At 66.1% G+C, this 57,671-nt stretch carries 54 protein-coding genes, 1 tRNA gene, 1 other RNA gene and 2 pseudogenes (1 of these 58 only partly in view); 32 read left to right on the top strand and 26 right to left on the bottom strand.

Features of this window, described 5'->3' with window-relative positions; genetic code table 11:
* A protein-coding gene (locus ACPXB3_RS04170) for a Fic family protein (protein ID WP_425726592.1) crosses the window boundary here: on the bottom strand, positions 1-120 show its 5' end (the start). It extends 981 nt beyond the left edge of the window; only the first 120 of its 1,101 coding nucleotides appear in the window; the start codon lies at positions 118-120; its stop codon lies off the left edge, out of view.
* Positions 121-389: 269 nt separating this feature from the next.
* On the opposite strand from ACPXB3_RS04170, the gene ACPXB3_RS04165 reads away from it, so the two are divergent.
* The gene (locus tag ACPXB3_RS04165; protein ID WP_425726590.1) at positions 390-1,217 is read left to right on the top strand and encodes a DUF4234 domain-containing protein; all 828 of its coding nucleotides are present in this window, start codon (positions 390-392) and stop codon (positions 1,215-1,217) included.
* A gap of 1 nt (position 1,218) precedes the next feature.
* Here the strand turns inward: ACPXB3_RS04165 and nuoN are convergent, their stop codons facing one another.
* The 15 genes from nuoN to ACPXB3_RS04090 form a co-directional block, all read right to left on the bottom strand.
* Entirely contained in the window at positions 1,219-2,943 is a 1,725-nt protein-coding gene (gene nuoN, locus ACPXB3_RS04160) for an NADH-quinone oxidoreductase subunit NuoN (protein WP_425726588.1), read from the bottom strand.
* An 11-nt stretch (positions 2,944-2,954) separates the two neighbouring features.
* Positions 2,955-4,565 (bottom strand): NADH-quinone oxidoreductase subunit M, encoded by a 1,611-nt coding sequence (locus tag ACPXB3_RS04155; protein ID WP_425726587.1) that lies wholly within the window; start codon positions 4,563-4,565, stop codon positions 2,955-2,957.
* Positions 4,566-4,570: 5 nt separating this feature from the next.
* On the bottom strand, positions 4,571-6,493 hold the full coding sequence (gene nuoL / locus ACPXB3_RS04150) for an NADH-quinone oxidoreductase subunit L (RefSeq protein ID WP_425726585.1): 1,923 nt from the start codon (positions 6,491-6,493) through the stop codon (positions 4,571-4,573).
* A gap of 10 nt (positions 6,494-6,503) precedes the next feature.
* A complete protein-coding gene (nuoK, locus tag ACPXB3_RS04145) occupies positions 6,504-6,803 on the bottom strand; it encodes an NADH-quinone oxidoreductase subunit NuoK (RefSeq protein ID WP_425706101.1) in 300 nt (99 codons plus the stop codon).
* Entirely contained in the window at positions 6,800-7,579 is a 780-nt protein-coding gene (locus ACPXB3_RS04140; RefSeq protein WP_425726902.1) for an NADH-quinone oxidoreductase subunit J, read from the bottom strand. Before ACPXB3_RS04140 ends, nuoK begins: the two co-directional genes overlap by 4 nt.
* A 44-nt stretch (positions 7,580-7,623) precedes the next feature.
* Positions 7,624-8,217, bottom strand: a complete 594-nt coding sequence (gene nuoI, locus ACPXB3_RS04135; protein WP_425706100.1) for an NADH-quinone oxidoreductase subunit NuoI — start codon at positions 8,215-8,217, stop codon at positions 7,624-7,626.
* Positions 8,210-9,505, bottom strand: coding sequence for an NADH-quinone oxidoreductase subunit NuoH (gene nuoH / locus ACPXB3_RS04130; protein ID WP_425726583.1), 1,296 nt, complete (start codon positions 9,503-9,505; stop codon positions 8,210-8,212). The genes nuoI and nuoH overlap by 8 nt, the downstream gene beginning before the upstream one ends.
* Positions 9,502-11,904, bottom strand: a complete 2,403-nt coding sequence (locus ACPXB3_RS04125; RefSeq protein ID WP_425726581.1) for an NADH-quinone oxidoreductase subunit G — start codon at positions 11,902-11,904, stop codon at positions 9,502-9,504. The genes nuoH and ACPXB3_RS04125 overlap by 4 nt, the downstream gene beginning before the upstream one ends.
* Positions 11,901-14,021: an NADH-quinone oxidoreductase subunit NuoF gene (nuoF, locus tag ACPXB3_RS04120; RefSeq protein WP_425726579.1), complete on the bottom strand. Its 2,121-nt coding sequence runs from the start codon at positions 14,019-14,021 to the stop codon at positions 11,901-11,903. Before nuoF ends, ACPXB3_RS04125 begins: the two co-directional genes overlap by 4 nt.
* Positions 14,018-15,340, bottom strand: coding sequence for an NADH dehydrogenase (quinone) subunit D (gene nuoD / locus ACPXB3_RS04115; protein WP_425726577.1), 1,323 nt, complete (start codon positions 15,338-15,340; stop codon positions 14,018-14,020). Before nuoD ends, nuoF begins: the two co-directional genes overlap by 4 nt.
* Positions 15,337-16,068, bottom strand: coding sequence for an NADH-quinone oxidoreductase subunit C (locus ACPXB3_RS04110; protein WP_425706095.1), 732 nt, complete (start codon positions 16,066-16,068; stop codon positions 15,337-15,339). The genes nuoD and ACPXB3_RS04110 overlap by 4 nt, the downstream gene beginning before the upstream one ends.
* The gene (locus tag ACPXB3_RS04105; protein ID WP_425706094.1) at positions 16,065-16,619 is read right to left on the bottom strand and encodes a NuoB/complex I 20 kDa subunit family protein; all 555 of its coding nucleotides are present in this window, start codon (positions 16,617-16,619) and stop codon (positions 16,065-16,067) included. Before ACPXB3_RS04105 ends, ACPXB3_RS04110 begins: the two co-directional genes overlap by 4 nt.
* 135 nt (positions 16,620-16,754) lie before the next feature.
* Positions 16,755-17,138, bottom strand: coding sequence for an NADH-quinone oxidoreductase subunit A (locus ACPXB3_RS04100; protein WP_425706093.1), 384 nt, complete (start codon positions 17,136-17,138; stop codon positions 16,755-16,757).
* A 188-nt stretch (positions 17,139-17,326) separates the two neighbouring features.
* Complete coding sequence (locus tag ACPXB3_RS04095; RefSeq protein WP_425726575.1) at positions 17,327-17,761, bottom strand: hypothetical protein; 435 nt, start codon at positions 17,759-17,761, stop codon at positions 17,327-17,329.
* Between the two features lie 51 nt (positions 17,762-17,812).
* On the bottom strand, positions 17,813-18,889 hold the full coding sequence (locus ACPXB3_RS04090) for a D-alanine--D-alanine ligase family protein (protein ID WP_425706091.1): 1,077 nt from the start codon (positions 18,887-18,889) through the stop codon (positions 17,813-17,815).
* Positions 18,890-18,981: 92 nt separating this feature from the next.
* On the opposite strand from ACPXB3_RS04090, the gene ACPXB3_RS04085 reads away from it, so the two are divergent.
* On the top strand, positions 18,982-20,298 hold the full coding sequence (locus ACPXB3_RS04085) for a UDP-N-acetylmuramoyl-tripeptide--D-alanyl-D-alanine ligase (protein ID WP_425726573.1): 1,317 nt from the start codon (positions 18,982-18,984) through the stop codon (positions 20,296-20,298).
* Positions 20,299-20,332: 34 nt separating this feature from the next.
* On the opposite strand, the pseudogene ACPXB3_RS04080 reads toward ACPXB3_RS04085, so the two are convergent.
* Both ACPXB3_RS04080 and ACPXB3_RS04075 read right to left on the bottom strand, forming a co-directional pair.
* A pseudogene (locus tag ACPXB3_RS04080) lies at positions 20,333-20,943 on the bottom strand (MerR family transcriptional regulator).
* 136 nt (positions 20,944-21,079) lie between these two features.
* Complete coding sequence (locus ACPXB3_RS04075) at positions 21,080-21,559, bottom strand: hypothetical protein (RefSeq protein WP_425706089.1); 480 nt, start codon at positions 21,557-21,559, stop codon at positions 21,080-21,082.
* 90 nt (positions 21,560-21,649) lie between these two features.
* Between ACPXB3_RS04075 and tgt the strand changes: the two genes are divergently transcribed.
* Positions 21,650-22,942, top strand: a complete 1,293-nt coding sequence (gene tgt / locus ACPXB3_RS04070) for a tRNA guanosine(34) transglycosylase Tgt (protein WP_425726571.1) — start codon at positions 21,650-21,652, stop codon at positions 22,940-22,942.
* Between the two features lie 30 nt (positions 22,943-22,972).
* Here tgt and gluQRS read toward each other — a convergent pair whose 3' ends face one another.
* On the bottom strand, positions 22,973-23,905 hold the full coding sequence (gene gluQRS, locus ACPXB3_RS04065) for a tRNA glutamyl-Q(34) synthetase GluQRS (RefSeq protein ID WP_425726569.1): 933 nt from the start codon (positions 23,903-23,905) through the stop codon (positions 22,973-22,975).
* A gap of 35 nt (positions 23,906-23,940) precedes the next feature.
* On the opposite strand from gluQRS, the gene ACPXB3_RS04060 reads away from it, so the two are divergent.
* Positions 23,941-24,996 (top strand): ATP-dependent DNA ligase, encoded by a 1,056-nt coding sequence (locus ACPXB3_RS04060; RefSeq protein ID WP_425726567.1) that lies wholly within the window; start codon positions 23,941-23,943, stop codon positions 24,994-24,996.
* A 1-nt stretch (position 24,997) separates the two neighbouring features.
* Positions 24,998-26,075 (top strand): annotated as a pseudogene (locus ACPXB3_RS04055) (DNA polymerase domain-containing protein).
* 4 nt (positions 26,076-26,079) lie between these two features.
* Here ACPXB3_RS04055 and ACPXB3_RS04050 read toward each other — a convergent pair.
* Positions 26,080-26,934: an NmrA/HSCARG family protein gene (locus ACPXB3_RS04050; protein WP_425726565.1), complete on the bottom strand. Its 855-nt coding sequence runs from the start codon at positions 26,932-26,934 to the stop codon at positions 26,080-26,082.
* Positions 26,935-27,095: 161 nt separating this feature from the next.
* Between ACPXB3_RS04050 and ACPXB3_RS04045 the strand changes: the two genes are divergently transcribed.
* The 6 genes from ACPXB3_RS04045 (at position 27,096) to ACPXB3_RS04020 (ending at position 31,344) form a co-directional block, all read left to right on the top strand.
* Positions 27,096-27,737, top strand: coding sequence for a trypsin-like serine protease (locus ACPXB3_RS04045; protein ID WP_425726563.1), 642 nt, complete (start codon positions 27,096-27,098; stop codon positions 27,735-27,737).
* Positions 27,738-27,841: 104 nt separating this feature from the next.
* Positions 27,842-27,929, top strand: a tRNA-Ser gene (locus tag ACPXB3_RS04040).
* A 248-nt stretch (positions 27,930-28,177) separates the two neighbouring features.
* Positions 28,178-28,852, top strand: coding sequence for an MspA family porin (locus ACPXB3_RS04035; RefSeq protein WP_425726561.1), 675 nt, complete (start codon positions 28,178-28,180; stop codon positions 28,850-28,852).
* Positions 28,853-28,940: 88 nt separating this feature from the next.
* On the top strand, positions 28,941-29,339 hold the full coding sequence (locus ACPXB3_RS04030) for a hypothetical protein (RefSeq protein WP_425726559.1): 399 nt from the start codon (positions 28,941-28,943) through the stop codon (positions 29,337-29,339).
* Between the two features lie 515 nt (positions 29,340-29,854).
* Positions 29,855-30,973 (top strand): hypothetical protein, encoded by a 1,119-nt coding sequence (locus tag ACPXB3_RS04025; RefSeq protein ID WP_425726557.1) that lies wholly within the window; start codon positions 29,855-29,857, stop codon positions 30,971-30,973.
* Positions 30,970-31,344 (top strand): DUF6188 family protein, encoded by a 375-nt coding sequence (locus ACPXB3_RS04020; RefSeq protein WP_425707095.1) that lies wholly within the window; start codon positions 30,970-30,972, stop codon positions 31,342-31,344. The genes ACPXB3_RS04025 and ACPXB3_RS04020 overlap by 4 nt, the downstream gene beginning before the upstream one ends.
* A gap of 10 nt (positions 31,345-31,354) precedes the next feature.
* Here ACPXB3_RS04020 and ACPXB3_RS04015 read toward each other — a convergent pair whose 3' ends face one another.
* Positions 31,355-31,813 (bottom strand): hypothetical protein, encoded by a 459-nt coding sequence (locus tag ACPXB3_RS04015; RefSeq protein ID WP_425726555.1) that lies wholly within the window; start codon positions 31,811-31,813, stop codon positions 31,355-31,357.
* A gap of 925 nt (positions 31,814-32,738) precedes the next feature.
* Here ACPXB3_RS04015 and ACPXB3_RS04010 point away from each other — a divergent pair.
* Positions 32,739-33,461, top strand: a complete 723-nt coding sequence (locus ACPXB3_RS04010) for a hypothetical protein (protein ID WP_425707097.1) — start codon at positions 32,739-32,741, stop codon at positions 33,459-33,461.
* A 520-nt stretch (positions 33,462-33,981) separates the two neighbouring features.
* On the opposite strand, the gene ACPXB3_RS04005 is transcribed toward ACPXB3_RS04010, so the two are convergent.
* Positions 33,982-34,392: a hypothetical protein gene (locus ACPXB3_RS04005; RefSeq protein ID WP_425726553.1), complete on the bottom strand. Its 411-nt coding sequence runs from the start codon at positions 34,390-34,392 to the stop codon at positions 33,982-33,984.
* Between the two features lie 260 nt (positions 34,393-34,652).
* Between ACPXB3_RS04005 and ACPXB3_RS04000 the strand changes: the two genes are divergently transcribed.
* The 5 genes from ACPXB3_RS04000 to ACPXB3_RS03980 all read left to right on the top strand — a co-directional run bounded on the left by ACPXB3_RS04000 (position 34,653) and on the right by ACPXB3_RS03980 (position 40,367).
* Positions 34,653-36,035: an 8-oxoguanine deaminase gene (locus tag ACPXB3_RS04000; protein WP_425706993.1), complete on the top strand. Its 1,383-nt coding sequence runs from the start codon at positions 34,653-34,655 to the stop codon at positions 36,033-36,035.
* A 2-nt stretch (positions 36,036-36,037) separates the two neighbouring features.
* On the top strand, positions 36,038-37,468 hold the full coding sequence (locus ACPXB3_RS03995; protein ID WP_425706992.1) for a solute carrier family 23 protein: 1,431 nt from the start codon (positions 36,038-36,040) through the stop codon (positions 37,466-37,468).
* A gap of 100 nt (positions 37,469-37,568) precedes the next feature.
* Positions 37,569-37,663: signal recognition particle sRNA small type (gene ffs, locus ACPXB3_RS03990), an RNA gene on the top strand.
* Positions 37,664-37,730: 67 nt separating this feature from the next.
* The gene (locus ACPXB3_RS03985; RefSeq protein ID WP_425726551.1) at positions 37,731-39,008 is read left to right on the top strand and encodes an aminotransferase class I/II-fold pyridoxal phosphate-dependent enzyme; all 1,278 of its coding nucleotides are present in this window, start codon (positions 37,731-37,733) and stop codon (positions 39,006-39,008) included.
* A 123-nt stretch (positions 39,009-39,131) separates the two neighbouring features.
* Positions 39,132-40,367, top strand: coding sequence for a glycosyltransferase 87 family protein (locus ACPXB3_RS03980; protein ID WP_425726900.1), 1,236 nt, complete (start codon positions 39,132-39,134; stop codon positions 40,365-40,367).
* 28 nt (positions 40,368-40,395) lie between these two features.
* On the opposite strand, the gene ACPXB3_RS03975 is transcribed toward ACPXB3_RS03980, so the two are convergent.
* Together ACPXB3_RS03975 and ACPXB3_RS03970 are read right to left on the bottom strand one after the other, a co-directional pair.
* Positions 40,396-40,662: a type II toxin-antitoxin system RelE family toxin gene (locus tag ACPXB3_RS03975; protein ID WP_425726549.1), complete on the bottom strand. Its 267-nt coding sequence runs from the start codon at positions 40,660-40,662 to the stop codon at positions 40,396-40,398.
* Entirely contained in the window at positions 40,659-40,928 is a 270-nt protein-coding gene (locus ACPXB3_RS03970) for a type II toxin-antitoxin system Phd/YefM family antitoxin (protein WP_425706989.1), read from the bottom strand. Before ACPXB3_RS03970 ends, ACPXB3_RS03975 begins: the two co-directional genes overlap by 4 nt.
* 111 nt (positions 40,929-41,039) lie before the next feature.
* Between ACPXB3_RS03970 and ACPXB3_RS03965 the strand changes: the two genes are divergently transcribed.
* Complete coding sequence (locus tag ACPXB3_RS03965; RefSeq protein WP_425726547.1) at positions 41,040-43,310, top strand: DNA polymerase III subunit gamma and tau; 2,271 nt, start codon at positions 41,040-41,042, stop codon at positions 43,308-43,310.
* A 29-nt stretch (positions 43,311-43,339) separates the two neighbouring features.
* Here ACPXB3_RS03965 and ACPXB3_RS03960 read toward each other — a convergent pair whose 3' ends face one another.
* A complete protein-coding gene (locus tag ACPXB3_RS03960) occupies positions 43,340-44,662 on the bottom strand; it encodes a class I SAM-dependent methyltransferase (protein ID WP_425726545.1) in 1,323 nt (440 codons plus the stop codon).
* On the bottom strand, positions 44,659-46,065 hold the full coding sequence (locus ACPXB3_RS03955) for an FAD-binding protein (RefSeq protein WP_425726898.1): 1,407 nt from the start codon (positions 46,063-46,065) through the stop codon (positions 44,659-44,661). Before ACPXB3_RS03955 ends, ACPXB3_RS03960 begins: the two co-directional genes overlap by 4 nt.
* 85 nt (positions 46,066-46,150) lie before the next feature.
* On the opposite strand from ACPXB3_RS03955, the gene ACPXB3_RS03950 reads away from it, so the two are divergent.
* From ACPXB3_RS03950 to ACPXB3_RS03885, 14 genes are all read left to right on the top strand, one after another.
* Positions 46,151-46,591, top strand: coding sequence for an SRPBCC family protein (locus tag ACPXB3_RS03950; protein ID WP_425706986.1), 441 nt, complete (start codon positions 46,151-46,153; stop codon positions 46,589-46,591).
* Between the two features lie 23 nt (positions 46,592-46,614).
* Positions 46,615-47,571, top strand: coding sequence for a pseudouridine synthase (locus ACPXB3_RS03945; protein ID WP_425726543.1), 957 nt, complete (start codon positions 46,615-46,617; stop codon positions 47,569-47,571).
* A gap of 4 nt (positions 47,572-47,575) precedes the next feature.
* Complete coding sequence (locus ACPXB3_RS03940) at positions 47,576-47,911, top strand: hypothetical protein (protein WP_425726541.1); 336 nt, start codon at positions 47,576-47,578, stop codon at positions 47,909-47,911.
* Positions 47,912-47,965: 54 nt separating this feature from the next.
* Positions 47,966-48,334 (top strand): YbaB/EbfC family nucleoid-associated protein, encoded by a 369-nt coding sequence (locus ACPXB3_RS03935; RefSeq protein WP_425706984.1) that lies wholly within the window; start codon positions 47,966-47,968, stop codon positions 48,332-48,334.
* Positions 48,335-48,348: 14 nt separating this feature from the next.
* A complete protein-coding gene (recR, locus tag ACPXB3_RS03930) occupies positions 48,349-48,960 on the top strand; it encodes a recombination mediator RecR (RefSeq protein WP_425706983.1) in 612 nt (203 codons plus the stop codon).
* Positions 48,961-48,965: 5 nt separating this feature from the next.
* The gene (locus ACPXB3_RS03925; RefSeq protein WP_425726539.1) at positions 48,966-49,559 is read left to right on the top strand and encodes a hypothetical protein; all 594 of its coding nucleotides are present in this window, start codon (positions 48,966-48,968) and stop codon (positions 49,557-49,559) included.
* Positions 49,556-50,335, top strand: coding sequence for a uracil-DNA glycosylase (locus ACPXB3_RS03920; RefSeq protein ID WP_425706982.1), 780 nt, complete (start codon positions 49,556-49,558; stop codon positions 50,333-50,335). The genes ACPXB3_RS03925 and ACPXB3_RS03920 overlap by 4 nt, the downstream gene beginning before the upstream one ends.
* A gap of 941 nt (positions 50,336-51,276) precedes the next feature.
* On the top strand, positions 51,277-51,840 hold the full coding sequence (locus ACPXB3_RS03915) for an MspA family porin (protein ID WP_425726537.1): 564 nt from the start codon (positions 51,277-51,279) through the stop codon (positions 51,838-51,840).
* Positions 51,841-51,944: 104 nt separating this feature from the next.
* Positions 51,945-52,307 carry a hypothetical protein gene (locus tag ACPXB3_RS03910; RefSeq protein ID WP_425706981.1) on the top strand — a complete coding sequence of 121 codons (363 nt, stop codon included), beginning with the start codon at positions 51,945-51,947 and terminating at the stop codon, positions 52,305-52,307.
* Positions 52,308-52,855: 548 nt separating this feature from the next.
* Positions 52,856-54,640: a hypothetical protein gene (locus tag ACPXB3_RS03905; RefSeq protein WP_425726535.1), complete on the top strand. Its 1,785-nt coding sequence runs from the start codon at positions 52,856-52,858 to the stop codon at positions 54,638-54,640.
* Positions 54,641-54,646: 6 nt separating this feature from the next.
* Complete coding sequence (locus ACPXB3_RS03900; protein ID WP_425706979.1) at positions 54,647-55,135, top strand: hypothetical protein; 489 nt, start codon at positions 54,647-54,649, stop codon at positions 55,133-55,135.
* A 42-nt stretch (positions 55,136-55,177) separates the two neighbouring features.
* Positions 55,178-55,621: a hypothetical protein gene (locus tag ACPXB3_RS03895; protein ID WP_425706978.1), complete on the top strand. Its 444-nt coding sequence runs from the start codon at positions 55,178-55,180 to the stop codon at positions 55,619-55,621.
* Between the two features lie 336 nt (positions 55,622-55,957).
* The gene (locus ACPXB3_RS03890; RefSeq protein ID WP_425726533.1) at positions 55,958-56,671 is read left to right on the top strand and encodes a hypothetical protein; all 714 of its coding nucleotides are present in this window, start codon (positions 55,958-55,960) and stop codon (positions 56,669-56,671) included.
* A 457-nt stretch (positions 56,672-57,128) separates the two neighbouring features.
* Entirely contained in the window at positions 57,129-57,533 is a 405-nt protein-coding gene (locus tag ACPXB3_RS03885; RefSeq protein WP_425726531.1) for a hypothetical protein, read from the top strand.
* Positions 57,534-57,671: the final 138 nt, after the last annotated feature.

Raw genomic sequence — 57,671 nt, 5'->3', positions numbered from 1 at the left:
CAGTTTGGCGAGAGCGGTGCTTGCGCCGATCGCAGCCTTGAGGACAGCCCTGGTCTCGAGCACGTCCGCGGCAGGCGGTGGCGGCAATGAGTTGTATGGCTTGTCGGGTTCCCAGGTCATGTCGCCGAGGCTACTGACAGTCTCGCGTTTCGTGTGAAATTTTTCTCGGATTTTTTACACGTCCTGAGTATGTGCGAAGAAACTTGACGGGTGTCCACCCGTCGATTGGGGTTGAGCCGCCCAGCGACAGCGCAACCTCGAGAGACAGAGCTGACGGCGTTTCCGCCACACCTCTCTCTTCCTGTGCAGCGATCGGCGGATGTTGCCTGGGTCCGTCGAATGGGTGAATGCGCTGGACCGCCGACAGCACATGGCCGAACATTGGCCACATGACCACACCGCAGAACCCCGACGGCGACCAGGGCCGGCCGCTGCCCTCGCAGGCTCCCACGACGCACCATCCGACGCAGCCGCCGCCCGCGCCGGGCGGCGCCTCCGGACCTGATGGCGGCCCGGGACAGTTCCAGCCGGCACCGCCGACCCCGTCGTCCGCCCCGACACGGGTGCACACCCGGCCGACGATCCCGACCGGCGCGGCACCGACACCGCCGGCGGCGCGAGGGCCGCAGGGTCATCCGCCGGCTCCGGGAGAACGTGCGGCTGCGGCGGTGCCGCCCGTCGCCCACATCCCACCGGGTCCGCCCGCCGCCCAGCCGGCACCCCAACAGTTCACACCGCCCCCGCTCGGATCGGGACCCGTTCCCGGACAGTCGTTTCCGTCCGATCAAGCGCCCGTGCCGGGTGGCCGGCGACCTGTCGCCGACGGCCAGCAGATGAAGAAGCGCAATCCGCTGGCCGTGTGGCTGGGACTGCCGCTGATCACCCTCGGGATCTACTCGCTGGTGTGGTACTACAAGATCCACAAGGAACTCGCCGCGTTCGACCGGCGCAAGGAGATCTCGGCCGTCGGCCCGCTGCTCGTCATCCTGTTGCTCAGCTGGACGGTCATCGCGCCGATCATCAGCTTCCACAACACCGGCAAGCGCATTCGCGAGGCGCAACGCAGCGCCGGCCTCCCGGAAACCTGTAACCCGACGCTGTGCTGGCTACTCGGATTCGTGTTCGGCTTGCACACCTTCTACATGCAGGGCGAACTGAACAAGATCGTCGACGCCTACGGTGTCGAACACGGGACGACCGTGCCGCTGTTCGTCTGACTCAGAGAAACGAGCCTGCGGCCCCGACGAGGTCGAGCAGAGGCTGCGGGAAGAATCCGAGCACAAGGGTGACCAGCGCGCACAAGGCGATCGGGATGGTCGTCAACGCGCTGGGCCGCACCACATGTGGCGCGTCGACGGGGACGTCGGCGAAGAACATCGCGACGATGATGCGGATGTAGAAGTAGGCGGCGATGGCGCTGCTGAGCACGCCGATGACCACCAGGACGGTCCCGCCGCTGCCCGCAACCGCCGCGAACACCGCGAATTTTGCGATGAACCCGCTCGTCAGCGGGATTCCGGCGAATGCCAGCAAGAACATCGAGAACATCGCTCCGACAAGCGGATAGCGGCGACCCAATCCCGCCCACTGATCCAGTCCGGTCGCCTCGCGGCCCGACAGGTGCGGACCCGACACCCCGCCGCGTGACCCGGCGAATGCGGCCGGCTCGCGCACCACGGCCACCGTTGCGAAGGCACCGAACGTCGAGAACGCATATGCGGCAAGGTAGAACAAGGCCGCACTCACCCCGGCCGCATCGAAGGCGATCAGTCCGAGCAGAATGAACCCCGTGTGGGTGATCGACGAATAGGCAAGCAGCCGTTTGACATCGGTCTGCGTCACGGCCATCACCGCACCGACGAGCATCGTCGCGATCGCCACCGCCCACAGCACCGGCTTCCACTCGTCGGCGAGCGCTCCGAAGCTCACGGAGAACACGCGCAGCAGCGCACCGAATGCGGCGATCTTGGTGGCGGCCGCCATGAAGGCGGTGACCGGCGTGGGTGCCCCCTGATACACATCGGGCACCCACGAATGGAACGGCACCGCACCGATCTTGAACAGTAGGCCGACCGCCAGCAACCCCAGTCCCATCAACGGCAGTACGACGTCGCCGGTGGAGCCGGCCGCCGCCCGGTCGACGGCCGAGCCGATCGCGCGCAGATCCAGCGACCCGGTGCCGCCGTAGACGAACGCCGCGCCGAACAAGAAGAACGCCGACGAGAACGCGCCGAGCAGAAAGTATTTGAGCGACGCCTCCTGCGAGAGCAACCGGCGGCGCCGCGCGAGCGCGCACAGCAGATACAGCGGCAGCGAGAACACCTCGAGCGCGATGAACATGGTGAGCAGGTCACCGCAGGCGACGAACAGCATCATGCCGCCGATCGCGAGCAAGGTCAGCGGGAAGACCTCGGTGCTCACCGCACCCGCCCGGGTCGCGACGAACTCGTCATCGGAATTCGGGGTGCTCGCGCCCGAGGGCGTGAACATGTCGGCGGGCGCGCCCGCGAGGGTGGCCTGTGCGGCCGCACCGGGACCGTCGCTGATCCGCCGCCCCCCGACCGGTCCGGCGGTCCGGTGCGGCGCCCGGCGGGTCGACGGTGCGACGACGCGCTCGAGACCACGTTCGGCCATGAACGCCACGGCGAGAATCGAAATGACCAACAAGAGCCCTTGCAGGAACAGTGCCGGCCGATCGAGGACCACCGACCCCGAGACGGCTGTGCGGCCCCGGCCGCCGTTGTCGGTGATGTTGACGGCGAGCATGATGACCGCCGCCAGCGCGGCCGCCAATCCCGTGAGCGACAGCACCAATTGGACGCGCCACCGTCCGGCACGCGGCGCGCACGCCTCCACCACCACCCCGACCACGCCGGCACCGAAGACGATCAACATCGGTGCAAGAAGCGAGTATTCGACGTCGGGTTGGCTGATGGCAGACATCGCAGTGGTGATCACCTGGGGCCTCCGGGATTCGGGATCGACACCGTGGGCGCCGGATTGTCTCGGCCCACCGACGACATCGTGTGCGCGATCGTGGGAGTGATCAGATTCAGCAGGGGCTGCGGGAAGAACCCGAACACCAGTAGCAGGGCCAGCAGTGGGGCGACGACGAGACGTTCCCGTCGATGAAGATCGGGCATGGTCTTGCGGGCGGCGCCCGGACCTTCGACAGGTTTGGGGGGACCGCCCATCATGCGCTGGTAGAGCCACAGGACGTAGATCGCCGAGAGCACCAGTGCACTCGAGGCGGCGATCGCCGCGGCCGGGTATCGGGTGAAAGTACCGATGAGAACCAGGAATTCACTGATGAACGGTGCGAGGCCGGGTAGCGACAGGGTCGCGAGACCGGCCACCAGGAAGGTGCCGGCGAGGACGGGCGCGACCTTGGCGACGCCGCCGTAGTCCGCGATGAGACGGCTACCCCGCCGCGACACGAGGAAGCCGGCGATCAGGAACAACGCAGCCGTGGAGATGCCGTGATTGACCATGTACAGCGTGGCGCCGCTCTGCGACTGGGTGGTCATCGCGAACACGCCGAGGATGATGAAACCGAAGTGCGAGATCGACGTGTATGCGATGAGGCGCATCATGTCGGTCTGCGCGATGGCCAGGATCGCACCGTAGACGATGCCGACCACCGACAGCGCGATGATCAGCGGTGCAAAGGTTTTCGACGCGTCGGGAAACAGCTGCAGACAGAACCGCAGCATCGCGAACGTCCCGACCTTGTCGACGACGGCCATCATGAGCACCGCCGACGCGGGAGTGGCCGCCACCGCCGAATCCGGCAACCACGAGTGGAACGGCCACAGTGGCGCCTTGATGGCGAAGGCGATCATGAAGCCGCCGAACAGCAATGCTTCGACACCGGTGCCCGCGGCGAGGTGTCCGCCGGCGACGGCGTCGGTGATTGCCGGCAGGCTGAAGGTTCCGCGGCCGTCGGCGCCCAGGTCCGAGCGCGCGGTCACCACGTAGAGTCCGATGACCGCTGCCAGCATGAGCAGGCCGCCGAACAGGTTGTACAGCAGGAACTTCACGGCCGCGGCTGCCTGATGGCCACCGCTGCCGAATCCGCCGATCAGAAAGTACATCGGGATCAGCATCGCCTCGAAGACGATGTAGAACAGCAGCACATCGGTGGCGACGAAGCTCATCAGGACCATCGCCTCGAGCGCCAGCATCAATGCGACGTAGGTGTGCGGACCCTTTTGGCGGCGTCCCGCCGAATGATCCAGGGAACCTGCATGATCGGCGTCACGCCACCCGGCGAGGACGAGTATCGGCAGGAGTACCGCGGTCAACAGGATCAAAATCAGACCTACGCCGTCGAGGCCGAGTTCGTAACGGGCGCCGAACGACGGAATCCACGCGACGTCCGACACGAACTGGTAGCGCGCGCCGTCGGGGTCGAATCCGACCGCCAGCCCGATGGCGACCGCCAGCGCGGCCAGCGTGCCGAGCAGCGCGGCCCACTTGGCGATCGCGGGCCTCGAGGCCGGCACCGCCACCACACCGACGGCCACCACCGCCGGGATCAGCCAGAGGATCGTCAACCAGCCCATCGCCTCTACCATCCCCTCATGAGCAGGACCGCGGCGATCACCACGGCGGCGCCGGCCAGCATCGACAACGCATACGAGCGGACGTAACCGTTCTGCCACAGACGGATCCGCTCACTCGATGCGGTCACCAGAGCGCCCACCCCGACACCGGCACCGTCGATGCCCTCCGATTCGAGGACGTCGAGCCCGCGGGCGAGCGTCCGGCCGGGGCGCATGAGGAGTCGCTCGTTGACGGTGTCGCCGTAGAGGTCACGGCGCGCGGCCGTGGTCAACGTGCCGACCTTGCCCGGCGCCGTGATCGGAATGGGCGCGCGCGCATAGCCGGCCCAGGCGATCGCCACGCCGACGGCCACAACCACCAGGATGATCACCGTCAACACCCAGGTGGGGAAGGGCAATCGGGTGTGCTGCTCGCCGACCACGGGCTCGAGCCACGTCACCAGGACGTCGCCGGCGACCAGCAGCGCTCCCGAGACGGCCGAGCCGATCGCGATGAGGATCATCGGTCCCAGCATGATCTTCGGGGCCTCGTGCGGGTGCACGTCGGAATCCCATCTGCGCTCACCGAAAAACGTCATCAGCATGATGCGGGTCATGTAGAACGCGGTGATCCCCGCTCCCAGCAGGGCCGCGCCGCCGAGGAGAACGCCGCGGACACCGCCGGAGCCGAAGGCGGCCTCGATGATCGGGTCCTTGGAGAAGAAGCCGGAGAACGGTGGCACACCGATGAGCGCCAGATAGCCGATCCCGAAGGTGGCGAACGTGATCGGCAGGACGGTGCGCAGCCCACCGAAGCGCCGCATGTCGGTCCCGTCGTTCATCGCATGCATCACCGAACCGGCCCCGAGGAACAGGCCGGCCTTGAAGAAGCCATGGGTGAGCAGATGCAGGATGGCGAAGGCGTAGCCGGCCGGGCCGAGTCCCGCCGCGAGCACCATGTACCCGATCTGGCTCATCGTCGACGCCGCGAGCGCCTTCTTGATGTCGTCCTTGGCGCAGCCGATGATGGCGCCGAACAACAGCGTGACCGCCCCGACGACGGCCACGGCCAGACGCGCATCGGGGGCCAGATCGAAGATCGCATGGGATCGGGTGATGAGGTAGACCCCCGCGGTGACCATGGTCGCGGCGTGGATCAGCGCGGACACCGGTGTCGGACCCTCCATGGCGTCGCCGAGCCACGACTGCAGCGGCACCTGGGCCGATTTGCCGCATGCGGCGAGCAACAGCAGGAAACCCAAGGCGGTCACCGTGGTTCGGCCGGCGTCCCCCGCGCCGGCGAACACCGTTGCGAACGACACCGATCCGAAGGATGCGAACATGACCATCAGCGCGATCGCCAGGCCGACGTCACCGACACGATTGACCACGAAGGCCTTCTTGGCGGCGGTGGCGGCCGCGGGCCGTTGCTGCCAGAATCCGATCAACAGGTAAGACGCGAGACCGACTCCCTCCCAACCGAGATAGAGTCCGAGATAGTTGTCGGCGAGAACCAGCACCAGCATGGCGGCGAGAAACAGGTTGAGGTAGGCGAAGAATCGGCGCCGGTCGGGATCGTCGGCCATGTACCCGATGGAATAGATGAGGATCAGGGTGCCGACACCGGTGATCAACAGCACAAAGCACATCGACAGCTGGTCGAGGTAGATCCCCATGTCGACCGACAGCCCGCCGCTGCCACCGGATGTGGCCGGTCCCACCTGTAGCCAGGTGAACAGCACGTGATGGACGGGGCGGTCGGCAGTGGTCCGCCCGGCCATCCCGACGGCGAGAACTACTGCCACACAGAACGATCCCGCGGCCAGTACGCACGCGAGGATGTGTCCCGCGCGGTCGGCGCGTCGTCCCGCCAGTAGTAGGATCGCCGCGCCGAGCAGCGGCAGCACCGGCACCAGCCAGAGGATGTCCGCCGAGGTCTGCGTACTCACGCCATCCTCCTCATCTGCGCAGCAGGGCCGCGTCGTCGACCGACGCGCTCCGTCGGGATCGGAAGATCATCATGATGATCGCCAGCCCGATGACGACCTCGGCTGCCGCGACCACCATCGTGAAGAAGGCGATGACCTGTCCGTCGACGCTGTGCTGCATCCGGGCGAAGGTCACGAAACTCAGATTGGCGGCGTTGAGCATCAGTTCGATGCACATGAACACGACAATCGCACTGCGGCGCAGCAATACTCCGGCGGCTCCGATGGCGAACAGGATCGCCGCGAGATACAGGTAGTTCTCGGGGTTCATCGCTGCGAGACCTCCGTTCCGTCGTCGCCGGTCTGTGGGTGACGTGCCCGCAGCATGGCGTTGACCGACAATTCGGCCGGGCTCCCGTCGGGCAAGAGCGCCGGAATGTCGACGGCGTTGTGGCGCGCGAACACACCAGGGCTCGGCAGCGGCGAGACGTCGATGCCCGTGTGGAAGCGCTCGATCGAGCGTTCACGCTGGGTGCGGCGCGGGCCGAAGCGCTCTCGGTGGGCGAGGACCATGGCGCCCAGGGTTGCGGTGATCAACAGTGCCCCGGTCAGTTCGAACGCCCACAGGTAGCGAACGAAGATCAATTGGGCGATCGCCTGCACCGCCCCGTTGCTGTTGCCGGGCGGGGCCGCCGTGGTGGGGGCGGGGGAGGTGGTGACCGCAACCGTTGCGGCGCCGATGCCCCCGCACAGCAACGCGCCGAAACCGAGACCCACGCACACCGCGGCGATACGTTGCCCGCGAATGGTTTCCACCAGCGAGTCGGCGGAGTCGACGCCGATCAGCATCAGCACGAACAGGAAGAGCATCATCACCGCGCCGGTGTAGACGACGACCTGTACGACCCCGAGGAACAACGCTCCCTGTGCGACGTAGAACACCGCGAGCACGATCATGGTGGTGGCCAGGAACATTGCCGAGTAGACGGCCTTGGTGGCGACGACGACGCCGAGGGCACCGGCCACCGCGACGACCGCCAGAATCCAGAACTGCACGGCCTCACCGGTGGAGGTGCGTCCGGCGTCGGCCAGCGCGGTGCTGGACAGACCGGTGCCGGCCTGTGCCGCCTGCCACGCGAGGACCGTGCCGGTCACGGCCGAAGCCCCTTGTCACGGGCAACCGTGCCATCGGGATCCGTGCCGTCGGGGGCAACCGTACCGTCGGCACCGACCCGGCCGAGGTAGTAGTCGACCTCACGCGGCGCGGTGTCGTCGGTCACCTGGGCGGTGATGTCATGCGGAGTCGGATCGGTCCCGGGCGGCAGTGGTGCGAGGAGCTGCTGCTTCTCGTAGATCAGGTCGGCCCGGTTGTCGTCGGTCATCTCGTAGTCGTTGGTCATCGTGAGGGCGCGGGTGGGGCACGCCTCGATACACAGGCCACAGCCGATGCACCGCAGGTAGTTGATCTGGTACACGCGACCGTAGCGTTCGCCCGGTGAATACCGCTGTTCATCGGTGTTGTCGGCGCCTTCGACGAAGATCGCGTCGGCCGGGCACGCCCACGCACACAGTTCACAGCCCACGCACTTCTCCAGCCCGTCGGGGTGCCGATTGAGTTGGTGGCGACCGTGATAGCGCGGCGCGGTGGGCGTCTTCTCCTCCGGGTATTGCTCGGTCACGGTCGGGGCGAACATCGACGAGAATGTCACACCCATTCCGGCGAGCGGCTTGAAGAAATCAGGCATCGGTCGTCTCCTTCGGGTTGCGTACCGCAGCGGTGGCGCCGGGGAGCGGCGGAACCGGGAAACCACCGGCCATCGGGTCGAAAGCCGAGTCCGACACCGACTTCGGAGATATCGCAGGTGGCTGCGGGATGGGCGGGCGGACGACGCGGCGGATCAGCCAGAACAGCAGCAGCGTCACCACCAGACCGACCGCCGCCGTCACGATCGGGCGTATCAGGTCGCCGTTTCCGGTTCCGACGGCGGCACGGATCAGCGCCACCACCATCACCCAGGCGAGCGACACCGGGATGAGCACCTTCCATCCCAGGTTCATGAACTGGTCGTAGCGCAGGCGCGGCAGGCTGGTGCGCAGCCAGATGAACACGAACATGAACACCCAGACCTTGATGGTGAACCAGAGGATCGGCCACCAGCCGGAATTCGCCCCGGCCCACAGACTCAGCGGCCACGGCGCCTGCCAGCCGCCGAGGAACAAGGTGGTGGCCAGCGCCGACACGGTCACCATGTTGATGTATTCGGCGAGCATGAACATCGCGAACTTCAGCGACGAGTACTCGGTGTGGAATCCGCCGACCAGCTCGCCCTCGGCCTCGGGCAGATCGAACGGCGCACGGTTCGTCTCCCCCACCATCGACACCGCGTAGATGACGAACGACGGCAACATGATCAGCCCGTACCAGTAGTTGTGCTGGCCGGCAACGATTCCCGAGGTCGACATGGTGCCGGCCTCGAGGAACACCGCGGCGAAGGTCAGGCCCATGGCGATCTCGTAGGAGATGACCTGCGCGGTCGACCGCAGGCCGCCGAGCAGCGGGTAGGTCGAGCCCGACGACCAGCCGGCCAGAACGATCCCGTAGACACCGATCGAGGCCATCGCCAGGATGAACAGCACGGCCACCGGGAGATCGGTCAACTGCAATGGGGTGTGATGACCGAACACCGACACCGTCGGGCCGAACGGAATCACCGCGAACGCCATGATCGCCGGCACCACCGCGATGATCGGGGCGAGCAGGTAGAGCACCTTGTCGACACCGAACGGTGTGATGCCTTCTTTCAGGGCGAGTTTGACGCCGTCGGCGAGGCTCTGCAGCATCCCGTGTGGGCCCACCCGGTTCGGCCCGAGGCGGGTTTGCATGCGGGCCATGATCTTCCGTTCGGCCAGGATCGCGACTAGCGGGTTGACGATGAGGAAGGCGAAGACCGCAACGGCCTTGATGACCACCAGCCACCACGGGTCGTGGCCGAAGTCGGCGAGGTCCGGATAGCCGGCAGCCGGCGCGCTCACGATTCACCTCCGGCCGGCCGGACGGCGACGACGTCGCCGGAGTGTGCGCCCAGTTGCGAATTCACCGCGGAGCCGGGCGAATTCGTCGGTACCCACACGGTGTCGTCGACCATGTCGGTGATGTGCAGCGGCAGCGTGAGGTGCCCGCGGCCGGTGGCGACCTCGATGTCCTCACCGTGACGGGCGCCGACACGGGCCGCGGTTGTCGGCGACATCCGCGCCGGCGCCGGATGTGCGGTGCCGGCGAGGAACGGTTCACCGTCCTGGAGGCGGCCGCCGTCGAGGAGCAGATGCCACGTCGAGAGGATCGCCTGCCCGGGGCCGGGTGGCGAGACAGGTTGCGGTGCCGGGACTTCGGTGTGCGGGCGTGGCCCGATCCACGGACCGAGGCGATCCCATTGGGCGCGGATAGCATCGATCTCACCGCATTCCAGGTCGACGCCGACGCTGCGGGCCAGCGCGTCGAGCACCCGATGGTCGGGCAGGCGACCGGTGTCGCGCAGCGCGGTGGGGAACGGTCGTGCCCGTCCCTCCCAGTCGACGAACATCCCGGACTTCTCCGGTGCTGCCGCGACCGGCAGCACCACGTCGGCGCGGTCGGTGACCGCCGAGCTGCGGATCTCCAGACTCACCACGAATCCGGCCGCCTCGACGGCATCGAGTGCCTTCTCTGGGTCCGGCAGGTCGGCGGGGTCGACGCCGCCGATCACGAGCGCGTCGAGGGCACCATGTCGTGCCGCGGTGAGGATTCCGGTGGTGTCGCGGCCTGCGGTCGATGGGAGATCGTCGACTCCCCACAGGGCGGCGACCTGTGCGCGAGCGGCCGCATCGGCCACCGGACGCCCGCCCGGCAGGAGGATGGGTAGGGCGCCGGCCTCGAGTGCGCCGCGATCGCCGGCCCGTCGCGGAATCCACGCGAGCCGGGCGCCGGTGCGCCGCCCGAGGCGCACCGCTGCCGACAACGCCCCGGGGGACTGTGCGAGACGCTCCCCGACCAGCAGCACCGATCCGGGCTCGGACAGCAGCGCGGCGGTGGCGTCGGTGTCGAGGACCGCGGTCTCGGCACCCGGTGCCGTGGGAATCAGGGTGCCGTCGAGCTTTTCGACGCCCGGGCTGCGCCACGGTGCGATGGCGTGGACCTGTTGGCCGGTGGTGCGCACCGCGCGACGCAGCCGCAGGAAGACGATGGGGGATTCCTCTTCCGGTTCGAACCCGGCGAGCACCACGGACGGTGCCGCGGCGAGCATGCGGTAGGTGAGGTCGTCGGGCCGAGCCGCGACGACCTCGGCCAAGAAGCCGGTCTCCTCGGCGGTGTGCGGCCGCGCCCGGAAGTCGATGTCGTTGGTAGCCAGTACGGTTCGGGCGAAGCGGGCGTAGGTGTATGCGTCCTCGGCGGTGATCCGGCCGCCGGTGAGGACCCCGGCCCGGCCGCGAGCGGCGCGGAGGCCCTCGGCGGCGGTGCGCACCGCCTCCACCCAGGATGCCTCGCGCAGGTTGCCGTGCCGGTCGCGGACGAGGGGGGTGGCGAGCCGGTCGGGCTGAGCGGCGTAGGCGAACGCCCAGCGCCCTTTGTCGCAGTTCCACTCGTCGTTGACCTGCGGATCGTCGGCGGCCAGGCGCCGCAACACCTTTCCGCGCCGGTGATCGGTGCGCTGCGCGCATCCACTGGCGCAGTGTTCGCACGTGCTCGGGGTGGACACGAGGTCGAAGGGCCGGGCCCGGAAGCGGTAGGCGGTGCCGGTGAGCGCGCCGACCGGGCAGATCTGCACGGTGTTGCCGGAGAAGTACGAGTCGAACGGTGCGTCGGTGGCCGTGCCGACCTGTTGCAGCGCACCACGTTCGGCGAGTTCGATGAGCGGATCGCCGGCGATCTGGTCGGCGAATCGGGTACACCGGGCGCAGAGTACGCAGCGTTCACGATCGAGGAGGACGGCCGACGAGAGTGGGATCGGCTTGGTGAACCTACGTTTGGGGCCGGTGAACCGGGAGACGGCGCGGCCGGCGGTCATCGCCTGGTTCTGCAGTGGACACTCACCGCCCTTGTCGCAGATCGGGCAGTCGAGCGGATGGTTGATGAGCAGCAATTCCATCACGCCGCGTTGGGCTTTGGCAGCCACTTCGGAGCCGAACTGGGTGCGGACCTCCATCCCTTCGGTGACCACGGTGGTGCACGAGGCGAGCGGTTTGCGCTGGCCCTCGACCTCCACCAGACACTGACGGCACGCACCCACGGGGGCCAGCAACGGGTGATCGCAGAACCGCGGGATCGAGATGCCGGCGCGCTCGGCGGCGCGGATGACCAAAGTACCCGGAGGGACGTGGATCTCGATGCCGTCGATGGTGGCGGTGACGAGTGCGGCCGTGCCGGAAGCCGGCCGATCGCCGGATATTGCGGTCATCGGGTCACCCCCGGAACGTACGGGGTGCGCACATCGGCGAAGACCGTCGACGCGGATCGGTCGAACGGGCAGCCGCCTGCTGGGTGGCCATCCGGACCGCGGGCGTGTGCGACGAACTCGTCGCGAAAGTACTCGAGCCCGGACACGATGGGGCTGCCCGCGCCATCACCCAGTGCGCAGAACGACTTTCCCACAACACCATTGGTGACATCGGCCAGCACATCGAGGGCGCCGGTGATCTCGTCGGCGCCGAGCTCGCCGGATTCGATGGCACGCAATTGGTGCACCAGCCAATAGGTGCCCTCGCGGCAGGGCGTGCACTTGCCGCAGGATTCGTGGGCGTAGAACGCGGTCCACCGCAACACCGCCCGCACCACGCAGGTGGTCTCGTCGAAGATCTGTAAGGCCTTGGTGCCCAACATCGATCCGGCCGCAGCCACCCCCTCGTAGTCGAGCGGTACGTCGAGGTGATCGGCGGTCAGCATCGGCGTCGAGGAACCGCCGGGCGTCCAGAACTTCAGTCGGTGCCCGTCACGGACCCCACCGGCACGTTCGAGCAACTGCCGCAGCGTGATTCCGAGTGGCGCCTCGTACTGGCCGGGATGGTTCACATGACCCGACAGGGAGTAGAGCGTGAAACCGGGGGACTTCTCGGTGCCCATCGATCGGAACCAGTCGACCCCGTTGCGCAGGATGGATGGGACGCTCGCGATGGATTCCACGTTGTTGACCACTGTCGGGCTCGCGTACAACCCGGCCACCGCCGGAAACGGGGGACGCAGACGAGGTTGGCCGCGACGCCCTTCCAGCGAGTCGAGCAGCGCGGTCTCCTCACCGCAGATGTAGGCGCCGGCACCGGCGTGGACGACCAGATCCAGGTCGAAACCCGAACCCAGGATGTTGCGTCCCAGATATCCGGCGGCGTAGGCGTCGTCGACCGCTCGGCGCAGTCGGCGCAGCACGCCCACCACCTCGCCACGCAGATAGATGAACGCGTGGCGGGCCCGGATGGCGTATGCGGCGATGATCGCGCCCTCCACCAACGTGTGCGGGGAGGCGAGTATCAGCGGCATGTCCTTGCAGGTGCCGGGCTCCGACTCGTCGGCATTGACCACCAGATAGTGCGATGGCGCGGCCGGGTCGGGATGGTCGGGATCTTGCTGCGGGATGAACGACCACTTGAGGCCGACCGGGAAACCCGCCCCGCCGCGGCCGCGTAGGCCAGACGCCTTGACGGCCTCGATCACGGCGTCGGGCGCCATGTCCAGCGCACTCCGCAGTCCGCGGTAACCGTTGTGGCGCAGGTAGTTCTCGAGTGTCCAGGACTCCGGCTCGGACCAGTGGCGCGAGAGCACGGGCGTCTGTGCGGGTTCGTGTTCGGCCGGCCCGTCGGCCGCGGGCTGCGCGTCGGTCGTCCGGCGTGCCCGGCCGGGCGAGCAATCGGCGACCACGCCGGCGAGGGTGCGGGCGGTGTCGCGGAAGCCGGCGACCGCGCGGTCGCCGCGACCGGGGACGACCGCGACCCCGGCGCGCAGATCCTCGACGAGTTCGACTGCCGACTCCGGGGTCTGCTGATCGAAGAACTCCCAGTTGACCATCACCACCGGCGCGAGATCACAGGCCGCATTGCATTCGATGTGTTCGACGGTGATGCGCTGATCGGCGGTCGTCTCGCCGGGTGCGATGCCGAGATGCGCACAGAGGCGCTCTAGGATGCGGTCGCCACCGAGCACACCGCACAGGGTGTTGGTGCACACGCCGATGAAGTATTCGCCGGTCGGGGTGCGTCGGAACATCGAATAGAACGTGGCCACTGCGGCCACCTGCGCGGTGCTCAATCCGAGAATGTCTGCGCACAAGGCGATTCCGGCCTGGGTGAGATGCCCGTCTTCGGACTGCATCAGGTGCAGCAGCGGCAACAGGGCCGATCGTGGCTGTGGGTAGCGGGCCACGATCGGTATCGACTCGGCACGCAGGCGTTCGGCGGTCTCCGGCCGATACTCGGCCGGACCGTCGAATTCGATCGGCCCGTGCGGACGCGACGCACAGGCCGAGACCGGTCCGGCCGGTGGCGGCGCACCAGCAGTGCCCAGCTCGAGGTATACCGGTTCACTCATCGGTCGACGCCCCCCATCACCGGGTCGATGCTGGCCACCGCGGTGATCACATCGGCGACCATGCCGCCCTCGCACATCGCGGTCACCGCCTGCAGATTCGTGAACGACGGATCGCGGAAATGTACTCGGTAAGGCTGGGTTCCGCCGTCGGAGACCATGTGGACGCCGAGTTCGCCGCGCGGCGATTCGACAGCCACGTAGCATTGGCCCGGTGGCACCCGCATCCCTTCGGTGACGAGTTTGAAGTGGCGGATCAGCGATTCCATCGACGAACCCATGATCTCGGCGATGTGCTCCGGTGAGTTGCCGAGGCCGTCGGAACCGACGGTGAGGTCGGCCGGCCAGGCGATGTGGGCATCGGTCACCATGACCGGGCCGGGGCGCAGACGGGCCAGGCACTGCTCGACGATCCGTACCGATTCGGTCATCTCTCGCACACGAATGACATACCGGCCGTAGGCGTCACACGAGTCCTCGGTGATGACGTCGAACTCGTAGTCCTGATAGCCGCAATACGGCTCGGTCTTGCGGATGTCGTGCGGCAGACCTGTCGCGCGCAGGATCGGCCCGGTGATGCCGAGTGCCATACAGCCCGTCAGATCGAGATATCCGACGTCACAGGTGCGGGCCTTCCAGATGTAGTTGTCGGTCAACAGATCCGAGAGTGCAGCGAGCTTCGGCGGTAGGCTCGCCACCGTCTTGGCGATCGTCTCGGCCGCGCCGTCCGGAAGGTCGGCGGCCACCCCGCCGGGCCGGATGAATGCATGATTCATCCGCAGCCCCGTGATGAGTTCGAACAGGTCGAGGATCTGTTCACGAATCCCGAAGCCGGAGAACATCGCCGTCACCGCACCGAGTTCCATCCCGCCGGTGGCCAGCGCCACCAGATGTGAGGCGATGCGGTTCAATTCCATCAACATCACCCGGATCACCGATGCACGTTCGGGGATCGCGTCGGTGATACCCAGCAGCTTCTCCACCGCGAGGCAATAGGCGGCTTCGTTGAAGAACGGTGACAGATAGTCCATCCGAGTGACAAAGGTGACGCCCTGAATCCAGTTGCGAAACTCCAGGTTCTTCTCGATCCCGGTGTGCAGGTAGCCGATTCCGCAGCGTGCCTCGGTGACGGTCTCGCCCTCGATCTCCAGGATCAGCCGCAACACGCCGTGCGTGGACGGATGCTGCGGGCCCATGTTGACCACGATCCGCTCCTCGCCGGTGTTCGCGGCGGCGCGCGCAGACACCGCGGAGACGATCTCGTCCCAGTCCTGACCGGAGATCGTGTACGTGTGCTCGGATCGATGGTCGAGTTCGGTCATGAGTACCGCCTCCGGCGCTCGGGCGGTGCCACACGAGTCCCCTTGTACTCCACCGGAACACCACCCAGCGGATAGTCCTTGCGCTGCGGATGGCCGACCCAGTCGTCGGGCATCGTGATGCGGGTGAGTGCGCGGTGGCCGTCGAAGACGATGCCGAAGAAGTCGTAGGTCTCGCGTTCGTGCCAGTCGTTGGTGGGATAGATCTCGCACAGGCTGGGGATGTGCGGATCGCGGTCGGGCACCGCGACCTCCAGCCGCAGCCGCCGATTGTGGGTGATCGACGTCAGCGGATATACCGCATGCAGTTCGCGTCCGGCATCATCGGGGTAGTGAACTCCGTTGACACCCAAGCACAATTCGAAGCGCAGCAGCGCATGATTGCGAAGCGTCCGGGCTACCGCGGGCAGGTGACGCGCCACCACGTAGAGCGTCAGCTCGCCGGCGTGGATCTCGACCTTCTCGACGGCCTCTGCGAAGGTCGGTCCGGCGTCGGCAGCCAGTGCCGCAGCCAATTCATCGACGATGAGGTCGAAGTATCCGCCGTACGGACGCCGGGCAGCCTGCCGCGTGACGGTTTGCACGAGTCCGCCGTATCCGGAGGTGTCGCCACTGCCGTGCACGCCGAACAGGCCGTGGCGCACGCCGATCACCTCGTCGGTGCCCCGATCGCCGGTGGTCATCGCGTCGTCATGGGGTTCGGGGTCAAGGGGTCCCGGGCTGTCGGTCATCGCAGCAGCCCCTTCAACTCGAAGGTCGGAGTCGCTTGCAGGGCAGCCTGTTCGGCAGCCCAGATCGCCTCCTCGCGGTTCACTCCCAGCGGCATCTCGCCGATCTTCTGGTGCAACGCGAGAATGGCGTTGAGCAGCATCTCGGGCCGCGGTGGGCAACCGGGCAGGTAGATGTCGACGGGCACCACATGATCGACGCCCTGCACGACGGCGTAGTTGTTGAACATGCCGCCGGAGCTGGCGCAAACTCCCATTGCCAGAACCCATTTGGGCTCGGGCATCTGGTCATAGATCTGACGCAGGACCGGCGCCATCTTCTGGCTGACCCGTCCGGCGACGATCATCAGGTCGGCCTGTCGAGGCGACGCACGGAAGGCCTCCATCCCGAAGCGGGCCAGGTCGTAGCGACCGGCCGTGCTCGCCATCATCTCGATCGCACAGCAGGCCAGCCCGAACGTCGCCGGCCACAACGAACCCTTGCGCATGAACCCGGCGAGGTCTTCCACCGTGCTCAGCAGAAATCCGCTGGGCAGCTTCTCTTCGAGGCCCATGGTCACCTCCTCGCGCCGGACGGGTCATCGGCACCGTGGTGCCGTATTTGCTATCCGGCTGTTCCCTTGGGATCGGCCTGTGTGTGGTCGATTTCTGTCTCGCGCATTCCGCGCATTCGCATGCTGGGCGCCACGTCAGCCCCAGCCCAGTCCGCCGCGGCGCCATTCGTAGGCGTAGGCCACCGACACGTTCACGATGAACAGCGCCATCGCGGCCAGCCCGAACCAGCCGAGCGCGTCGAAGGTGACCGCCCATGGGTACAGGAACACGATCTCGATGTCGAAGATGATGAACAGCATGGCGGTCAGGTAGTACTTGACCGGAATTCTTTGCACCACAGTTTCTCTGACGCCGGTGCGAGAGATGCCTCCGCCGATCGGCTCGATCCCGCATTCGTAGGCGTCCAGTTTGGCGCGGTTGGCCCGGCGCGGGCCGACCGCCGAGGCGATGAACACCGAGAACACCGCGAAGCCGAGCGCGATCACGCCGAGAACGAGGATCGGAATGTATGCGTTCATCGCCGGTTCGGTCCCTCCGTGCGCTTGCCCGGTCGGTGGCTCACCTGCCGCAGCGTCTGGTGTGAGATACACCACAACCTTACGAGCGGATGGCGCTGTGTCGAGGGATTTGGGTGCAGGGATTTGGCCGAGTTCTCGCACGGCCGTGCCGACTCATGGTGCGCGGTGCCGCACGATGCGTGCGGTTCTCAGTCGGGTTGTTGCGGCGATCTGCCACGCAGCATGTCGCCGAGCGCGGCGGGTAACTCGATCGGATCGACCGGCAGCGCGGCGGTGGCGTCGGCACGTGACCAGTCGGCGAGCCAGCGGTCGTCGGAGCGGGCGATCAGCACCAGCGTGGGCGGTCGCGGATCGTATTCGTCACTCATCTGCTTGGCGATGCCCAGGCCGCCCTCCGGGGCCGCCTCTCCGTCGAGGATCGCGACGTCGACGTTGCCGGCGTCGAGTTGGGTGAAGACCATCGGGCCGGTCGCGACCTCGAGGAAGCTCAACTCGGGTAGTCCCGGGTCGAGACGGGTACCGAGCGCCCCGATGACCTGCCTGCGGGTGTCGGCGTCATCGGAATAGACCAACACCCGCAACACCGAAGGTGGTTGTGGCGAAACGTTATCGAGGCCGGTCACGTCGTCGATGCTACGTCAACGTGGCTGGTCTTCCCGCCGTCCGCGGGCGTGTCAGTGCTCGGTCGAGAAGCCGGCGCGCCGGCGATGCGATTCGAGCGCCAGGGAGACCAGCCGGTCGATGAGGTCGGGATAGGGCAGTCCGGTGGCGTCCCACAGCTTCGGATACATCGAACCGGGCGTGAAACCGGGAATGGTGTTGACCTCGTTGAGGAGCCAGCCGCGGCCGAGTTCCTCGTAGAAGAAGTCGATGCGCGCCATGCCGACACACCGCATCGCGGTGAAGACGCGGGCGGCCAGTTCGCGGACCTCGGCGACGGCATCCGCGGACAGCGGCGCGGGGATCACCAATTTCGCGGCGCCGGTGATGTATTTGTCCTCGTAGTCATAGAATTCGCTGCCCGGCATGATCTCGCCGGGCACCGATGTCTCGGGCAGCGCGTTGCCGAGAACGGCGATTTCCACCTCGCGGCCGTCGACCATCTCCTCGATGACCACCACATCGTCGTAGCGCAACGCCAGATTGATCGCGGCGTCGAGTTCGGCCGCGTCGTGGGCCTTGGTGATACCGACCGACGAGCCCATGTTGGCCGGTTTGACGAACACCGGCAGCCCGAGTTCTTCGATGGCGCGGAATGCGACGGTCTGCGGGTCGTCGACCCCATCGCGGAATTCCAGCCACCGGCACTGCGGGATTCCGGCCTGCGCGGCCACCACCTTGGCCATGCCCTTGTCCATGCAGACCGACGAGCCGAGCACGCCGGATCCGACGTAGGGCAGGCCGAACAGTTCCAGCATGCCCTGGATGGTGCCGTCTTCACCATGCGGGCCGTGCAGCAGCGGCAGGACGACGGTGACGGCATTCGCGGTGTGGTGGCGCAATTCGGCGAGCGGATCGACGGTCGTACCGGCGATGTCGAGTTCGCCGGGCAGCGCCGTCTTGTCGGCCAGTGCGGCGATGACCTTGTCGTTGCGGACCCACGTCCCGTTCTTGCCGATGCCGATCGGCACGACCTCGTACTTGGCCGGGTCGGCGGCGGCGATCACATGGGCGGCGGTGACCCGGGAGACGTCGTGCTCGGCGGATGCGCCGCCGTAGAGCACGACGAGACGCAGCAGGGGAGAGGACATGGGTGTCACGATACGGCGCGCGTGCCCGAACGCTCATCCGAGTTCGCCGACGCCGGTGCGGACGTCCCGGACATCGCGGCTAGCGTTATGGCGTGCACATCCAGGCAAGTGAGATCGCCGACGCGGTCGGCGGGCAGTTGATCGGCACCGACGTGACCGTCGACGGGGCGACCATCGATTCCCGTGCGGTCACCGCCGGGCAGTTGTTCGTGCCGATCGTCGCCGCCCGCAACGGTCACGACTTCATCCCGGCCGCGGTCACCGAGGGTGCCACGGCCTACCTGACGTCGGAGGAACCGCGTCCGGCGGTCGCGGCCACCGCCATCACCTGCGACGACACCGCCGCGGCGCTCGCGGACGTCGGACGGCTGGTCCGTCGCCGGCTGCCCGAGCGGGTCGTCGGAGTGACCGGGTCGGTCGGCAAGACCTCGACCAAGGATCTCCTCGCCGGTGTACTGGCGACGACCTTCGTCACCACGGCCAGCCAGAAGTCGTTCAACAACGAACTCGGCCTGCCGCTGACCCTGGCCGATGCGAGCGACGACACCGAGGCCGTCGTCCTCGAGATGGGCGCGCGCGGCATCGGCCACATCGCGCACCTGTGTTCCATCGCGCACCCGACCGTGGGCATCATCACCCGGGTCGAGGGCGTCCATCTGGAGATGTTCGGTGACATCGAGGCCGTCGGCCGCGCGAAAGGCGAACTCGTCGAGTCGTTGCCGGCCGACGGGATCGCCGTCCTCAATGCCGACCACAAACACGTCATCGCCATGGCCGACCGCACGTCGGCGCAGGTCCTGAGCTTCGGGCTGACGCCGTCGGCGGACGTGTCGGCCACCGACATCCGGGTCGACGCCGCGCTGCGTGCATCGTTCCGGCTGCACACGCCGTGGGGATCGACCGACATCACGCTGGGCGCGCGTGGGGAGCACCAGGTGTCCAACGCGCTCGCCGCGGCCGCCGCCGCCGGTGGGCTGGGCGTGCCCGTCGAGGCGATGGCCGAGGGATTCCTCGGTGCCGCGCTGTCGGGTCTGCGGATGGAACTGATCACCACCGACTCCGGTATCACCATCCTCAACGACGCCTACAACGCCAACCCGACGTCGATGTCGGCGGCGTTGCGGTCGCTGGTCGCCCTCGACGCCCGTCGGCGTGTCGCGGTGCTGGGCACGATGGCCGAACTGGGTGATCAAGCCGCCGCTGCACATGAGGCGATCGCGCTCGAGGCGCAGGCGCTGGGCGTCGAGGTGATCGCCGTGGACGAGCCTGACTACGGGTTGACGGCGCGCCACGTCGCCGGCATCGAGGGCGCTGCCGACGCCCTCGCCGATATCGGCGAGCGCGACGTCGTGCTCGTCAAGGGCAGCCGGGTCGCGGCGCTCGAACGGGTCGCCGACGCGTTGCGCTGACCGCCCGGCCGGGCGGCCGAGTGCTGCCGGCAGGCTATGTCTGCCGGGCGGCGTTGGCCCGGATCACGTCGCGCAGGTAGGCGGCAAGGCCGGGGGCGATGTCGTCGTAGTGCTCGGTGAACCGCGGATCGGCGACGTACATGTCGCCCAGGCACACCTGCATCTCGTGGCCGCAGTCGTAGAACTTCTCGATCCCGCCGCGATGCTGCTCGGCGAGGTCGTTGGCCTCGGCCGACCCGGGGGCGACCCCCGGTGCAGCGCGGCGGCAAGCGCCGCCTCGAAGGCGTCGGTCTGGTCTTTGATCTGCTGCCACTCCGCCTTCGTGTATGCCGCGGTGCGCTGCCGGCTCTGCTTCCAGGCGTCGGTGTCGCCCCAGCGCTCCTGCGCCTCGTCGGCGTACTCGTCGCCGAGCAGGTGGGCCAGCGCGTCGGCCGTCGGGTCGTCGAGCAGGGTCGCTATCTGCTCGAGGGGAAATCCCAGTTCCCGGTAGGTGAGGACCTGGTGCAGCCGTTCGACGTCCGCGTCGTCGGAGACGCGGTAGCCCGCGCTCGTGCGGCCGGACGGCACCACGAGCCCGATGCTGTCGTAGTGGTGCAGAGTGCGCACGCTGACACCGACGAGCCGGGCCGTCGCGCCGACGGTCAGCTCACCGGGCCCCGATGACGCCGCGCGGGTGCCTCTGGACCGAAAATCGGGATGTCCTTCGCTCACCTCGCCACCTTCGGGTCTGACGTCGCGTGAGGGTCAAGCGCGAATGCCGGACGCGCGATCGGATCTCAGGTCAGGGGGTCAAACCGATGGCCTTGTTGCCGGACTGGCATGCGGCCAGGATTCCGCGGGCCTCCGACGGGCCGCACGTCCAACCCGAGACCTGCTGCTCGTGGCCCGTCGCGATCTTCGGGCTGTATTCGGTCGCCACCTTCTGGGCCGTCGCGCAGTCGACGTTTCCGGCGAGCACGAGTACTCGCAGGGCGCCGTCCGGGCCGGGGACGTTACCGCAGGTGGTGGCCGTCGCCGCAGCCGAGGATACGGCGCTCGTCCTGGTGGTGTGGGTGGCCGAGTGCGGGCTCGGTCCGGCGACCACGGGCACGCTCGTTGCGGGCGCGGACGCGGCGGGGGTGGATGTGCCACCGGCGTCGGACTGCTGTTCGTCACCGCAGGCGGCGAGCGAAGCCGTCGCGATCGCCGCCATCCCGACGATGCCGAACCACTGCCACGTGATCCGGCGACGAGTGCGAGGTGATCGAGAGCGAAGTGACATGGTCTTCACGGTAGCGAACCCGGGGATGGTCCAGGCCGGGGCTGCTCGTCCGGTTTGGGCGCCATCGCGGTGTCCTGCGAAGATGCATCGGTGACCTCGCACGACACCGCGCCCACCGACCCCCGGAAGCTGGGGCCTTCCTTCCGGATCGGCACCCGGTTGCCCGGCGCCCGGTCGCCCGGTGCTCTGGGCCGCACCGGCGTCATCACGACGCCCCACGGCGACATCCATACGCCCGCATTCGTTCCGGTCGGGACCAAGGCGACGGTGAAGACCGTGTTGCCCGAGTCGGTGGCGGCTCTCGGCGCGCAGGCGGTGCTGGCCAACGCCTATCACCTCTATCTGCAGCCGGGCGCGGAGATCATCGACGAGGCGGGTGGACTCGGCGCCTTCATGAACTGGCCGGGACCGACCTATACCGACAGCGGCGGATTCCAGGTCATGTCGCTGGGTGCCGGATTCAAGAAGGTCATCTCGATGGACCTGACCGGAGAGCAAGACGACCACAAGATCGCCGAAGGCCGCGAACGGCTTTCGCATGTCGACGACGACGGGGTGACGTTCAAGTCGCATCTGGACGGATCGTTCCACCGCTTCTCTCCCGAGGTGTCGATGCGCATCCAGCATCAACTCGGGGCTGACATCATCTTTGCCTTCGACGAGCTCACGACGTTGATGAACACCCGTGGCTACCAAGAGAATTCGCTGGAGCGGACCCGGCTGTGGGCGATTCGCTGCCTGGCCGAGCACAACCGGCTCTCGCTCGACCGCGGCCACCGCCCGCAGCAGTCGTTGTGGGGCGTCATCCAGGGTGCGCAGTACGAGGATCTGCGACGCAAGGCTGCGCGCGACCTCACCGAACTGTCCCGGATCGATCGCGAGTCGGGCGGAAAGGGCTTCGGTGGCTACGGAATCGGTGGCGCGCTGGAGAAGGACAACCTCGGGACCATCGTCGGCTGGGTCAACACCGAGCTGCCCGAGGACGCACCGAAGCATCTCCTCGGCATCAGCGAACCCGACGACATCTTCACCGCGATCGAGAACGGTGTGGACACCTTCGATTGTGTCTCGCCCACGCGCGTGGCCCGCAACGGCGCGGTGTACACGCGTGACGGACGGGTGAACATCACCAATTCGCGCTTCCGCCGTGACTTCGGGCCGATCGATCCCGAGATCACCAACTACACATCGCAATACACGCGCGCCTACCTGCACCACCTGTTCAAGGCGAAAGAAGGGCTGGCCGCCACCCTGGCCACCCTGCACAACGTCGCCTTCATCATCGACATGGTCGACGGTGCGCGGGACGCGATCGACAACGGCGACTACCCGGCCTACCGCGACGAGTTCCTCGGCCGCTACTACGCGGGCCGCAGTCGCTGACGGTGGGCCGGCTGCGACCGTCCATGCGTGTCAATGCCATTCGTCGTCGGAGACGATCCACGGCGTGCGCGGCAGCTGGGCAGGGTCGAATCTCGATGCAAGCGTGTCGATGTCGACGTGCTCGCCCGGGGCGGCCAGCCGCAGCGACACCGCGATGTGGTCGAGGACGGTGCCGGGGCCGATGCCAAGAGCAGCGAGGTCGGCGAGGGTGATCGCGCCGTCACGTTTGCTCAGCCGGACATGCTCGGGGTTGAGCACCATGGGGACGTGCGCGTAGGTGGGCGGGGTGTGGCCCAGCAGGGTGGCGAGGTAGGCCTGCCTGGGAGCCGACGTCAGCAGGTCGTCGCCTCGGCACACCTGGTCGATTCCCTGCTCGGCGTCGTCGACGACGACCGCGAGATTGTAGGCGGGGGTGCCGTCGCCGCGTTGGATGACGAAGTCGTCGACGGCGCCGGTGTAGGAGCCGTGTAGCACGTCGTGGACGGTGAATTCGGCGCGGTCGGCGAGGATCCGGATCGCCGGCGGTCGTCCGGTGGCGCGCTTCTCGGCGCGCTGTTGTGCGGTCAGGGTGCGGCAGGTGCCCGGGTATGCCCCGGGCGGGGTGTGGGGCGCGCTTGGCGCGTCGAGGATTTCCCTTCGCGTACAGAAGCATTCGAAGGTGCGGCCGGCGTTGTTCAGTTCGTCGATGATCTGCCGGTAGCGGCGCAGCCGATCGGTCTGGTAGCGGACCGGCGGCTCCCAGCCGAGGCCCAGGGCGTGCAGGTCGGCGATCTGGCCGGCGTCGGCTCCGATGACGGTGCGGTCCAGATCCTCCATGCGGAGCAGGAATCGGCGTCCACCGGTGCGGGCGAACAGCCACGCCAGCACCGCAGTGCGCAGATTACCCACATGCAGGGGCCCGGACGGGGACGGCGCGAATCGTCCCGCCGGAGTGGCCCCGGAAACGCCAGGATCTTCGGTCATTGCCCTACAGGCTACAAGTGGGCGACGATGGAGCCGTGGATCTCCCCGTGAACCCTCCGGTCGCGCCCATGCTGGCCAAGGCGGTGCCCGCCGTGCCCGTCCAGCCGGCCGGCGGCGAGCCGGAATGGTCTTACGAACCGAAGTGGGACGGATTCCGCGCGTTGATCTTTCGGGACGGCGACGAGGTGTTCATCGGCTCCCGCGGCGGGAAGGACCTCGCCCGCTACTTTCCCGAGATCGTGGCCGCCGCCCGCGAGGAGCTGCCCACCAAGGTGGTGCTCGACGGCGAGATCGGGGTGCCGTCGGCGATCGACGGGACCCAGCGTCTCGACTGGGACTCCCTCGCTCAACGCATTCACCCCGCCGCTTCGCGGGTGACGATGCTCGCGGCGACCACCCCGGCGATCTTCATCGGCTTCGACGCCCTCGCGCTCGGCACCGTCGCGGTCAAGGACGAACCGTTGCGCATCCGTCGTGAGACGCTCGTCGAAGCGATCGGCCCGGGCGGGCGTGACCGCCGCTTCCACGTCAGCCGGGTCACCACCGACGCCGCGCTCGCCGAGGGGTGGTTCGCGGAGTTCGAGGGCGCCGGCCTCGACGGGGTCGTCGCCAAACGCCTTGCCGGGCGCTACGTCGAGAACAAGCGCGAGATGGTGAAGATCAAGCACAAACGAACCGCCGATTGCGTGGTGATCGGGTACCGCGTCCACAAGAGCGGTACCGGCCTCGGGTCGATGCTGCTCGGCCTGTATTACGACGGCGATCTCCGGATGGTCGGTGGCGCAGGAGCTTTCACCGACGCCAAGCGTATCGAGCTGCAGGAGATGTTCGAGCCGATGCGACTCGATCCGGAGCGGCCCGCGGCCGGTGAGCCGACGCGGTGGCGGTCGGAGAAATCCGGGGAGTGGATTCCGATCCGCCCCGAACTCGTCGCCGAGGTGGCCTACGACCAGATGGAGAACGGCCGATTCCGGCACACCGTGAAATTCCTGCGGTGGCGCCCGGACCGGGAGCCGGAGAGCTGCGGCTACGAACAACTCGAGGTGCCGTTGACCTACGATCTGCGCGACGTCCTGGAAGGACAAGACTGACATGGCATCTCGCTCGCCCGCCGAGGAACTCGACGTCGGCGGCATCGCCGTACGGATGAGCAATCCGGACAAGATCTACTTCCCCGAACTCGGTACCGACGGTGGTCGCAAACGCGATCTGGTCGGCTATTACCGGGCGATGGCGCTGCTCGACGACGGTGGTGACGGACCGATCATGACGGCGCTGCGCGACCGGCCGACCTTTCTGCAACGGTTTCCCGACGGCATCGAGGGCGACGAGATCTATCAGAAGCACATCGCGAAGAAGCGGCCCGAACACGTCAAGTCGACGCGAATCACCTTCCCGTCCGGTCGCACCGGGGATGCGCTGCGCCCCACGGTGCCCGCCGACATCGTGTGGGGCGCCAATCTCGGTACCGTCACCTTTCACAGCTGGCCCACCCACGACGAGGACAACGATCATCCCGACCAGCTGCGCATCGACCTCGACCCGCAGCCCGGCACCGATTTCGACGATGTCCGCCGCGTCGCCGTCGAGATCCTCGCACCGCTGTTGGACGAACTGGGATACACGGGATTTCCCAAGACCTCCGGTGGACGCGGAATCCATGTCTTCGTGCCCATCGAGCCGTTGTGGGACTTCATCGCGACGCGCCGAGCGGTGATCGCGATCGCCCGCGAGATGGAGCGCCGCGATCCCGACGCAGTGACCACGTCGTGGTGGAAAGAGGACCGCGGAGAACGCATCTTCATCGACTTCAACCAGAACGCCCGCGACCGGACGATGGCCTCACCGTATTCGGTGCGCCGCAGCGCGAACGCGCGGGTGTCGACGCCGCTCACGTGGCAGGAGCTCGCCGACGTCGACCCGGACGACTGCACCATGGCCACCGTCCCGGATCTCGTTGCCCGCCGGGGTGATCCGATGGCCGACATCGCCGGTCACCGACACGGTCTGCAGCCGCTGCTGGAGATGGTGGCGCGCGACGCTACCGGACGGGCTCGGCGACCTGCCCTACCCGCCGAGTTATCCGAAGATGCCGGGTGAGCCGCCGCGCGTGCAGCCCAGCAAAAAGGTTGCCGCACACTGGGATGAGCAGGGCAACCGGATCGACTGAGCGTTCAGCCGAAGGCCTGTCCGGCCCACTGCGCGAAGGACTGCCAGCCCACCTGCGGGAACTGCTGATGCAGTTGCGGAATGTTGACGCGGTAGCCGGTGCTGCCGAGATAGGTGAACATCGCACGCATATCCGGTGACGAAATGCGTTCGGGATCATAGGATTCGGCCTGCACTGTCCGGCCTCGCACCGAGGAGAGGACAGCGGCCATCTGGCCCGGGGTGACCGAGTCCGACGCGATGTCGATCCGTGCGCCGACGTGTGCCGCGGGATCGGCGAACAGGGTGGCGACGAAGGAACCGAGGTCGGCCCGCGAGAGTTGCTGCAACGGCATCTCGGTGGGTATGGCGATCAACAATGCTCCGGCGTCGAGTGCGTCGGTGTTCCCGAAGATGTTGTCGTAGAAGTAGGTCGGGCCGACCACGGTGTGCGGGATGTCGGTGGCCGCGAGACGTTGCTCGACCTGATATTTCGACTCGAAGTGGGGGACACCGGTGCCCTGGTCGGCGCTCGCCACCGAGGAGAACACCAGATAGGGCAACGATGCCGCACGCCCGGCGGCGATGATGGCATCGCCCTGGGCCAGTTCGGCGTCGACGCCGGACTCGAAGGGCGTGGTCAACGCGAACGCTCCGGCGGTGCCGGCGAACGCCTCGGTGAGTCCGTCGCCACTCACCAGGTCCGCGACCGCCAGCTCCACGCCGCGTCCGGCGAGTGCCTGCGCTCGCGGCGAGTCGGGTGCCCGCACCACCGCGCGCACTGCCCGGCCGACGTCGAGGAGCGCGTCGACGACAGCGCCGCCCTGACCGCCGGTGGCGCCCAGTACCGCGATCGGCGCAGATGACGCGGGTGTGGACATCGTGGTTCCCTTCGACGGTGGCGACCCGAGTCTACGTTTCGGGCATCGACGATTCCGGGTTGTCCGGCGACTTCCGAGTGGCCGTGATCACCTGACGATTCACGATCGAAAAGATCGTGTTAGGTTACCTGCACCTTTGGACTACAGGAAGACGAGAAGACATGCGTATCAAACTGCTGGCGGCGTTGGTGCTCGGCGCGGTGGGTCTGGTGGCCGCTCCGGTGGCCACGGCGCAGGCGGCTGTCCCGACGGTCCGTTCGGGGATGGCGATCAACGTCGACGAGACCATCGTGACCTCGACGTCGTGCACGCTCGGTGCCGTCGTGTCGCCGTCGAAGGCCCTCACGGCCGGGCACTGTGGTCATGTCGGACAGGTGGTGTACACCGATCAGGGCGACGTCATCGGCAAGATCACCGCCAACCAGATCACCCGCGGACTCGACATCGCAGTGATCTCGCTTGCCCCGCATACGCGTGCCCAACTCGACTCCGTCGCCTGGGGTGCGGCCATCACCAAGGGTGAGCGCGTCACCAAAATGGGCGTGACCAGTGGCTTCAGTGCCGGCACCATCGCCGACCCGAAGCCGACCATGCGGACCGCCTACGGCTACTCCTTTGCGCCCCCGTTCCTGCTGCAGAACTCGACGGTCAGCGTGCGCGCAGTGCTCTTCTCCCGTGAGGGCGACAGCGGTTCCGGCATCCGCGACGCGGGCGGCAATGTCGTGGGCATCCTGTCGGCGGGAGCCTCCGACAACGACACGCTCGTCGCCCCGGTCTCCCTGCTTCCCGCCGGGCTGCGTTGACCGACGTCGGGCATTCCGCCGACGTGAAGCAGGGCGTCGGCGGACGCGGTCGGAAGCACGGGTTTGGGTTGGACGCCCGCGCCCGGTTATGATCGACCGTCGTTGGAGGATTCGCCTAGTGGCCTATGGCGCTCGCCTGGAACGCGGGTTGGGTTAACGCCCTCGGGGGTTCGAATCCCCCATCCTCCGCCAAACGGTGTCAGTCGAGCTCGGCGCGTACGCAAGTGCGTGCCGAGCTCGTTTCGTTGGTGGGGCGTTGGCCTGTGTTGATTCCTTCGGTCCGGCGCGTTCGTGCGATGACATCGCCGCTCCTCGGCTGCTTGATAGTGGCCCGAGTGTTCAAGTTGCCGGACCTCTCGCTGAGTGCTTTGCTTGCTGCATATCTAGATTCACGATTGCGCATCCCCGGGTGCGCGGTGTCGGATGGTGAGGGGAATGGGATGGCAGTGGGCATGAGTTCGCGCGTGCGGTGGCGGGCAGCAGCATCACGCCGAGTGCTCGTGGGCGCCGGCATAGCACTTGCGGTGACCGCGGCGGTGTGTGGTTCCGGCGTGGCTGGTGCGGCGCCGGGTTCGTTTGCTGATAAGCAGACGACGAAGCGGACGGGTGATGGTTGGGTGGTGTCGGCGGTCAAGTCGCAGGAGCGGGTGCGGTCGGTGCCACCGTTGAACCAATCATCGTGGACGCGTGAGGGTTTCCTCTCCTTGAGGGGCGAGGGCCTGATCGCTGGAACCGGTTCGGTGCCGGTCCAGGCGGGCACGGTGGCGGCGGGATTCCAGATCGGTTGCAACACGGATGTGACCTCGGGTGTGACGGTGGGGGTCTCGGGTGGTCCGTCGGCGCAGATGAATATTTCGTATCCGCCGGCGGTGGTGATCGGTGCGACGGTCACCCCGAATGTTTCGACCACGCTGCGGCCGGGCACGATCGCCGATATTCCGTTCGGGTCGAAGAAGCTGCAGACCGGCACGGCCGGTATCACTGTCGATGGGGTGCATGTGAAGGTCGATGGCTGTTTGGGCCCGGTCGCGCTGCGCGCCTATGTGACGGTGAGTGTGTCGACTGCGTTGAACGACAACACGATCAACGTGTACGGCGAACCCCACTACTTGTGACAGATCGGCCGCGCACGTGGGCGGCTCGTGCACTTTGATCTCTCGACTTCCGCTAATGTGACGATCTCGCGAAGGGCTGTGATCTGCTATGAGTGCTCCTGCTTCGCCTGTTCCCGGTGGTGCGCATCGCCTTGACACCGATGCGGCGGCCACCGAACGCCCCATCGCATCTGGCGCTGACCGTTCGCCCGCTGACGGTGCGCCAGCGGGCGCCGACGACGATGCCGCCGGTCGTGGCGTTCCTGTACTCACGGTGGTGTTGTTCCTGCTCGGCTGCGTGTTGCTGGTGCTCGCCGCAGCGAACCTGGCGAATCTCGGTGCGTGGTCGGATCGGTGGGGTGTGATTCCGGTGTTCCTGGTGTTCTTTGTGGTGATGTCGGTTGCCGGGCGCTGGTTTTGGGCCGGCGCGGATGCGATCCTCGGTGCCCTGATGTGGGGCAAAGCCAAATGGTCCCCTGCACTCAACAGCACGCCGGAGAGTCGGTGAGGTCGAAGGTTCGTCGTGGCCGTCATCGGCTTCCGCGTCGTCGTCTCGGTGCCGGGCTGATGGTCGCCGCGGTGTTGGCGATCGGCGGTGGGGTGACGGTGGCGGCGTTGGGGAGTGATCCGGTTCCGGCGCGCGCGGATGCGTTGTGTGATCAGATGCGCGCCCAGTACGGTTCGAATTGGCCGTGTATTTCGGTGCCGACGAACACGTTTCAGCCGACTACGAATACGCCGGCACCCACGCCTGGCGGCAGCGGTGCGGGTGCTGGTGGGCCGCAGGTCGGGTCGAATATCGGGCCCGGGCCCGGTGAGGGCGACGGCACCCCGATCGTGACCGTGCCCGGCCAAGCCGCCCCACGGACACCGGCAGGTGGCGGTACCGGAAACGGCGGCGCCACATCGCCTGACGCCAGGAATGGGCCGACCGCGCCGACACCGGCTCCGCCCGCCGGCGGTGGGCGGCTACCGGTGGTGCCTTCCACTGCTGCCCCGGCTGTCACAACGGTTCCAGGAGTCGTGATCGCGCCCCCTGAGGCCGGCGACCCGCCGCGCGCGTTGGCACCGGGGGCGAAGCACCCGGAAGTTCCGTTGGCGGCGTGGGTCGTGGCGGGTGCGGCGGCATTCGCTGCCGCGAATCCGCGGGTGCGGCGCGCTGGGCTCGGCGTGCGGTCGGCGATGAAGGGAGGATCGACCGCTTCGCGGGGCGGAGAATGGGGGCGCCGTTTCGGTTATGCCCAGGCGGCAGCAATACGTCCGCAACACGGGCCCGACGATCCGAGCGCAAACGATGTTGCGCCTCACGAGCATCATGATCTGTCACCGAGTAGCGGTACGGGTGATAACGGTGGCAACACGACCATCAACGGTGGTGATGGCGGGGGCGGCTCGACATGGAGCGGTGGTGGTGGCGTGGGCGACGGTGGAGACAACGGCAACTCGCAGTCCACGCTGCAGTCTCCCGCACCCGAGACTGCTCCAGCTCCGGATGTCGAGCCGACTCCCGATCCGCAGGACAAACAGCCGTCGTACACTATGCCGAACTACGTAGCTCCTGGCGGCGACAGCGGCATCGAAGCTGACCCGGTCTTCTTCCTCATCGATGACGCTGCCGAAGCTGCGATTCTTGCTCTTCTGCTCTCCGCCATCATGGCCACGATCATCAGCGAATACGGCTGGGAGTGGGTACGTACCCACCCCGACCAACTGCCCGATCTGATGATCGACAAGCTTCCTGGATGGCTCGCCGACCAGGTCGATAAGGTGAAGGACTGGATCAGTCAGTACTTCACGGAGAATCATGACGGCAACGGTGACGACGCACCTGATCGGTCAAAGCCGTGGCAAGGACAGGGTGACAACCCCCCAGACCGTCCCGACGGTGTTCCTAGCGATTGGGTACCGAGGCGCTCCGACAATGGGAAGGGCTGGGTATGGCAGAAGCCGGGGGCGAAAGGTAACGCGGACTCAGTGCGCGTGATGGAGCCAGACGGCCGAAATCCCTCCGGATATGTGCGGATCTACAATGGGCATGGCCAGCCGATTGACCTCGACGGTAAACCCTCTGGTAACTCCCAGACACATATTCCCATCAAGCCCGACGGGTCATTCCCACTGCCGAAAGGGTGGAAACCATGAGCGTAGCCATACCACTCCCGCTGGCTGGCGACAAGGTTATCGATATTGACGGCGGCTACACGATTATTCTAAGAACGAACAATGACAATTTCCTCACCCTTGAGGACCCCATGGTCTGTGTCACTAATGCGGGCGAAAGATTCGTTGTTGATCCACGAGAGGGGTCTCCGCGCGTTGAATTGCTAACACCGTTGATGGAGAGTCCGATTACTTCGGCGGCCTACACCGAGGAATATCAGCTGACTGTTCTACTCGATAGTGGGTTCTCCTTCTTCGTCGAACCAAATCACGATGGATATGAATCGTGGAATGCGCGGTACGGTGACCACCTAATTGTGGCGATGTGGGAGCCGGGCCTCGGGAGTCAGTAACTTGCTGGGTTCAGCACCTTACGTTATCTGTCTGTGCGAGGAGCTGCATGTGACCGTCTCGCCACCAGCTCAGTAGCCGTGTGACTTCGGATCCAGGGTTCGAAAGCCGTCTCGGTAGCTCCGCCAATGGTGTCAGTCGAGCTCGGTGCGTACGCAAGTGCGCGCCGAGCTCGGTCTTGTACGTGGATAGCCTGACCTGCGGGTTTCGCGGTGCGAGCAGGATGGTTTCGGTCGGGATGAGTCCACCGATGTCGAACGCGGTATCGACGGATTGTGCCTCTGGTGTGCTGGCGGACGGGGTGCAGGGAGTCTCGGTTATCTCGTTGGTCGTGATCCGCGTGTCGGTGTCGACGGCGAGCTGTGCGGCAAACAGCTGGTGCACGACGGCGAACTGCACCTGTCCGTCCTCGCCTGCTTTGTTGTGGCCGGCGAGCACTTCTTGGGCGCGCAGCCACGTGTCGGGAGACACCAGTGCTGGGTGGCTGCCCGGCTGCCCTCATGATGGCAGGTCTTTGCCGGCCGATGGGAGCCCGAAGAGCAATCCCGAAGGCCACATCCCCTTCAAGACTGGTTGAAGTGAAAGCGATGGGCCACTCCATGGCGGTGCGTTACCCGGAAATGCGAGGCCGCGTGCGAGATGCGGTAGATATGATTGCGCACGCTCGCGATTCTGACTACTGGCGTCATGAGAAGTGCTACAAGTCGTACTCTCCTTCGCTGTGTATTGAAATGCTCTACGACGTAGACGCAGTGTTTCCGGACCCGGATTACTTAGTTGACGCTGCCATATATGATAATGAAGTAGCATCCTTTAAACGGCTATTCTCGGAATACGATTCGATAGTTGACGCCTGTGACGCGAACGATGGAGTCGGACACGTTAACGACTCGCGGTGGCCAGCAGTTGAGGCGGCGGCTTGGGACGTACTTCGTCAAATGTCCAAAAATGATGAAAGTAGCCAATAGGCCGAAGATGAATATGGCGTCCCCTCCCGGGTCGCGCTGGAACCGCAGCCGTAACCACGGCGCCCAGCGGATAGGCTATCTCTTCGGAAACCGTTCAGGTCGATCGGCTGGCCACACCCGTACGCTTGATGGTGGGTGCGGGTGGCTTCACTTCGGGCGTTGGCCAAAAGACAGGCAAGCATATCAATGTATATTCGAACGGATACATACGATGACATCTGGTAATCAGAACCGTGGTTCACGGTCCGATCTACCCGATTGGGCCGATCCACGACTGGTGGTGCGAATTTCCGGACGGGGTGACGAGCCTTTCGTGATCAGTGGCAATCCACATACGTTCCGCGGTCTGGTCAGCCTTTACAGCCTTCGTGACCGTGTTGGGCAATCCGCACATCCGCGCGACATCATCGTCCAGTCGGAGTACGCACGTGGGTATCTATCAGGATATCTGTCGGGCAATGAGCCGACCCCTCCGTCCACGATGTTGCTCGAAGGCAGCCGGATGGGATCGCGAGCGGGACTTCTTCCACGCCTTTGAGCGAGAACTTCCGGTGGAGCGCGGTGGGTTGTTCGCGGTGAACGCCGTGTACGCAGGCGATCGTACGACCGACGAATTCGACATTCTAGAGCGCATGTTTGAAGCGCTCGACAGCACCGCGAATTTTTGGGAGTCGGCACGATGGGTGCCCGTTTGCGCTGACCACATGCCGGCGATGCGTATTCGAACGGCAGAGGACATTCGGAACGTCGCTGCATGGTTCACTTCTCCGATGGCGCTGCAGGGTGCGTGGAATCCTCGGCGCGATATCAGGGTGGTCAATGCCGCCCCCAGTGGAGTGACCGACGGCGCAGTCGAACTCGTGTTCCGTATCACCGCTGACGAGGAAGGCGGACTCGATCAGCTTGGGGTGACCGTCAACATCGAACGGCCCGAGGTACTCGACGACAGCGGTGATGGGCGGCACCCATCTGTCGAAGCAGCGGTCGGATCCGTTCTGCATGCTGTTGTCGTCGGGTTGCAGCCCGATGTCGCGTCGGCATCCGGCGGCGCGGCACTCCTGGCCTGCAATGCCTTTGGCGTCGATGTGGAAGGATATGGGGCTCGATCACCGCTGTCCCGGGCTGGCTCACGTACCTGGGTCCCCGGATAGCGCACCGAACCGCCTCGGCAGCACTTGACCACGACTCGCTTCGTGTGAGCCAATCCGGTCCCGGGATACTCATCGAATATGTTCACGGACTGCAAGCGCTTGGAGTCGACGACGCGAACATGCTGGCGGCGGCCATTGACGCTGATGACGAGTAGCTGTTCGTTGCGCGGTCAGTCGTCCGACGTCGAGGTGAGCTCCGATACGCGCTGCGGAGACACCTGCATCAGGTATCCGACGCATCGGACCGTAAGGCCTTGCTCGCGGAACCTCAGTGCCACTCGGCGGGACTCGCTCGCCGCTTCGCGCTGCACCTGCTCAAGACGCTGCAAGTAGGTACGGACGCCGGCGAGGGCTTATCGATCGGCGTGGGTATCGGCCGTGGGCATTTGCATCGAGCGGCGCTCGGATTCGGCTTGCCGACGCAGTGCGTCGATATGCGCCTCGCTCGGTCGCAACGTCATTTCCTCGGTGCCGACGATACCGGTCTGATACCGCCTTCTGCGGTGTCCGCAGACGGGTGCTACGGCACGGCAAATGTCGCGAATCCGGGCGTGATGATGCCCGATGCCAGAATTGTCAGGGCGATCTGCCCGCGCCCGGTGAGGAGAACCGCCTGTGGCACAACGCCGTTCAGGCCAGGCCCGAGTTTCGCGTATCCGGTCGCCCCGGTCGACAGGTTCACCCAGTGCACATCGGCACCCGGTATGCAGCCCCAGCGATCAGGTCGGCCGCCGGTGATGGTGGCGGTTCCGCGGCCGATCTCGGCGACGCATCGGACCGCGGGCACATCGAAGCTTCCGTTGGGATTGCCGAACGCTGCCGGATTGATCTGGAACGGAACGGTCGGGGGAGCGGCCGACGCGACCCCCGGCATGGCAAAGATCAGGGCACCGAACACCGCAGCGCCGGCGGCGAGAACGCGAATACGCATCAGGGGCCTCCTCGAATGGGTCATCGTCCCTGACCAGTGTGTCGTTTCGCGGCTCGAGAATGTGACATCACGAAGAACCGGAGACACCACGCCGATGCGGTGACATCGGCGTCATGGCCACGACACATCCCGGAAATATGCGGTGGGTAGAACGTTTGTCAGCCCGTCCGCTCGGCAGAGCGGTGACGATCCGGCGGCCAACCTCCGGGACAGGGTCTTCCTGTGGCACGTTCCGTGTCACGTTTCGTGGAGGTCCTCTCATGCCCGATTCTGTCCTGTCCGCGTGCGATCTGCTCGTCACCAACGCCTATATCGTCGTCGACACCGATTGGGAGATCGACGGGGGCTGGATCGCGGTCACCGACGGCCGTGTCAGCGGGGTCGGCGCGTCGGCCACGCCGCCGCCGGCGGCCACCGAGACGATCGATGCCGGCGGACGCCTGGTGACCCCCGGGTTGGTGAACACCCACCACCACATGTATCAGAACCTCACCAGATCGTTTGCGCCCGTGGTCAATACGTCACTGTTCGAGTGGCTGACGGCGCTCTATCCGATCTGGGCCGAGATCGACGACGAGGCCGTCTACCTCTCCACCTGGGTCGGCATGGCCGAGTTGCTGCTCGGCGGGTGCACGCTCTCGTCGGATCACATGTACGTCCATCCGCGGCCGGGTCTGATCGACGCGCAGATCGATGCCGCGACCTCGATGGGTTTCCGCTTCTACGCCAACCGCGGTTCGATGACCCGATCGGTGGAGGACGGCGGTCTGCCTCCGCGTAGCGTGGTGCAGTCCGAAGACGAGATCCTTTCCGACAGTGAGCGACTCCTCGACACGCACCACGATCGCAATCCCGGCGCCATGATCCGCGTCGCGCTGGCTCCCTGCTCCCCGTTCTCGGTGACCGAGGACATCATGCGCGAATCCGCGGCCCTCGCACAGCGCAGCGCCGCACGTCTGCACACCCACCTCGCCGAGGATCCACAGGAAGACGAATTCTGCCAGGCGACCTATGGACGCACCCCGGTCGAATACTTCGAGAGCGTCGGCTGGATGCACGACCGATCATGGGTGGCGCACTTCATCTATCCCAGTGCCGACGAACGCCGCCGGATGGCCGCGGCCGGGGTGGGCGTCGCGCATTGCCCGAGTTCCAACATGATGATCGGGGGCGGGGCCGCCGACGTCCTCGAACTCCGTGGGCTCGGCGCGCCGGTCGGCCTGGGCTGCGACGGCTCGGCCTCCACCGACCATGCCTCGCTGTGGCTCGAAGCCCGAACGGCGTTGCTGCTCGGACGTTTTCGCAACGGCCCACGATCGATGACCGCACGCGACGCACTGTATGCGGCCACCCGCGGTGGCGCCGCGTGCCTGGGCTGGGACGACGAGGTCGGCCACCTGCGGCCCGGTGCCTGCGCCGATCTGGTCATCTGGGCCGCCGCCGCGGAATCCTTGGCCGGCGCCCTCACCGACCCCGTCGAGGCCTGGCTGCGATGCGGACCGATGCGCGCCGACACCACCGTCGTCGCCGGTCGCGTCCTCGTCCGCGACGGTCACCTCACCCATCCCGGCCACGACGACGCGATGTCGGCACATCGCGCGGCGGCCCGCAACCTCCAACGCAGCGCACTCCAGAAGGCTTGAGTATGTTCACCATTCGCCCATCGCACGCACCCGCCGCCGAAGCGGGCAGTACCGAGTCCAGCAACACCGAGGCCGGCAACACCGAGCCCGGCAGCGCAGACGCGCCGCGGCTGTCACCGCAGCGGACCCTGCTCCTCGGTCTGCAGCAACTTCTTGTCTCCAACGTGTGGCTCGACCCGATCTTCATCGCCTCGGTCGGTGGCCTGTCTCTGGGTCTCGGCGCGAACCTGGTGTCGGCGACGTTCATCGTGGCCGGCCTCGTCACGCTGGCCCAGACCACCCGACTCATCCGGCTGCCCGTCGTCGAAGGACCGTCGTCGGCGTTCTCGCCCTTGGCCATCGGCTATGCCAAGGCCGGGAGCCTGCCGGCCGCGTCACTGGGCCTGCTCATCGCGGCCGCGCTCGTCTTCGTCACGGCCGCGACGGGCCTGCTCGGTCGGGTCCGGCGCTACCTGACGCCCGCGGTCACCGGCACGATCATCCTGCTCGTCGGACTCTCGCTCACCGCATTCGGCTTCCAGGAGTTGTTCGGCGGAGCCGGAAGTCCCGCATTCGGCAGCGCTTCCGCGGTGATCACCGGAGTCCTCACGGTGGCGCTCGTGGGCGTTTGCGTGCTCGTCCGGCAGCTCCGTGCGGGCGCCTTCCTGATCGCGTTGGTCGTCGGTGACGCCGTCGCCGCCGCATTCGGGCTCGTCGACTTCAGCGCGCTGCGCGACGCCGCCTGGGTCGGGTTCCCGCATCTGCTGCCCTACGGATCGCTGCACTTCGACCTCGGGATCACCATCACCATGTGCATCGTGTTCTTCGTCGCCGTGGTCGAGGCGATCGGGATCTACGAGGCCACCGCGGCCGCGATCGGCGTCCGCCTGACGTCGCGCCGGCTGTCGGTCGGGGTGATGGCCGAGTCGGTCGGGACGGCGCTGTCGGCGGGGCTGGGTGGCTTCGGGGCGACGGCCTACGCGCAGAACCTCGGCGTCATCTCCGTGACCGGCGTCGCCAAGCTCAACGTGATCCGTTGCGCCGCAGTAGGTTTCCTGATTCTCGGTTTCTCGCCGAAGGTGGCCGCCCTGCTGACCGCCACCCCGTCACCGGTCGTCGGCGGTGTACTCGTCGCGGCCGCGATCGGCGTGATCTCGCACGGGGCGCGCTCGGCGTTCAGCGGTGACGGGGTGATCCCCGCATGCGCCGTGGCCGCGGCGCTCGGCATCCCGGCGATGACCGAGTCGCTCCACTGGAACTCGGTGGTCACGCAGGTCGCGTCGTCGCAGGTGGCGGTCGGCGCGCTGGTGGCGGTGTTCCTGCAACTGGTGCTCTCGATCGGCAGCCGGCGGCGAGCCCACGACGCGCACGAGACCACAGACATCGAGGCGGCAGACATCGAGACCCAAGAGGTCGACGCGGGAGCCCGCGCGGACCATCCACCCGCCCGGTGATGCGGTGCGCCGACGAGAACCGTGAGTGAGCGTATCCACAGGTCACCGGCCATTGCGCCGACCGATTGTGGTCGGGTGCGGACTGCTCGCTACACTTGACGACGGATCCCGCGCGGCGTGCATCCTGTGAACTCCCCCAGGGCCGGAAGGCAGCAAGGGTCAACGGGCTCTCTCGGGTGCGCGGGGTCCCCAAAATGGATCCACCCCGATCACTATCGCCGGCGCGTACCGCCTCTGCGTCGGCTACGCGAGAGGTCCCCCGTTGAACTTCCACTCTAAGAGTGCCGACGAACTCCGCGCCACCGCGGAGGACCTCCGAAAGCTCTACGAGGTACTCCGGGGTGCCGGCCTGAAGCTCGATCTGACCCGCGGCAAGCCGTCCCCGGAACAGCTCGACCTCTCCAACGGATTGCTGTCACTGCCGGGCGACGAGTACCGGGCGGCCGACGGCACCGACACCCGCAACTACGGCGGTGTCGCCGGATTGCCGGAGCTGCGGGCGATCTTCGGTGAGATCCTCGCCGTCGACCCGGCGAATCTGATCGCCTACGGCAACTCCAGCCTCGAGATCATGCACCACCTGACGACCTTCGGTCTGCTGAGCGGAACTGTCGATTCCGCGCAACCGTGGTCGTCGGGTCCGATCAAGTTCCTCTGCCCGGTACCCGGCTACGACCGGCATTTCGCGATCACCGAGCACTATGGCATCGAGATGGTGCCGGTCCCGACGAATCCCGACGGCCCCGACGTCGAGGCGTGCGCCGCGCTGACCGCGGCCGACCCGTCGATCAAGGGCATGTGGGCGGTACCGACCTACTCCAACCCGACCGGCGTGACGTTCTCCGAGGAGGTCACCCGCGGCCTGCTGTCCATGCCGGCGGCGCCGGACTTCCGGATCTACTGGGACAACGCCTACGCCGTCCACACCCTGGTCGATGCGCCGCCGACACCGCTGCCGGTGCTCGACATGGCCGCGCAGGCCGGAAACCCCAACCGCGTGTACGTGCTCGGGTCGACGTCGAAGATCACCTTCGCCGGGGCCGGCGTCGCATTCTTCGCCACCTCGCCCGCCAACCTCGAATGGTTCACCCGCAACATCGGTTTGGCGACCATCGGGCCGGACAAGGTGAACCAGCTGCGGCACGCGAAGTTCTTCGGCGACGCGGCCGGCGTGCACGCGCACATGGCCCGGCACCGTGAGATCCTCGCACCCAAGTTCCGGCTGGTGCTCGACATCCTCGAGGACCGGCTCGCCGAGTCGAAGGTCGCCTCGTGGTCGGAACCGGAGGGCGGCTACTTCATCAGTCTCGATGTGCCCGACGGCGCGGCCGCCCGCACCATCGCCCTCGCCAAGGACGCCGGCATCGCGTTGACCGCCGCCGGCTCGACCTTCCCGTACAAGAACGATCCGCACGACCGCAACATCCGTCTGGCACCGACCTTCCCGAGCACCGACGAGTTGCGGGTCGCCATGGACGGTGTCGCCACCTGTGTGCTGCTCGCCGCGACGGAGACGTTGCTCTCCGCACACGGCGCCTGACGGACTCGTCGGGATGGGTGTGTCGGACCGCTGCCCGTGAGGGGCGGCCGCGCCCGAGCGCTTGCGCTCTGTGTCGGTGCACTCGTGATCGGCGCGCTGGCGTTGTGGTGCCAGCACCTGATCATGCCGTTGCGCACCCCGTTCTGGGGACTGTTCGACTATCAGCTCGACCTCGACGTCTATCGCGGTGGCGCGCTGACGGTGTGGGACGGCGGCAGTCTCTACGACGCGAAGCTGCTCGGACAGATGGACTACACCTACGCACCGGTGTCGGTCCTGGTGCTGATGCCGTTCGCGTGGATGTCGTTCGAGGCCGCACGGATCGTGTGGAGCGTGGGCATCATCATCGCCCTCTATCTGGTGATCATGCTCAGCTTCCGCGCATTGGGCCGCCGGGCGAGTTGGCCGCTGCGCTGCCTGGCGATCGCGCTGGTGGCCGTCGTGATGCTGCTCGAGCCGGTGCGCACCACCATCTGGTACGGGCAGATCAACGTGTTCCTGCTGCTGCTGATCCTCGCCGACCTGCTCCGTGACGAGCGCTCCCGGCTCAAGGGAGTCGGTACCGGCATCGCGGCCGGGATCAAACTGACCCCGCTGCTGTTCGTGCTGTATCTCGCCCTGCTGCGCCGGTGGCGGACCCTGGCCGGGGTCGTCGGTGGCTTCGTGCTCACCGCCGTCGTCGGATTCGCCTTCCTGCCGCGCGAATCGTGGGCGTACTGGACCGACAAGATCTTCGACTCCAATCGCGTCGGCGCGCCGCAGACGCTGGGCAATCAGTCGCTGCGCGGGATGATCGCCAACCTCATGCACACCGACAGCCCCAACACGGCGGTCTGGCTCGTGCTGGTACTCATCGCGCTCGGATTGGGGATGGGCTCGGCGGTGCTGGCACATCGCCGCGGCCACGAGCTGCTCGCGGTGTCGATCGTCGGCATGACCTCATGTGCGATCTCGCCGATGTCGTGGGGCCACCACTGGGTGTGGTTCGTGCCGTTGGTGGTGATCTGCGTGGATCTGATGCTGCGCGCCGACCTGTCGGTGCTGCGTCGCGTCGTCGCCGGCGCCGGACTCGTCGCGCTGATGCTCGTCGCATTCGCCTGGCGCACGCATTTCGCCTATCCCATGTGGTTCGTCAACCGCACCGTCCCCGACGCCTACTTCACCGGATTGTTCTTCAAATCCCAGACCGGACCGGCGTGGGCGCAGTGGTTCCTCGTCTACCCGTACAACGCGATCTTCGCGGGGACGACGGTGGCCACACTGGTGGTGCTCGGACTTCCGGTAGTGCGGTCTCGCCGAGCGACCTTGTCCGCACCCGAGGAGGCCGTCTCGGATTCTGTTGAGGCTCCGCCGCATTGATGCCGCTCACTCGGTCCACAGTGTGTGGCTACCTGCTGCGGTAGATCCGAGAGCGATGATCCACGCGGACGATCAGCACCTGCGCGGGATCTTCGCGGATCTCGTAGAGGACGCGATAGTCCCCGCGCCTGGCGCTGTGCAATCCCTCGAGTTCACGCGTGAGTGGTTTGCCGACCCGCCGTGGGTTCTCCACCAACGGACCGAGGATGAATGCGACGACGGCGGCCGCGAATCGCGGTGAGATGCCGGCGAGGTCCCGCTCGGCACGAACCGACACCGCTACCTCGTAGGTCACCGACGTCCGTACCGAGCACGCAGGGCGTCAGCGGACAGTGTCCGTCCGGCGTCGAGGTCGGCCCGCGCTTCGGCCACGGCAGTGGCGGTTTCGGACTGCGAGAGCCAATGCAGCGTCTCCTGCAGCGACTCCCACTCCTCCGAGGAGACCAGGACTGCGGCGGGGGAACCGTTCCGGGTGATGGTCACGTGCTCGTGTGTCGTTGCCGCATCGTCTACGAGTTCGTTCAAGGAGCTCTTTGCCGCGCTGATGGAGATGGTCTTCATCGTTTCACAATAGGCCCTGATACAGGTCTACTGCAGACCTTTATTCAGGTTCTCGGCTCGGCCTGTGGGGGAGCGGCCCGGACTGTCGGTCACCGCCGGTAGTCTCGTCCCGTGGCCCTGTATCGCACCTATCGTCCTGCGACATTCGCCCAAGTCGTCGGCCAGGAGCATGTCACCGAGCCCTTGAGCCGGGCACTCGACGGCAATCGGATCAATCACGCCTATCTGTTCTCGGGGCCGCGTGGCTGCGGGAAGACGTCGTCGGCGCGCATCCTGGCGCGCTCGCTCAACTGCGTGCAGGGGCCCACCTCGACGCCGTGCGGTGAATGTTCGTCGTGTGTCGCGCTCGCGCCGGGCGGACCGGGCAACCTCGACGTCATCGAGCTCGACGCGGCCAGCCACGGCGGCGTCGACGACACCCGGGAACTACGCGACCGCGCCTTCTACGCCCCGTCCGAGTCGCGCTACCGCGTGTTCATCGTCGACGAGGCGCACATGGTCACCAACGCGGGTTTCAACGCGTTGCTCAAGATCGTCGAGGAGCCGCCGGAGCACCTCATCTTCGTCTTCGCCACCACCGAACCGGAAAAGGTACTGCCGACCATCCGGTCGCGCACCCATCACTACCCGTTCCGGTTGCTGGCCCCGCCGGTGATGCGTGGCCTCCTCGAGGACATCTGCGCCAAGGAGAACGTCCAGGTCGCACCCGACGTATACCCGCTGGTGATCCGCGCTGGGGGTGGTTCTCCGCGCGACTCGCTGTCGATCCTCGATCAACTGCTGGCCGGTGCCGGTACCGAGGGCGTCACCTACGAGCGTGCGCTGGCCCTGCTCGGCGTCACCGACATCGCGCTGATCGACGACGCCGTCGACGCCCTCGCGGCCGCGGACGGTGCGGCACTGTTCTCGGTGGTCGAAAAGGTCGTCGACGCCGGGCACGACCCGCGCCGCTTCGCGATCGACCTGCTCGAACGACTCCGCGATCTCATTCTGCTGCAAGCCGTTCCGGACGCCGCCGACCGCGGGTTGGTCGAGGCGCCCGGTGACCAACTGACCCGCATGCAGGCGCAGATCGAGCGCCTCGGGCCCGGCGGTCTGACGCGCTTCGCCGAGATCGTGCACAACGCACTCGGCGAGATGCGCGGCACGACCTCACCGCGACTGCTGCTCGAGGTGATGTGCGCGCGAATGCTGCTGCCCACCACCTCCGCCGACGACGCCGCACTGCTCCAGCGGCTCGAACGGATCGAATCCGGCGTCGCCGTCGCCAGGCCGGCGATACCGGTGGCGGTCGCGTCCGCGGCCGGGCCGTCGGCCCCGCCGCCTGCGCTGCCGGCCGACGAGCCGCCACCGAAGTACGTACGCCCCTCGCAACGCGCGGCAACGCCAGAGGAGGCCGTCCAGCAGCCCGCATCGACGAATGCGGTTCCGGCTGAGGCGGAACGCGTTGCCCCAGAACGAGAGACAGCCGGGGAGCGGAACGTCGAACAAACGCACGCTCGGCCGAGTGCGCCGGGATTGCGCGGCGGCGGTGATCCGACGTCGCCGCAACCACCGGCCCGACCGCGCCCGGAGCCGGCGCCAGAACCGGTCGCGAAACCTGTTGCCGCACCGGTCGCGAATCCTGTTGCCGCACCGGTAGCGAAGCCTGCGGCAGTGCCGGTGCCACAACCCGCCGCCGAGCCGGTCGCGGAAGTCGTTGTCGACGACGACATTCCGTTGCCCGACGAGCCATTCGACGAGTACGACGTGCCGCCGGACGAGGCGGCTCCGGTCGCCCCGCGTTCGGCGCCGACTCCCGAACCGGCCCCGCCCGCGCAACCCGGCATCGACGTGGACGCACTGCGTAAGCGGTTCCAGGAGGTACGGAGCGCGGTTCGGACGCGCTCGAAGAGCCTGGAGCCGATGCTGTCGGCGGCCGTCGTCGCCGATCTCGACGGCACGACCGTGGTACTGGCGCACCCCATCGAGGTGTTGGTGGGCAGATTGTCTGCGCCCCACGCGGTTTCGACCATTCGCGAGGCGCTGCAAGAAGTGTTCGGCGTCGACCTCGACGTGCGAACGGTTCACCGCGACGCGGCCGCGCCGAGTCCGGAAACCGCAGCTGCCCCACCACCCACCGCAGCGAAGCGGCAGACCTTCTCACGGCCGAGTCGGGCACGGTCGGGCGAGCCCGCCGGAGGTGACTCACCTGCGCCGGCTCCCGAGCCGGAGCCGGAACCCGAGCCGGAGCCGCCGCGATCGGATGAGGAGATCCCGGATGACGAGCGGGCGGAGATGGTCGCCGACGCGCACAACGCGATCCCCGACGCCCGGCTCGACCCGGACAAACTGGCGCTGGATCTGTTGCAGACCGAACTGGGCGCCCGACCGCTCGAGTAGCGGGGCGGCGACGGAGAAGTTCTCGAGCCCTACGCGTCCCACCACGGACGCAGCGGCAGCTCGTGACGGCCCTCGTCGTCGAGCTTGACGCCGAGTACGTGGTGCAGCTGAACGATGTTGCGTTCGAAGCCGATTCGGCACCCGGCCATGTAGAGGCCCCACAGCCGGGCGGTGCCTTCGCCGACCTCTTCGACCGCTTCGTCCCAATGCTCGACGAGGTTGCGGTTCCAGTCACGCAGCGTCATTGCGTAGTGGTAGCGGAAGTCCTCTTCGTGCAGCACCTCGACGCCGCCGATGTCCTGCACCTTCGAGATGATCTTGCCTGAACCGGTCAGCTCGCCGTCCGGGAACACGTAGCGGTCGATGAACGAGCCGGCACGCGAGCTCTTGGCGTTGTCGGGCCGGGTGATGCAGTGGTTCAACAACATTCCGCCGACGCGCAGCTTGTCGCGCATGAACGAGAAGTACGCCGGGTAGTTGTGGACCCCGATGTGCTCGGTGAGTCCGATCGAGGACACCGCGTCGAAGTTGCTCTCGGTGACGTCGCGGTAATCGCTGAAGCGCACCTCGGCGAACTCGCCGAGTCCCTCGTCGACGATCGCCTGCTGCGCCCACGATGCCTGCTCGGCCGACAACGTCACCCCGAGCACGTGCACGCCGCGTCGGGCCGCATACCGCACCATTCCGCCCCAGCCGCAACCGATGTCGAGGAGACGATCGCCGGGCTGCAGGCGCAGCTTGTCGAAGATCAGTCGGTATTTATTCTCCTGCGCGGTCTCCAGCGAGGCCTCGAGCTCGGGGTACACCGCACAGGTGTAGGTCATCGACGGTCCGAGTACCCACTCGTAGAAGGTGTTCGACACGTCGTAGTGGTGATGGATCACCTCGGCGTCGCGGGACTTGCTGTGCCGCAGGCCCTCGGCGAACCGGCGCCACCGCGGCAACGCCTCCTGCGGGGGCGGGGCGATCGGCTTGAAGTGCTCGATGCCCAGCGACCGGGCCACCTGCGCCAGCACCAGCGGCGACGGCCGCTTGAACTCGAGGTCGGCCGCGAGCGCCTGCAGTGCGCCGTACGGGTCGCCCGGGTGCGCGCCGACCAGTTCCAGATCGCCGGAGACGTAGGCGCGGGCCAGGCCCAGATCGCCGGGAGCGGTCACCAGGTAGGTGGTACCGCGGGGAGTCACCAGGTTGAGGCCGAACTCGGCGTCCTCCGGGCCGGCGGCACTGCCGTCATAAGCAGTGATCCGGATGTTGAGATTGCCACCCACGATCGATTCGAAGATCTGGGCGAGCGTCATCTTGCCCTGCTGTGCGCCGCTTTTCGACGGTGCAGTGTCTTTGAACGTCGTCATTGCCGTTTCACCGCTTTCGCATAGAGATCGAGCAGCCGGCCCCGGGGGTCGTACCGCTTCTTGAGCAGACGATAGTGCTCGCCCCCGTAAAGTTCATCGAATTCCTCGGGGCCGTAGAAGGATTCCGAATACAGCGACTTGTGGCCCCCGAGCTCGGCCACCTTGCGTTCGATCAATTTGTTGGTGTGTCCGGGATCGCCGGGCGTCACCGGTACCGCCGACCAGAAGCCGACGTTGACGTAGGTCTTCTCGGGCGCAAGTGGGTAGAGCGGCCAGGGGCGCAACGGGTCGGCATCCGGCGCCGACCCACCGATCGACTCACGAAGACGCAACGGGCACAGCCAGATCGGCTCGATCGGCACGTTATCCAGAAACCACTCCAGGTAGCCGGTGGTGTGCTCGATCGGGACCTCGATGTCCTGCACGACGCGCTCGTTGGCCGGCAGGCCCTTGCGCTTGTTGAGGCGGTCGGCGATGTCGAAGCGACGGTCGTAGCCGATCAACTTCCAGTAGAAACTGCTGCGCAGCAGGCGCTTGGGCCATAACCGGCGGATACGGGGGTCCTGGGCGCCGAATGCCCGTGAGCACCAGAACCAGTCGGTGTCCCAGCGCCACAGATAGTCGTGGATGGTCAGCCGATCCCGCTTGGGTGAAGCGGCCGGCTCGTGCTGGATGGACCGGTAGAAGATGTCCATCCCGGTGTAATCGCTGACCGGACCGGCCTCGCCGGTCTGGCGGCCCAGCGTCAGATATGCCTCGTCGGCAGTGAACACGGTGCCGTCCAGATAGTCGACGCGCTCACCGTCGTAGGTCTGCTCGGTGACGATGGTGGCCATCGCCTCCTGTAGCGCAGCCAGATCCGTGAAACGCACATGGCGCAGCGCGACGTACGGTTCGACCTTTTCCAGCTCGATCCGCAAACGCACCGAATATCCGAGTGTCCCATAGGAATTGGGAAATCCGTAGAACAGGTCGGCGTAGTCGTTGGTGGGGGTCGCGGTGATGATCTCGCCGTCGCCGGTGAGGATGTCGATCTCGAGGACGGACTCGTGCGGCAAGCCGTTGCGAAAAGAGGTGCTCTCGATGCCCAGGCCGGTGACCGCGCCACCGAGGGTGATCGTCTTGAGCTGCGGAACCACCTTGGGCGCCAACCCATACGGCAGGGTCGCGGCGACGAGGTTCTCGTAGGTGCACATCCCGGCGACGTCGGCGGTCTTGGCCGCGGCGTCGACGCTGATCACCCGGTCGAGCCCGGAGACGTCGAGCCCGGGATAGGGATTCTTTGCGCGGGCCCGAAAGAGGTTGGAGGTCTTCTTCGCGAGCCGTACGGTCGCCTGCGGTGGAATGGCGCGGTAACTTGCCAGGAGGGTCGCCACACCCTCATCGAATGCCGCTGCCCCCATCTCCCTCTGTGCCGAGCTCACTTGGCTAGCCTAGGACGTGAGCCTCATACCCGCCAATCAGTACCCTCACGAAGGAGCCCGGCCAGTGGGTCAGATTTCTGCCAGCCAGACCACCGAGATCGCCGCGACGCCGGATGCGGTGATCGGCGCGCTCGCCGACTACACCGAAACCCGCCCGGCGATCCTGCCCGAACAGTATCGCGACTACCGGGTCATCAGCGGTGGCAACGGTGACGGAACCGTCGTGGCATGGATTCTGCAGGCGACGTCCAAGCGGCAGCGTGACGTGAAGGCCACCATCAGCGTCACCCCCGACGTGATCACCGAGCACGACGAGAACTCGTCGATGGTCACCACCTACAAGGTCACGCCGAGCGGCACTGGCTCCCAGGTCACCACCACGACCACCTGGAACAGCAACGCCAGCGGCATCGGTGGCTTCTTCGAGAAGACCTTCGCACCCAAGGGTCTCGCCCGCATCCAGGCCGCGGTGCTGGCCAACCTCAAGTCCCGGCTGGAGAAGTAGCCGCGCTTCGCGGGACGGCGGTGATGAACCCGGATGCGCGGCCGCGGCGTCGCGGACGCGCCCGGCCCTCCCCGCTGCCGCCTCGCGACGGCGTCGACGCCACCCGCGTGGTGCTGCGGGCCGGACCCGAGATGACCGTCGGCGCGTGCCTGCGGGCAAGTCCCGCACTGAGCTCTCTGAGCGACGAGGCACTCGCCCGGCGTGCGCAGCGCGGCGAGATCGTCGACGCCGCCGGCCGGCCGGTGACGCTGGAGCAGCCGGCGCAGCCCAACACGTCGGTGTATCTGTATCGGGATCTGCCCGACGAGGTGCCGATCCCGTTCGACCTGCCGGTCCTCTACCGCGACGAGCACATCGTGGTCGTCGACAAGCCGCACTTCCTGGCCACGATGCCGCGCGGGGCGCACGTCTGTCAGACCGCGCTCGTGCGGTTGCGCCGCAGCCTGGGCACCGACCTGGTCGCGCCCGCGCATCGCCTCGACCGCCTCACCGCAGGCGTGCTGCTGTTCACGCTCCGGCCGGAGGTGCGCTCGGCCTACCAGGAACTGTTCGCGCAGCGCCGCGTCGTCAAGGAGTACCGGGCGCTCGCGCCGCGGGCCGATTTCGCGGGGACCCGCACCGTCGGCAACCGGATCGAGAAGACGGCCGGTGATCTGCGTGCCCGCGTCGTCGACGGACCGGTCAACGCGATCAGCGAGGTCACCGAGCTCGAGCCCCGCGACGCCGGGTCGGTGTACCGGCTCGTCCCGCATACCGGCCGCACCCATCAGTTGCGACTGCACATGGCGTTGCTCGGGGTGCCGATCGTCGGCGATCCGCTCTACCCCGACGTTCGTGCCGATCTCGCGCAGAAACCCGAGGACGGCGACTTTTCCGAGCCGCTGCGGCTGGTCGCACATGCGCTGTCCTTCACCGATCCGCTGACCGGCCGGAACCGCCGATTCGAATCACGACGATCGATACTCGACCACTACCCTTGATGTGGTGACGATCCGCGCCTCCTATGAACGCCACCCCGACCTCGGATGCGAGGCCGTGGTGTTCATCGACGACGAATCGATGGCCTGTTTCCAGATCCAGCGTGAGCTCGTCGGCAGCGACCGGCCCGACGACGGGTACTGCATCTCCACCGGCGCCGGCGCCCCGATCTACGGCGCGATCCAGCAGTGGCGGCGCGTCGAGCCCAATCGCCTCGAATTCGCCCTCACCCATCGCGCGGGCCGGCTCTTCGGCGACAGCGAACTGTCCTTCGAGATCACCCCGGTCGGTGACGACACCGTCGAGGACATCGTCGCGCACGTCGAGCGCCTGCTGCGCTGACCCGCCCGGCCCGGCACCCGCGCACCGTCGGCTTCGCCGACTACCCTGGGCGTCGTGAATGAACCTTTCGACCCCAGCGCGCTGTTCGGCGGCGGTGCCGGCGGTGACAACCCGATGGCCGGGCTACTGCAGCAGGCACAGCAGATGCAGGCCAAGCTGCTCGAGGCGCAGAACGAGATCGCGGCGACCGAGGTGACCGGTACCGCGGGCAACGGCCTGGTGACCATCACCGGTAACGGCACCGGTGAGGTGACCGCGGTGACCATCGATCCCACCGTCGTCGACCCCGACGACATCGAGACACTGCAGGATCTGCTGCTCGGTGCGCTCGCCGATCTCTCCCGCAAGCGCGAGGACCTCGCCGGCGAGAAGATGGGACCGCTCGCCGGCGGCCTCGGCGGCGGCCTGCCCGGCCTGGGCTGAGGTACGGCACCACCGTGTATGAAGGCCCGATCCAGGATCTGATCGACGAGCTCGCCAAACAGCCCGGGCTCGGCCCGAAGGGTGCGCAGCGCATCGCGTTCGCGCTGCTGGCCGGGGAGAAGAAGGAGATCGACCGGCTGATCGCCGCCCTCGCCCAGGTGCGCGACAACGTCACCTTCTGCGCCGAATGCGGCAACGTCTCGGCCAACCGACTTTGCCGGATCTGCTCGGACGCCCGCCGCGACGCGACCAAGATCTGTGTGGTCGAAGAACCCAAGGACGTCCACGCCATCGAGCGCACCAAGGAGTTCCAGGGCCGCTATCACGTACTCGGCGGGGCGCTGGATCCGTTGTCGGGGATCGGGCCCGACCAGTTGCGTATCCGCGAACTGCTGCGCCGCCTGGCCAACACCGAGGACGGCAACGACGTCACCGAGATCATCGTGGCCACCGACCCGAACACCGAGGGCGAGGCCACCGCCACGTACCTGCTGCGGATGCTCAAGGACTTCCCGGGACTCTCGGTGACCCGGCTGGCCTCGGGACTGCCGATGGGCGGCGACCTGGAATTCGCCGACGAACTCACCCTGGGCCGCGCCCTGTCGGGGCGCCGGGTGCTGGCCTGACGCGAATGCCGGCCACCATCGCATCTCGCCAGACCGCACCGGCCGGCGACGCCGCGCTCGGTCCGGAACTCGAGGCACGTCTCGACGCACTCGCAGCCGAGATGGTCTCGGGGATCGTGGCCGTCGACGGCCCGTCCGGTGCGGGGAAATCGACGGTCGCCGATGCCCTCGTCGCCCGGCTGCGGGCGCGGGGCACCGGCGTCGTGCTGGTACGCACCGATGACTTCGCGACCTGGGACAATCCGGTTGCGTGGTGGCCGGAATTGGAAAGTGATGTGCTGCAGGCCTTTTCGCGGCGGCATGACTACCGGTATCGGCCGCGGGTGTGGGTGGACGGCATCCCCGAGGTCGGCGATCGTGTGTGGGTGCGGTGGGAGCCGCTGCTGGTGATCGAGGGAGTGTCCTCGGCGCGCCGGAGCATCGCCGGCCGCCTGGGTCACGCCCTGTGGCTCGACGGTGCGAGTGCCGAGGAACGGCTCGAGCGGGCCGTGGCACGCGACGGCGAACACTCCCGCTCGCTGCTGCAGCAATGGCAGCAGTTCGAGCGTGGCTGGTTTGCCGTCGACCGCACCCGCGAACGTTGCCGGGTGCTGGATTGACCTCCGGCAGTGGAGGTTCCCCGTCCCGACGGCGCCGGGGCCGCGTCGGCTATCGGGACATCGCGGAGCTCGACGCCGACCTGATCGACTGCCGCGCATGCCCGCGGCTGGTCGCCTGGCGGGAGAAGGTGGCGCGGGAGAAGCGCGCCGCATTCATGGACTGGGAGTACTGGGGCAGGCCGGTACCGGGATTCGGTCCCGCCGATTCACGGATGCTCATCCTGGGATTGGCACCGGCCGCGCACGGCGCCAACCGGACCGGCCGCATGTTCACCGGCGACCAGAGCGGTGACGTCCTGTTCCGCGCGCTCTACGACGTCGGGCTCGCGTCGCAACCCACGGTGTCCTCGGCAGACGACGGTATGGAATTGTTCGGCGTGCGGATGACCTCGCCGGTGCATTGCGCGCCGCCGCAGAACAAACCGACGACCGCCGAGCGGGATCGGTGCGCGCACTGGCTGCGTGCCGAACTCGACCTGCTCGAGCCGACACTGCGGTCGGTGGTGGTACTCGGTGGCTTCGGCTGGCAGGTGGGGCTGCGGACCTTTGCCGAGGTGGGCTGGGAGATCGGCCGTCCCCGACCCAAATTCGGCCATGGCGCACGGACCGCCATCCGTCGTGCCGACGGTGCCGAACTGACCGTGTTCGCCAGCTATCACGTCAGCCAGCACAACACCTTCACCGGCCGCCTGACGCCGGCGATGCTGCGTACGGTCCTCGTCGAGGCGGGCCGGCACGCCGGACTACCCGCGCGCGACCGCACAATTGACGGGTGACGTTGGGGCGTACTTTTGTTGACTCGGTGAACGGTGGAGCGGCGCAGCAGTTTCCGCGTGAATTGGTGCCATAGTGTGCGGATGATAGCGGCAGAGTTGCGTGGGCTCGGGGTGGATCATCGGCGGTTGCGCGAGCTCGTCACGTACTCGCCGTGGATGGCGCCGAAGTGCGTAAGACGCTGTCACGCAGAGCATGTGAGCTGACCAGACCGGACGCCTGAGTGGTCGATGACACCGGATTCGTCAAAGGCGGGGTCAACCTCAGCGTGCGTGACCGGCCAGTACTCGGTGGTCGACGGTCAAGCACGAGATATACAAGCGGTCACGCCTACACCAGATACGCGAATCTGCATGCAGCACTAGCAAACACATCCGTTTCTGCAATCATGACAGGAGGTACAGCTCGATCGAGATGTTCTCGCCCATCGACTTCGAGATCGCAGCGCGAACAAGTCACGATCAAGCTGAGTGTGTCCGCTTGTTCGGGGGGAACCTCACCGCCAGTCACAATCGGAAGGCCGACAGGACAAACCACAACATGCCGCGAAGCGGTCCGCAGTGTGAGCTCGCTCGCTCCGAACATGTCTGGCCCAGCCAGACATCCACCCTCTCGCGGTGTCCCCATTTCATGGGATTCTGTGACGCGCCACCTGTCGAAGCCGCCGCACTGACCAGCCGCCCCCTGCGACGGTAAATCATCGGCCACCGGTCAGCTTGCCGAACACCCCGTTCTGTGGATTGGTACAGCAAAGTAGACATGCAGTAGCAGCGATATTGGATCGTTGTCAGAGGCAACCAGGTCGGATTCTGGATTGAGATTAAGGGGAGAGCACATGAGGATGTGGGACAGTCCGCGCGCGGCGCGGCGGCCAGCGATACGAGCGGCGGCCGGCGGCGTTGGACTGGTGCTCGCAGTCGCAGCTTCGGTAGCCGGTGCCGGCTTGTCCGAGGCATCGCCGAGTACTTTTGCCGATCGGCAGGTCTCGAAGGTCACCGATGACGGGTGGCGCGTGACGGCGATCAAGTCGCAGGAGCAGGTGCGTGGTGTGCCGCCACTCAATCAATCAAGTTGGACGCGTGAGGGATTCCTGTCATTGAAGGGCGAGGGTGTCATCGCGGGGACCGGATCGATTCCGGTGCAGTCCGGGACGGTGGCGGCCGGGTTTCAGATCGGTTGCAACACTGATGTGACTTCGGGTGCCACGGTCGGGGTGTCGGGTGGGCCGTCGGCGCAGATGAATATTTCGTACCCGCCGGCGGTGGTGATCGGTGCGACGGTCACCCCGAACATCTCCACCACTCTGCGGCCGGGCACGATCGCCGATATTCCGTTCGGTGGCAAGAAGATGCAGATCGGGAAAGCCGGCATCACCGTTGACGGGGTGCATGTGAAGGTCGACGGCTGTCTGGGACCGGTCGCCCTGCGCGCGTATGTGACCGTGAGTGTGTCAACGGCGTTGAACGACAACACGATCAACGTGTACGGCGAACCCCACTATCTCTGACCTATTTGGCCTGGCCGGTCGCCACGTGTGATCGGTCGGTGCGTTCGACGACGTCCCGTCAACTACAAGCGTCCAGATTTGTTTCGTGAAGGATCGTGGCTCCCATGACTGCTCCTGCTTCGTCCGCCCCGGGTGGCGCGCATCGCCTCGACGCCGATGCCGTCACCACCGAACTCCCTACCGCGTCCGACACTGCGGGCCGCTCCCTCGCTGGGATCGATGCCGAACCTGACAACGCAGCAGGTGGCGGTGGGGTGCCGGTGCTGAAGGTGGTCTTGTTCCTCGTCGGGTGTGTGTTGTTGGTGCTGGCGGCGGCGAACCTGATGAGTATTGGCCAGTGGTCGGACCGCTGGGGTGTGATACCGGTGTTCCTGGTGTTCTTTCTGGTGATGTCGATCGCCGGACGCTGGTTCTGGGCGGGTGCGGAAGCGATCCTCGGTGCCCTGATGTGGGGCAAGGCCAAATGACTGGCAGTGGCCATCAACGTCGCCCGGAACCGGCCGGAGAGTCGGTGATGTCAAAGTCTCGTCGGGGGCGTCACCGGCTGCCGCGTCGCCGTCTCGGCGCCGGCTTGCTGGCTGCTGCTGTGTTGACGATCGGTGGTGGGGTCACGGTGGCCACGATTGGTAGTGAACCAGCTCCGGCGCACGCGGATGCGTTGTGTGATCAGATGCGCGCCCAGTATGGGTCGAACTGGCCGTGCATTTCGGTTCCTACGAATACGTTCCAGCCGACGACGAACACCCCGGCACCTACGACCGGTGCGAATGGCGCGGGGTCCGGTGGTCCGCAGGTCGGTAGCAACATCGGGCCGGGCCCGGGCGAAGGGAACGGCACACCAATCGTGACTGTGCCCGGACAGGCTGCTCCACAACCACCAGCAGCAGGTGGTGGCGACGGCTCCGCGCCGACCAACCCGAACACTGGCGGTGTCCGGCCGACCGCGCCGCAACCGGTACCACCAGGCGACAACACCGGGCAGATTCCGGTGGTACCTTCTACCGCTGCTCCTGCGGTGACCACGATACCGGGCGCGGTCACTGCGAACCCTGAACCCGGCACCCCGCCCCATGCTCTGGATTCAGGGTCGAAGCAGCCGGAGATCCCGCTGGCGGCGTGGGTGGTGGCGGGTGCGGCGGCGTTCGCGGCCGCGAATCCGCGGGTACGGCGCGCAGCGGCCGCTGGTGGGCTGCGGAGTTCGTCGTTGTTGCGGCGTGGCGGATCAGAGCGGGCCACGGTGCGTCCGTCGCAACTGGTGCTGATCAATGACCCGAGCAGCCCGAAAAGCTATGTGTTCCATGAAGACGTCCCACCGGGTGGACATATCGGGGTGAACCCGGACGGGTCAGCCACCATCTACGACGCCACCGGCAAACCAGTCAGCCAGATCGCGAAACCATGGGCGTTTGATGCTGCCGGGCGGCCACAGAAGACCTGGTACACCGTCGATGAGAACGGTGACCTGGTCCAGCACGTCGAACCCGCGCCGAACGCGCTGTATCCGCTTATCGGAGATCCGGCTGTCACCGACGCCGGGTCGGGCGGTGGTGCTGGGTCGGGACAGTCGGCGGTGTCGTCGTTGAAGAGTGATTCGGGGATGAAGGCGTCTCCGAGCGGTAGCTGGGGTGGCGATCCGGGATTCTCGTCGGGCGCGGCGTCCAATGCGGGTGGTGACCCGGGGTTCTCTGCTGGTGGCCAGGATGGCCTGCAAGACGGCGGTAACGACGGCTCGCAGCACGGATCAGGCAGCGGTAGTGGTGGCGCTACCGGCGGCGACTCGGGATGTGAACCCGGTGACTGTGTCGGTGGAGGATCGGGTACGCCCGCCCCCGCGCCAGCACCGACACCTGACGCGCCGTCGAACACTTTCACTCCAGCACCCACCGCGCCGGAAGAAAGTACCGGCGATGGGACCGACAGCCAAGGCGGCAGTGGGACAGCAGGCACCGGCAGCGAATCGGGTGGCGGTGGCGGCTCGACATCGAGCGGTGGCGCTAGTGGTGCGGGTGGTGGCGGCTCAAGCGGTGACACCACCAGCACCACTGGGGATGGCACTGATCAGGTTCAGCCGATCGACTGGACCGTCTCCAACCAAGGCAACGACGGCATCTTCAGCGGCGGCTTTTTCGGCTGGTGGGCAGAAATCCAGAACACCATGGCCGGGTTGTTGCAATCGTTTTTCGAGTTCATCGCTGCGATCATGCAGTGGCTCAAGAACCTGCCTATGGTGATTCTGACGTGGCTGATGTCCCAAGCCATCAACGGTGCCGAAGCCTTCCGTCACGCACTGCAATGGCTATGGGACCAACTACACATCGACAGCCACCCACCCGATACACCCGGACAACCCGACCGCGAGGTTCCTCCGCCACCAACGTCTTCCTCACCAGGGCCTGCGACGCAGGCACCAGGAGCGCCCACCGGCGCTGACCCCGAAACACCGCCCACTGTGGAATCCCCAACGAATCCGGAATCCCCGCAGGCGGGCGGGCGGCATCGGCAGATTCCCCAGGGAGGACGCCCGAATCCCGACAACATCAGGCCAGGGGGTACAGAGAAAGAAGACCCAGTTGGGCCCGACAACGTGGCGGGTCGGTTGGCTCAAGGCGGCGAACGTTTGATGGGCGAAGCAGACGAAATCTCCGATACACTACACAAGATCTTCACGGGAAAGGCGCCGGACATGCCTAGCAATTCGTTGCCAGGACTTCCACCTCACTCCCCTGAGGGAGCGATAGCGTTTGCTATTGTAGCAATTGCAATCATAATTCAGCGAATTAAACAGATGTTGGGAGGCTAGCGAGTCATGGCGACGGGAGTGCTAAAGGATGTGCCAGATCAAGACGCTATCCGATTCCTCAGGGCTATGTGTGACGTTTTCCAAGTAGGCGATTACGAAAAAATACAGCGGGGACTCGCAGAATTCGCTGACCGGGCCGATCGCCCCCAGCTGCTCGTGGCAGCCGCCACCATGGGAATAAGCGTGATGCACATTCATCTCAATAACGCACCCTCCGCGGTCAAAATTGCGGCTATCTGCGGAGTCTGCTACCCGCGAGTTAAGCAGATTACCGGATGTACTAACGACTATCTATATGATCGGTTATGCCAGCTCCTTAAGATAGAAGGTGTGCAGCCTCCTTCGGTGGACGGAGGTGGAGGTAGACGTCCGGAGTACGATATTCTAATTCCGGTCTTAATACTATTCCTATTGGCAAATGCTGAAGACGAGGCACTGTGGGGAGAGCTTGAGGGCCTGGTTCAGCAAGTTGTGAACGATCAGAGTGGAGAATGAATCTTGACTAGGGCCGAGAGTTGGGATGCAGCATTATCATGCGTGAACTTGGCTACCGACTCAATACGAGGCAAGGGCGCTATCGATCACGTACTCGAAGAAACCGAGTCGATACTCAGACATGACGACGGAGCGGTTGAGGCTCTTGGCTTCATATTGGGCAGGCGATTTGCAACCATTGTCGACTATGTGAGCTACTTTGCCGATGACAGTTTTCCTCGTTCGAGGGCGGACGAGCTCGACGTCGCTCAAATAATTGCGGAAGCAATGTGGCCTCGCCTGCGGCTGTTAAGTGAGTTTCTCACGAGAGGTCAGGTTGACGATTTTGTGCTCGAGCTGTTTTCTGGCGGCCTGGGCATTCATCAGGGCGGCGGTCGTGATCAACGGCGACTCGCCTTAATTCTAGGTTGCGCATGGTGTTTGCTGGATCCGTTTGACGGCCTCGAAGGGTTGCGCGGAGATTACATGGACAGTGAAGGCGGGTAACCGAAGACTGAGCGACGATATCCTCCGAGTGGGCTGTTTTCTGAGACTGTTGTCGCGTTTAGCTAGTGATCGCCCTGGGACTGTTCGTCCTCATAGCACGCGTGCTGTGCCATAGAATGCGCGCGAGGACCTTCCGCGGCTTTCAAAGCGCGATCGGGGGGAGTGCATACATGAGGGCGGCCCGCGACGACGCTGTACCGCCCACATCACCAGACGACGCACGGTGGCCACCCACTGTCACCACGAGACGAGCTTTTCGTAGCGGTAGCCGTTCGACCACTTCCGAGAGACCACGACCATGACGAAAGGTGCCAACGTGACGAGAGGTGAGACGCAATGACACACTATTTGCTCGATGGACGATTCGCCCCGATAACCTGGACGATCGGATTCTTCAAAGCGCCTACTGCGACGGTAGCGGCTGCGCTTGAAGACTGGCGTGTCGAAATCCACGGACGACAGAACGTGGAGTCCGTTGCCGTCGGTGGCGGTTTGGGTGCCATGCTCACTCAGGTAGAACCCCTTGTCCGGGGATATACTCCGCCTGAACTTCTCGTGCCCACACATAGTACCGAATGGACGGCGTACTTCGCCGGAGGGTTCAGTGGCGCCGACGAGGCATCGATCGGTGGTCTCGCTCGGCGACTTCCGTGCGAGGCGGTCTTGTTCATGATGGTTCCGGAGCGGGAAGTGTCAAGACCGAAGCAACCCAACGGGGGCCGTTCCATTCTCCTGATCGCCGATCATGACACGGAGTGGTTGAACTACGCCCGTTCAGTGGGAGTTGGCCAGGACGGAAACCGCTGGTCCTTCGAGCAGCAAGGCGAACCGCTGCCCTTCGAAGATGTGTCTGAGTACCAGAAGCGCAGGGTGAAGGATCGTTTCACGGAGGACATGCTCGTGGGTTTTGCTGCGAACCTCGGACTGTATCCCACGGACGAACAGTTCTACAGTCAACAGGGCGTATTGGTAAGAACCCGGTTAGAAGCCAAAGCCAGTGCATACTCCATGACTTTGGCGGAAGCCCGCGCGCATTTTGATCTGTCCTAGGAACGCGGGTAACTCTGTTGATGACGACCGCGGGTACCAGACGGACCTGACAGTGAGAGGCCCACGTATACGTGAATCATGTCTTACCTTAACGTGGCGAGATGCGCGGTAGTTGAGTGATGAATGGTGATGAGTCTTTGTCGAGGAGACTTGACGAGCTCTGCGGCAGACATAGTCAGCACCTGGTGTCGCTCGATGTTCTCTCATTACGGCTGGAGGAAATTGTAGTATTCCAAGAAGATAACAGCCGGCGAACGCTGAGGAGTTGCCAGGGATTTGGTCGGAGACGGTTGGAGGCAAGACTCACGCAATTTAAGCTCCAAGAACGGGTCAACTCCATAAACAAGATTCGTAGCTCCGATAAGACGCTTTCTCAGAATGACCGTGAAGTTGCCAACTCCCTGCTCGACAGAGCGGAGAAACTGGGAATCAAGCCGAACAGACCGAGGGCGCCTCGATGACAGACAATGACAATTACGCCAAACAGCTAGAATTTATCGAAGAAATGGCTCGCCGGTTTAGGCCGATTCATGATGCATTCCTCGATCGAAAGCAAGAGTTCGAAGAAAATGCCCTCGACCCGCCAGTTCACACGATCCTTGCAGATACCGCCTCTTGGATCGATAGGAACGTTGAGACTGATCCAGCAGGTGTTTCCGAAATACTTTCAGCTTTCGATTATGCGTATTCGAGAAACGACCTCACCATCCGCGCGCTAATCGGTATGGGTTTGGTTGAGAGCCTACCACGGACGTGGAGTGAACGAGGTCAGAAAGTGTGGGAACTTGCCGGACAAAACATCAAGAAACTCATTGACGTGTGTTCCAAGAATGGGGCTGTCTTTGAGAAGGATCTGGACTGATCTACAATCATCGAGATGCGCCTTCCCCGATGGCGAGAAGCACGCTGGGCTTTCGGGGAATTCGGCGCTGGCGACATGAGCACCACCACATCCTGGCTAGTGATCGCCCTCGGACTGTTCGTCCTCATAGCACGCGTG

Source organism: Gordonia sp. DT219 (assembly GCF_049847065.1).
In the GTDB taxonomy this organism is placed as follows: domain Bacteria; phylum Actinomycetota; class Actinomycetes; order Mycobacteriales; family Mycobacteriaceae; genus Gordonia.
The sequence above is the reverse complement of the archived record's forward strand: the minus strand, read 5'-3'. Positions and strand labels throughout refer to the sequence as shown.

Bases quoted from the DNA above. Each gene is read 5' to 3' on its own strand.
- nuoD (WP_425726577.1), bottom strand. From the start codon at position 15,340: ATGACCGAACTCGACCATCGATCCGAGCACACGTACACGATCTCCGGT.
- ACPXB3_RS04125 (WP_425726581.1), bottom strand. From the start codon at position 11,904: ATGACCGCAATATCCGGCGATCGGCCGGCTTCCGGCACGGCCGCACTC.
- ACPXB3_RS03910 (WP_425706981.1), top strand. From the start codon at position 51,945: ATGACTGCTCCTGCTTCGTCCGCCCCGGGTGGCGCGCATCGCCTCGAC.
- ACPXB3_RS03970 (WP_425706989.1), bottom strand. From the start codon at position 40,928: ATGAAGACCATCTCCATCAGCGCGGCAAAGAGCTCCTTGAACGAACTC.
- gluQRS (WP_425726569.1), bottom strand. From the start codon at position 23,905: ATGACCGAAGATCCTGGCGTTTCCGGGGCCACTCCGGCGGGACGATTC.
- nuoN (WP_425726588.1), bottom strand. From the start codon at position 2,943: ATGTCTGCCATCAGCCAACCCGACGTCGAATACTCGCTTCTTGCACCG.
- ACPXB3_RS03995 (WP_425706992.1), top strand. From the start codon at position 36,038: ATGTTCACCATTCGCCCATCGCACGCACCCGCCGCCGAAGCGGGCAGT.
- ACPXB3_RS03980 (WP_425726900.1), top strand. From the start codon at position 39,132: ATGCCGTTGCGCACCCCGTTCTGGGGACTGTTCGACTATCAGCTCGAC.
- ACPXB3_RS04000 (WP_425706993.1), top strand. From the start codon at position 34,653: ATGCCCGATTCTGTCCTGTCCGCGTGCGATCTGCTCGTCACCAACGCC.
- ACPXB3_RS04020 (WP_425707095.1), top strand. From the start codon at position 30,970: ATGAGCGTAGCCATACCACTCCCGCTGGCTGGCGACAAGGTTATCGAT.
- ACPXB3_RS04075 (WP_425706089.1), bottom strand. From the start codon at position 21,559: ATGTCACTTCGCTCTCGATCACCTCGCACTCGTCGCCGGATCACGTGG.
- ACPXB3_RS03925 (WP_425726539.1), top strand. From the start codon at position 48,966: ATGCCGGCCACCATCGCATCTCGCCAGACCGCACCGGCCGGCGACGCC.
- nuoF (WP_425726579.1), bottom strand. From the start codon at position 14,021: ATGAGTGAACCGGTATACCTCGAGCTGGGCACTGCTGGTGCGCCGCCA.
- ACPXB3_RS03890 (WP_425726533.1), top strand. From the start codon at position 55,958: ATGACACACTATTTGCTCGATGGACGATTCGCCCCGATAACCTGGACG.
- ACPXB3_RS03960 (WP_425726545.1), bottom strand. From the start codon at position 44,662: ATGACGACGTTCAAAGACACTGCACCGTCGAAAAGCGGCGCACAGCAG.
- ACPXB3_RS04110 (WP_425706095.1), bottom strand. From the start codon at position 16,068: ATGACCGACAGCCCGGGACCCCTTGACCCCGAACCCCATGACGACGCG.
- ACPXB3_RS04165 (WP_425726590.1), top strand. From the start codon at position 390: ATGACCACACCGCAGAACCCCGACGGCGACCAGGGCCGGCCGCTGCCC.
- ACPXB3_RS04100 (WP_425706093.1), bottom strand. From the start codon at position 17,138: ATGAACGCATACATTCCGATCCTCGTTCTCGGCGTGATCGCGCTCGGC.
- ACPXB3_RS04005 (WP_425726553.1), bottom strand. From the start codon at position 34,392: ATGCGTATTCGCGTTCTCGCCGCCGGCGCTGCGGTGTTCGGTGCCCTG.
- ACPXB3_RS03885 (WP_425726531.1), top strand. From the start codon at position 57,129: ATGACAGACAATGACAATTACGCCAAACAGCTAGAATTTATCGAAGAA.
- ACPXB3_RS04090 (WP_425706091.1), bottom strand. From the start codon at position 18,889: ATGTCCTCTCCCCTGCTGCGTCTCGTCGTGCTCTACGGCGGCGCATCC.
- ACPXB3_RS04045 (WP_425726563.1), top strand. From the start codon at position 27,096: ATGCGTATCAAACTGCTGGCGGCGTTGGTGCTCGGCGCGGTGGGTCTG.
- ACPXB3_RS04105 (WP_425706094.1), bottom strand. From the start codon at position 16,619: ATGGGCCTCGAAGAGAAGCTGCCCAGCGGATTTCTGCTGAGCACGGTG.
- ACPXB3_RS04155 (WP_425726587.1), bottom strand. From the start codon at position 4,565: ATGGGCTGGTTGACGATCCTCTGGCTGATCCCGGCGGTGGTGGCCGTC.
- ACPXB3_RS03955 (WP_425726898.1), bottom strand. From the start codon at position 46,065: ATGGGGGCAGCGGCATTCGATGAGGGTGTGGCGACCCTCCTGGCAAGT.
- ACPXB3_RS04030 (WP_425726559.1), top strand. From the start codon at position 28,941: ATGAGTGCTCCTGCTTCGCCTGTTCCCGGTGGTGCGCATCGCCTTGAC.
- ACPXB3_RS04035 (WP_425726561.1), top strand. From the start codon at position 28,178: ATGGCAGTGGGCATGAGTTCGCGCGTGCGGTGGCGGGCAGCAGCATCA.
- nuoK (WP_425706101.1), bottom strand. From the start codon at position 6,803: ATGAACCCCGAGAACTACCTGTATCTCGCGGCGATCCTGTTCGCCATC.
- ACPXB3_RS03945 (WP_425726543.1), top strand. From the start codon at position 46,615: ATGAACCCGGATGCGCGGCCGCGGCGTCGCGGACGCGCCCGGCCCTCC.
- nuoI (WP_425706100.1), bottom strand. From the start codon at position 8,217: ATGCCTGATTTCTTCAAGCCGCTCGCCGGAATGGGTGTGACATTCTCG.
- ACPXB3_RS04050 (WP_425726565.1), bottom strand. From the start codon at position 26,934: ATGTCCACACCCGCGTCATCTGCGCCGATCGCGGTACTGGGCGCCACC.
- ACPXB3_RS03900 (WP_425706979.1), top strand. From the start codon at position 54,647: ATGGCGACGGGAGTGCTAAAGGATGTGCCAGATCAAGACGCTATCCGA.